The organism is Ruegeria sp. YTSA144 (assembly GCF_059610125.1).
This window is the reverse complement of the sequence record NZ_JBXWNA010000003.1, coordinates 1-54,046: the sequence shown is the minus strand read 5'-3', so window position 1 is coordinate 54,046 and position 54,046 is coordinate 1. Positions and strand designations below refer to the sequence as shown.

Genomic DNA, 54,046 nt, shown 5'->3' with positions numbered 1-54,046 from the left:
CCCATTATTCAGACGGCGCGGCAGCCGGGGCCGACCGTCCCGTTGGTGAACTGAGATAGTTGAAGAACTCGGAATCCGGGCTCAGGATCAATGAGCTATTGCCGCCCTGCAACGCTTTTTCATACGCGGTCAGCGAGCGATAGAACTCGAAGAACTCCGGGTCTGCACCGTAGGCTTCAGCAAAGATCGCGTTTCGTTCGGCGTCAGCTTCACCACGGATGATCTCGGCCTCGCGGCGCGCATCCGAAACCAACTCGACCACGGTACGATCAGCTTGCGCGCGTACACGCTGCGCAGCTTCGTTGCCGCGGGCGCGTTCGTCGGTCGCCTCACGTTCGCGTTCGGCCTTCATCCGGTCGAAGGTTGCCTCGAGGTTGGCTTGCGGCAAGTCGGTCGCTTTCAGGCGTACGTCGATCACGTTGACGCCCAGCGCACGTGCCTCGGCAATCGCGCTGTTGCGGATGCGCAGCATCAGCGCGGCACGGTCCGAACTGAGGATGTCTCGTGACGACACCGAACCCAGTACTTCGCGGGTTTCGGCGCGCAGGATACGATCCAGACGGTCTTCGGCGACCGGAATACCACCGACACCAACGGCCTGACGGAACTGGTTCAGGTCCGAAATCCGGTAACGTGCAAAAGCGTCCACCACGAGACGACGATCATCCAGAGGCGTAACCTCCAACGGTTGAACGTCGATGGACAGGATCCGGTCGTCATAGCGGACAACTTCTTGAATCAGCGGGATCTTGAACGCCAGACCCGGCTCTTCCTTGACCGCAACAACGCGGCCAAATTGCAGAACCAACGCGCGCTCACGTTCATCCACGATAAAGATCGAGGACAGAACACCAACAATCGCGATGAAAACGATCGGTAGAATAAAGGTCGTTTTACGCATCAGTTGCTCTCCTGTCCGGAATTGCGGCGCAGTTCGTTCAGCGGCAGGTAAGGTACAACGCCCTGCCCCGATCCGGTCGAGTTTTCGTCCAGAATGATCTTGTCGACGTCACCCAGAACCTGCTCCATCCGTTCCAGATACAGACGCTTGCGGGTCACCTCAGGCGCTTTGGAGTATTCTTCCAAAACCGCACTGAAACGGCTGGCTTCACCCATGGCGCTGTTGATCTGCTGTGCGCGGTAGGCTTCGGCTTCTTCCAGAACCTGGGCAGCTTCACCGCGCGCCTCAGCCAGAACCCGGTTGGCGTAGGCGTCGGCGACGTTTTGCAGCCGGTCACGCTCCTGCGCGGCGGCCTGAACGTCGCGGAAGGCGGCGATCACGTCCTGCGGCGGGTCGGCTTTGTCGAAGTTGACGCGAACAATGTTAATCCCCGAATCATAGCTGTCCATGGTCGCCTGAATCAGTTCCTGTAGACGATCCGCGATGATGCCACGATCCCTGTTCAGAATCGGTGCCAGCTCGCTCTGCGCGATAATCTCGCGCATCGCCGATTCCGACACGGCGCGGATGGTCTGGCGTGGATCACGCAGATTGAACAGGAACTTGGCCGGATCGCTGATGTTCCAGACGACCTGATAGTCGATATCGACCACGTTTTCGTCGCCGGTCAGCATGAGTCCATCGTCGCTGCCGCGGGCTCCGCCCATATCTTCGGTCTGTTCGCGGGTGACCGGAATCACCTCGGCAGTGACAAACGGCCATGGCGCAAAGTTCAGACCCGGATTGCCAACGGCCGAGAACTCACCCAGAAACAGCTCAACTGACTGTTCTTCCGGTTTTACTGTGTAAAAGCTGGCCAGCCCCCACAAAACGGCAGCCGCAACCAGGCCGATCGCAACAGTGCCTTTGGTAAAGGCCGGGCCTCCACCGCCCTGACCACCGCTGCCACCACGGCCACCGCCGCCGCGACCGCCCATCAGGACGCGCAGCTGCTCCTGGCCTTTTTTCATCAGCTCGTCGATTTCGGGAATCTGCGGGCCTTCGCCTTCGGGGGGCTTGCGCCCATCCCCGTTGTTACCCCGATTTCCTCCGCCTCCGGATGAGCCTCCGCCCCCCCAGGGGCCGCCGCTGTTGCCCGCCATATGTATCTTTTCCCTTGTATTGGACCGTGTGATCACGGGTTCCCTTGTAACGTGTGTGCGCGCGCTTGCAAATCAAGCGGTGCGTACAGGTTGCCGCATTGTCACCAGTTCTTCGGCCATCACCGGATGAACTGCAACCGTGCGGTCAAAATCTTCTTTCGTCGCGCCCATCTTTACGGCGATACCAGCCAGCTGGATCATCTCACCGGCCCCCGGGGCCACGATATGACACCCTAGAACCTTACGCGTGGCCTGAGAGACGATCAGTTTCATCAAAACCCGCTGCGTGCCACCGGCAAACGCCTTCTGCATCGGCTTGAACGACGTGGCATAGACCTCGATCGGTTCCTGGGCCGAGGCTTCTTCCTCGCTCAGGCCAACTGTACCGAATTCAGGTTGCGTGAAGATCGCGGTCGGGATCAGGTCGTGATCCACCGGTGTCGGGTTGCCTTTGAAAACGGTTTCCACAAAAGCCATACCCTCGCGGATGGCCACGGGCGTCAGGTTGACCCGGTCGGTCACATCGCCGATGGCATAGATCGACGGAACAGCGGTCTGGCTGTATTCATCCACGACGATCTCACCCTTGCGACCACGTTCGACGCCCAGATCTTCCAGCCCGAGATTGTTGGCATTCGGCGCGCGGCCCGTGGCGTACATGACCACGTCAAAACGATCCTCGGTGCCGTCGGTTGCCTTGACGCGGATCTGGTCGCCGTCTCTGGCCATTTCCAGAACATTGGTGCCCAGACGCACGTCGATGCCGTTCTGGCGCATCTCTTCGCAGATCAACCCACGCGCTTCTTCATCAAAGCCACGCAGGATCTGCGCACCGCGGTAGAATTGCGTGGTCTTGACGCCCAGACCGTTCATGATCCCGGCGAATTCGCTGGCGATATAGCCACCGCCGACGATCAGAATGCTCTTGGGCAACTTGTCCAGATGGAAAATCTCGTTCGACGTGATCGCAAGATCCGATCCCGGGAAATCCGGCACAACCGGGCGGCCGCCGGTGGCGATCAGGATGTGTTTGGCGGTTTTCCGGGTGCCATCGGTCAGTTCGACCGTGTGCGCATCCACCAGGCGCGCGCGTTGATCAAAGCTTTCGACACCGTTGTTTTTCAGGATGCTGCGATAAATTCCTTCCAGCCGGTCCAGTTCGGCAACCAGTTTGCCGTGAAACGTGTCCCAGTCAAACGCGCCGGGCTGAACGGCCCAACCATAGGCTTGTGCGTCTTCGACCATGCCCGAGTATTCGCTGGCAAAGACCATCAGTTTCTTTGGCACGCAGCCCCGGATCACACAGGTGCCGCCATATCGGTCTTCTTCAGCCAGCGCGACCTTTGCACCGGTTTCACCCGCCGCCACACGTGCCGCCCGGACCCCGCCCGAGCCTCCGCCGATGACGAAAAGATCATAGTCAAAGCTCATGCCGGGTTCCTTCGTTCAACTTGCAAAAATCCTCTGGATATCTGGGCGCGAAAACCGCGGTGCCAACCCCCGGGCGTGGAATTTTCGATCTTTTGCCGACGCTTGTCCGATTGGCTTGCATAAAACTCAGTCCGTTTGGTCGGAAAACAGGTTTTCCCGGGTTCCACTCAACAGTTGGTCCAGTTCAAGGGTGCCCGCGTTGATATCCCGCAGCTCGACCCGCCCGTCGCCATGGCCGATGACGACCTTGTCACAGATATCGATGAACAGGCCGTTTTCCACCACGCCGGGAACCTGATTGAGGATCAAGGCCATCTGACGGGGATTGCCGATGCGTTGCAGATGCAGGTCCAGAATGTGGTTGCCCTCATCAGTCACAAACGGGGCCGCGCCATTCATACGCAGCGCCGACGAGGTCCCAAGTACATCCATCGCGTCCAGCGCTTCTTCGATCAGTGTCCGCGTGGTTTGCCAGCCAAATGGAACAACCTCGACCGGCAAGGGGAAAGCACCCAGCGTTTCCACCTCTTTCCCGGCATCGGCGATGACGATCATCTGATCACTGGCCGTGGCAACGATCTTTTCCTGCAAATGCGCGCCGCCGCCGCCCTTGATCAGGTTCAGGTCAGCGTCGAATTCATCCGCGCCGTCGATGGTCATGTCCAGCCACCCGGCCTGATCCAGAGAAATGACTTCGATCCCGACTTCGCGTGCCAGCTGCGCGGTGCGGGTGGATGTGGGAACGCCCTTGATCCGCAGACCTTCGTCCTGCACCCGTTCGCCCAAACGACGAACCAGCCAGGCCGCGGTAGATCCCGTTCCAAGACCCACGCGCATGCCGTCCTCGACCATCTCGGCGGCACGGTATGCAGCCACGTATTTTGCGGTGTCGATGGGCGACAGTTCTCCGGTCATGGCAGCTTTCCCAGTTTGGCCTGCCCGAGTTATAGGGAATGCGCCGCGCGACTGCGACCACAATTTGAGGTTCAGCAAACGTAAAGATGCCTGAAGACTGCGCGTTTCCTATCGGAAACGTCGCAATCATGTCTTACGCCCTCATCTTTGTCATATAGATTGCCCGCATGTTGACCCGTTACCGCCTGCACTACGCCCCTGACAACGCCTCGCTGGTGATCCGGCTGGTGTTGGAAGAAATGGGTGCGCCCTATGAAACCGTGCTGGTCGATCGCCGTCGCAACGAACAGGACAGCGCGGTGTACAGGGCATTGAACCCCAACGGGCTGATCCCGGTGCTTGAAACTCCGCAAGGGCCGATCTTTGAAACGGCGGCAATCCTGCTGTGGCTGTCCGAGCGCCACGGGCAACTGGCCCCGGCGACAGAGGCCCCCGAACGCGCCGAGTTTTTGAAATGGCTGTTCTTTGCGTCCAACACGCTGCACGCCGATCTGCGCATTCTGTTCTATGCCGAGAAATACATCGCCCCGCCACAGGCCGATACCCTGCGTGCAGGCATCCGCCCCCGTTTGAAGCAACACCTGCAACTGCTGGACGCGCTGGCAAAACGCGCGCCAGCCTGGTTCCGCGCGGAATGCCCGTCGGTTCTGACCTATTACGTCGCATGCATGATGCGCTGGATGGCCTTGTACCCGGCCAAGGCAGATCGCAGTTGGTATCAACTGACTGACACCCCAGCCCTGCAAACCATCCTGGCACAGCTTGAGACACGCCCCGCCACCGTCGCAGCCATCGCGGCCGAGGGTCTGGGCCCCGCACCCTACACCTCTCCTATTTACGCCAACCCCTTAGAAGGCTCAGCTACCTGACATGTTCCTCTCTGTCTTCGATATGTTCAAAGTGGGCATCGGCCCGTCCTCCTCGCACACCATGGGCCCCATGGTGGCGGCGGCGCGCTTTCTGGATATGATGCGTGCTTCACCCTTTGAATTTACGGGTCTGAAGGGCTCGCTGCACGGCTCGCTCGCCTTTACCGGCGTCGGCCATGCGACTGACCGGGCGACCATTCTGGGTTTGGCCGGTTTTGTTCCGGACACCTACGACAACAACAAGGCCGAGACCGCATTGGCGGACATCGCCAAGACGCACACGGTTTCTCCCGACGGCCTGCCGACGCTTCAGTTCGATCCAAAAGCAGACCTGGTTTTCGACTATGACATCAACCTGCCGGGACACGCCAACGGGATGATCCTGATGGCCACGGACGCGCAGGGGGACGTGATCCTGCGCCAGGTGTTCTATTCCATTGGCGGTGGTTTTGTCCTGACCGAAGAAGAACTGGCCCAAGGCAAGGACACCAACGACGGGCCGCCCGTGCCCTTCCCGTTCCACACCGCGGCCGAGATGCTGGAGATGGCCAAATCCAGCGGCAAAACCATTGCTGAGATGAAGCGCGCCAATGAGATCGCGCGCGGCTGCGCCGACAGTTTCGCCAAGGGCTGCACCCGCCTGTGGGACGTCATGAATGCCTGTATCGAACGCGGTCTGACCACCGACGGCATTCTGCCCGGCGGGCTGAAAGTGCGACGCAGGGCAAAGGGTATCTATGACGCGCTGATGGCCGAACGCGGCATGAACCTGACCGCGCCGCACACGATCAACGACTGGATGAGCGTCTACGCCATGGCGGTCAACGAAGAAAACGCCGCCGGTGGACAAGTCGTCACGGCACCGACCAACGGGGCGGCGGGCGTTCTTCCCGCGGTACTGCGCTATTACCTGGACCACGTTCCCGGTGCTTCGGAGAGCCATATCGAAGACTTCCTTCTGACCGCGGCCGCGATTGGCGGGCTGGTCAAATACAATGCGTCCATCTCAGGGGCCGAAGCGGGGTGTCAGGCCGAGGTCGGCAGCGCATCAGCCATGGCCGCGGCGGGGCTCTGCGCCGTGATGGGCGGCACGCCCGAACAGGTTGAAAACGCCGCCGAGATCGCGTTGGAGCATCATCTGGGCATGACCTGCGATCCCGTCGCCGGGCTGGTTCAGGTGCCCTGCATCGAGCGTAACGGGCTGGGGGCCATCAAGGCTGTGTCCGCCGCGTCTTTGTCCCTTCGCGGGGATGGAGAGCATTTCGTGCCGCTGGATGCGGTGATCGAGACGATGCGTCAGACCGGCCATGACATGCACGAAAAATACAAGGAAACCTCGCTTGGTGGATTGGCCGTGAACGTGCCAAACTGCTGAGATCGCAACAAAGGGGGTCGATATGCGTGGACATTGCCTGTGCGGCAGCATCAAGTACGAGATTGACCCTCCTGCCCTGTCCTGTGTCACCTGTCATTGCGACAGTTGCCGACGCCAATGCGCCGCGCCGATGACAACCTATTTCGCGGTTCGTGACGGTCAGTGGCGCTGGATCGGGGAAGAGCCGAAACGCTTCAACTCTTCGCCCGGAGTCGAGCGCAGCTTTTGCCCTCATTGCGGCACACCAATCTCATTCCGGTCAGCCAAAATGTCGGATGTGCTGCATCTATACGTCGCCACTTTGGAGAGCCCCGAGGCAATGCAGCCCACATTGCACGTGTCTCATGAAGAAAGGCTGAGCTGGCTGCATCTGGATGACAACCTGCCCACCTGCACCGGGCCGGATTATACAAAGGTTCAACCCCTGCCCGACGCCTGACATTCGAGCTTTCCACTGCGCCGCGAAGCAGATAGCGTCGCGCGCATGACTCAGGATCGTCCCGTCTTCGGCATCTTTCTGATGCTCGGTTTTTGCGTGCTCGCGCCCTTGGGGGATGCGATGGCAAAGCTGTTGGGTGAGACGACCCCGTTAGGTCTGCTGGTTACTGTCCGCTTCGCGGTGCAAGCGTTGATACTCATTCCCCTTGTGGTGATGACGGGCCGGCCCTGGCGGATGCGCGGGCGGATTCTGCGCCTGACAGTCATCCGCACGCTGCTGCACATCATCGGCATAACTGCGATGTTCAGCGCGCTCCAGTTCCTGCCTTTGGCTGACGCCGTCGCCATTGCCTTTGTCATGCCGTTCATCATGTTGCTTCTGGGCAGATACGTTCTGGGCGAAGAGGTCGGCGCGCGGCGCCTCGTGGCCTGCATCGTCGGTTTCATCGGCACACTTCTGGTCATACAGCCCAGCTTTGCCGAGGTGGGCCTACCTGCCCTGCTGCCGTTGATCGTCGCCGTGGTCTTTGCGCTGTTCATGCTGGTCACGCGGCAGATTGCCAAGGAAACTGATCCGATTTCCTTGCAGGCTGTGTCTGGCGTCATGGCCACTGTGGGGCTGGTTCCTGTCCTTGTGATCGGAACATCGCTTGGTATCTGGAACCTGTCAGCCGCCTTGCCCGCCGCCGATTTGTATTGGCTGCTGATCGCGATAGGAGTTTTGGGAACTGTCGCGCATCTGCTGATGACATGGTCACTGCGCTATGCACCTTCGGCCACGCTGGCCCCGATGCAATATCTGGAAATCCCGGTGGCAACCCTGATTGGCTGGGCAATATTCAGCGACCTACCGGACGGGCTGGCGGCGGTTGGGATCATGATCACCGTCGCCGCCGGTTTGTACGTTATTCTTCGCGAACGGGCCACCGCTCGATCTGCCCCGACAGAAACACCTGCATAAGCGGATCGAGTGCGGCGCGGGGAACCATCACCAACAGGCCGGGCCCATCCATCTGCAATTCAACATCCGACAGCGCGCGATTGGAGGTTCCGACCTGCCCGTCCGGTTGCAACCGCAGGCCGTCGATGGGCCATTCCAGCCCGGTGCTGCGCCCCGTCACAGGGCGCATTGGAAACAGGGAAACCACATCTCCGGGCGCAACCGGCAGCCGGATTTGGCGAGGCGCGTGAAAAACCACCTCATGCGCGCCCAGCAGAATGCAGGCCTGTTCCTGACGTCTGACCAGCACGTTCAGAACGGCAAGCTGATGATCAAGCCGCCCGCCCAGAAAACCGGCCCCCAAAACCAGTGGAGCCTGCACATTGCGCAAGGTCTTGTCGAAATCGGTGCTGTCCTGCTCGCGAATGGCAAAAAGCCGTTCAGACGGGATTTTGGCTTTCGACGCGGTGTCCAGCGAATCGAAGTCCCCGATGACCGCGTCCGGAATCCGGCCTGATTCTGTCAGAACCGCCGCCCCACCATCCGCTGCAACGACTGAAGTGACGCGGTTCAGCACCAAATTCAGGTCCTCGAAACCAACATAACCCCCCCCAAACAACCCGATTGGATCAGCAGAGCGTACAATTGGTTCATTTTTCCTAAGATTGGCCATTTTTCCCGGATTTGGACACATTAAGACCACAAAATGATAGGTTCATGCATAAAGTTCAGAGCCTCCGTGTGCTCCCGATTCCGGGTAAGTGGGCTCTTGTAGTTTGTAAAGGACGTGCGTCTGATGGTACAGAATAACAAGGTATTGACCGTTTCATATGGAACCTTCTCCTGCACTTTGGAAGGATTCGACGATTCCTTTGAAACGATGAAAGCCATTGCCGAGTATTTCCGCGATCTCGCTGCGGATGATCGTTACTTCGGCTCGGAGCCTCCACAACCAGACGCCGAAATGCTGACCCGCATCGCACGCCGCGACGCATCGCAACGCGTCGAAGCCAGCCAAAACGAATCCGGGCTTTTGCTGCGTGCCGCTCCAAATACCGAAGCCCCGGCACCGGTCGGTTCTGACGCACCGGTCCGGCACGCGCCAGATGCAGATGCTATGACCACCCCGCCCCCCGAATATGCGCAACCAAGCCCGGTGCAGACCGCATTCACGGACGTGAAGGCCGTCGACGCCACCACATCTCCGCCGGCCGATAGCATTGCAGCAAAACTGCAACGCATCCGGGCCGTTGTTTCCCATTCGGACGTCCCCCCCACTGCCTATTCCGAAGACGAGGAATCTTCGCTGCTGGCCAACACCGCCCCCCCGGTGGACGCCGTGGCCGCCGCGTTCGAAGCAGGTGCTCTCAATGAAGAGGACTTCGCGGAACCCGCCCAGCCCGAGGCCGCAGAAATCGAGGACCTGCAAGCGCTTGACGCCGAAGACGTACAAGACGACGCGCCGGCAGCATCTGAAAACCAGGCCTTCGAAACCGCAGAGCCGATTATCGAGAACGATTCCGAACAGCAGGTGCAACTGACCCCCGACCACCTGCTGGATGAAGAAGTCGAGGTCGCAACGGACGACGCGCAGCTTCCTGCTGAGCCCCTGTTCTCGGATCTGGAAGAGGATACCGACGAGGAAATCGACGAAGAGGATGTTCCAAACATCCTCAACGTCGAAGACGTGGCGATCGAATCCGAAGATGAGCCAGGTGATGAGCCGCAAGACGATCAGGCGCAAGGAGTATTGACGGAAGAGGACGAAATTCAGCTGCTGTCCGAGATTTCCGAGATCGAAAAAGACATGGCAGGCCGTTCAAGCCAAAAACTGACGGATGACGCCGATCCTGATCAGGATATCTCGCGGCTGATGGCCAAAACCGGTGAACATATGGAGGACCCCTCCAGCAGCGACGCGCGAGAAACCTATTCGCACCTTCGCACCGCCGTTGCCGCGACCGAGGCCGACCGTGATGGCCAACCGGCCCCGGACACCTCGCCTGTCGATGAGTATCGCGTCGATCTGGCGTCAGCGGTCAGCCCGCGCCGCCCCGAGGTAAACGTGACCAGCATACGCCCGGAAGCAGACGCTCCGGCTCCGTTGAAGCTGGTTGCTGAGCAGCGCGTGGACGATCAAAGCGAATCCAATGGCCCCGTGATGCCGCGTCGCGTGACCACTCAGGTGGAAGAAGCCGGGTCGGAAGAAGGCGGTTTTGCGCAATTCGCACAAGATCAGGGTGCACAGTCGCTTCAGGACCTGCTTGAAGCCGCGGCGGCCTACCTGTCCTTCATCGAAGGGCAGCAGCAATTCTCGCGCCCGCAACTGATGAACAAGGTCCGTTCTTTGAAGCAGGATGAGTTCAATCGCGAAGAAAGCCTGCGTTCCTTCGGACAGCTGCTGCGCGATGGAAAGATCGAAAAAGCCGGTGGCGGCCGTTTTGCGGCCTCTGACCTGATCGGCTTCCGTCCTGATGATGAGCGTGCGGTAGGCTGACTAATCTCGCCAATTGACAAAAAAGGGCCGGGAAAACCCCGGCCCTTGTTTTTTGCCACTGGTTCAGAGACAACCGCCCGTTTGTTAAGCACGACTCGGCGTTGGCCATTGTACCGGGCCCGACCATCCCCCTTGGCCCGAGCATTGGCCCAACTCAGGATTGATCCGGGTCTTCCTTGCCAACACCGCGAAAAACGAATTTGAACGGCAGCGCCCAAAGAATGCCCAGAACGATATATACCAGAAGCTCCACCCATATCGGGGGGCGCTCCAGCCAGTTCAGAACCGTCACCACCGCCACAATGTAAAGTGGCAGGCCGATCACAAGTATAACCAACGACCACCGCCGGCGCGCCTTGTAGCTCAGACCTGTTTTCTGCTCTTTGTTCATCAATCTGCAAACGGGTCGGTCACCAGAATGGTGTCGTCCCGCTCCGGGCTGGTGGACAAAAGGGCCACAGGGCATTCGATCAGCTCTTCGACCCGGCGCACATACTTGATTGCGTTGGCAGGCAAATCGGCCCAGCTGCGCGCGCCTTCGGTGGATTCGCTCCAGCCCGGCATTTCTTCGTAGATCGGGGTGCAGCGCGCCTGCTGGTCAGCCGCTGTCGGAAGATAGTCCAAGCGTTCACCGTCCAGCTCATAGCCTGTGCAGATCTTCAGGGTTTCGAACCCGTCCAGAACGTCCAGTTTTGTCAACGAGATACCGTTCACGCCACTGGTCGCACAGGTCTGACGGACAAGGCACGCATCGAACCAGCCACAGCGGCGCTTGCGACCTGTTGTTGTTCCAAACTCATGTCCGCGTTCCCCAAGGCGTTGACCATCCGCATCCTCAAGTTCTGTCGGGAATGGGCCTTCGCCGACTCGGGTGGTGTAGGCTTTTACAATCCCCAGAACAAAGTCGATCGAGCCCGGTCCAATCCCCACACCTGTCGCAGCTTGTCCTGCGATCACGTTGGACGAGGTCACGAAGGGATAGGTGCCGAAATCAATGTCCAGCAGCGCGCCTTGCGCCCCTTCGAACAGGATGCGTTTTCCGGCTTTGCGCTTTTCGTTCAAAACTTTCCACACAGGCGCGGCAAACGGCAGAATCTCTTGCGCGATCTCTTTCAATTGGGCGATCAGCGCGTCGCGGTCGACCGGTTCGATCCCCAGACCTTTGCGCAGCGGGTCATGGTGCTGCAAAGCACGGTCCACCCGAGCCTCGAGCGTGGCCTCATCCGCCAGATCCGCGACGCGAACGGAACGACGCCCGACCTTGTCTTCATAGGCCGGTCCAATCCCACGACCAGTGGTGCCGATCTTGGTCCCCTTGCTGGCTGCCTGTTCGCGCGCACGATCCAACTCACCGTGGATCGGCAGGATCAACGGGGTGTTCTCGGCAATCATCAGCGTATCGGGGGTGATCTCTACACCCTGTGCCTGGATGGTCGCGATTTCCTTGACCAGATGCCATGGGTCCAACACCACGCCGTTGCCGATGACGCTCAGCTTACCGCCCCGCACGACACCGGACGGCAGAGCGTGCAGCTTGTAAACTTCGCCATCAATCACCAGCGTATGTCCGGCATTGTGCCCGCCCTGAAAACGCGCGATCACGTCCGCCCGCTCGCTGAGCCAGTCGACGATCTTGCCTTTTCCTTCGTCACCCCACTGGGCGCCGACAACAACCACGTTGGCCATATCCGGTCCTTTTGCGCTGAGTTATCAAACCCGGCTCATATAGCGGGGCGCAAACGGCAGGGAAACCGATATTTCGCCGCAGATGAAAATCGCGCGAACGCGCGATGCCTCCGGCGGGGATATTTATGGCCAGATGAAAAGCGGATCCCCTGCTTCATCTGGCTGAAAATATCCCGGGGGAGCCGCACGGAACGGGCGGCGGGGGCAGAGCCCCCTGCCCGACATCAACGCAGATGCACCGGTTGCCCATGAGGTGTCATCAGATAAGCCTCTTCCCAGGACTGATGTAGCCCTTTCACCTCCCGTGGCGGCGCGACGCCCTGCTCGGCCAGCAACCCCTCGAGCGTTTCCAGCCATGCCTGGAAATAGTCGTCGCCGCCATCCAGCTCTCGCGTGAGCCCGTGGCGCTTCAACGTGTCCGAGAATCGCGCCGCCCAATCGGACCAATCGAACCGTCCCGCCTCGTTCAGGGCAACGGTGACGGCAAAGACCTGAGCGTGCCAGGGTTCGGCAAACACCGGTTCTGGGGCTGAATGTTCGTTGCAGCCGCTCATGCCGGTTCCAGATAGCTTTGCCAGAGATCCAGTACCACTTCGTCATCCGGATGCTCCGGGCTGGTCCAAAGTTCCGAAGCGGGGAAGACCACCGCATAGATCGGTTCAGGCGCTTCGCCCAGCCCATGAGCATTGGAATCGGGCAGGACATGGGTTCCGTGCAGGCGCAGTATTCGCCCTTTTGCACCGGACGCATAATTCGGCAGGCGTGTGTGCCCGCCATCCATAATGCGATTTCCCGCTGGGCGGGTAGTGACCACCTGTTGACCGACAGAAAACTGCACCGACACGTTCGAAGGCCTGTCCGCTGGCCCACCTTTGGCCAGGGCAGCAGACACGGCCTCCGCCTTGAGCATCCGTTCTGCCAACGGATGCGGCCCATCCTCTTTCTCTTTGCCGCCGCGCAGGTCATCCAGGGAAAGAACGCCGCGTTCCACCAACAGGTCAGCCAGGCCCGAGATCCATTTCTCGTAGTAGGAAAACCGCGAATAGTCTTTTGGCGACAACCGTTCCCTTGCGTGGCGGGAAATGTCGATGTTCCACTGCCCCAGAAAACCGGAGGCAAGTGTCACCGCCAGCGCACGTGCGTGCCAGTCTTCGGCAAAAACCGGCGCATCCTCGGCCTCGGGGTTTATCGGACCATCTCCAAAGCGGCCGCCCATATCGTGAACGCGGGTCATGAAAGGGCCTTCGGCAGGCCCGTGCCGATCATGCTGTCACGTGTCACAAGTGCGGCAAGCGCCACCTCACTCATCCCATCGGTACCTTCGGGACGCATCGGCAGAACCAGATAGCGAACCTCGGCCGTCGAATCCCAGACCCTTACGGACGTTCGCTCGTCCAAGGTGACACCGAATTCGGCCAGTACTCTGCGGGGTTCACGCACCGCTCGGGCCCGGTAGGCATCAGACTTGTACCAGCCCGGCGGGATACCCAGCAACGGCCAAGGATAGCAGCTGCACAAGGTGCAGACGACCATGTTGTGCCGGGCCGGCGTGTTTTCGACGACAACCATGTGTTCGCCCTGGCGACCATAATAGCCGAGATCCGCGACCACCGGGGTGGCGTCTTTCAGCAGAGCGGCCTTGAAAGCTGGGTCGCTCCAGGCTTTTGCGACAACCTGCGCGCCGTTCTGCGGGCCAATTTTGTTCTGATAGGTGTCGATGATTTCGTCCAGAGCCGCCGGGTCGATCAGGCCCTTGCGGGTCAGAATCGTTTCCAGCGCTTTGACGCGCAGCGCGGGTTCGGGCGGCAAAAGGGCGTGCGGGTGGTCGTGGTCGTCATGTGGCATGGGCCGCAGCCTGCGTCACGCATCGGCGTTCTGTCCAGTCCCTTTGACGTGACATGACATATCACGTGCGGTGATGCGAACTCGTGACTTGCCCCCGCTGGCAAACTTGCATAAGTACCACGCGATACACGCCACGCTGTACAGGACCACCATGGAAAACGTCGTTCTCATCATCCACCTTCTTTTGGCTCTGGGCCTGATTGCCGTTGTTCTGATGCAACGGTCCGAAGGCGGTGGCCTTGGCATGGGCGGCGGCGGTGGTGCCATGACAGGCCGTGCAGCAGCGACCGCTTTGGGCAAACTGACCTGGATCCTCGCCGCTTGCTTCATCGTGACCTCGATCACGCTGACCATTCTGGCGGCGCAGAAGTCTTCGGGCAGTTCGGTGATCGACCGTTTGGGCGTCCCGGCTCCGGCTTCAAGCGAAGAAAACACTCCGGCAATTCCGTCGGCGGATGACCTTCTGCCGCCTGCACAGGGCGACAACGCGCCGCTGATCCCGCAGGCCGACTGACCTACAAAACCTAGAAACCTGGAAGAGGACTGCAACAGCATCTTGCGGTTCTCTTGCGCTTTTGGCGCGAATCCTTTATACGTGAAGTCCCGTGATGCAGCGGTTTTTCGAAACCGTCGGGCAGCTGATTTTGACGTCTCACGGGAGCAGCCGAAAAACTATGGCGCGTTTTATATTCATCACTGGTGGTGTGGTTTCGTCCTTGGGCAAAGGACTGGCTTCGGCGGCGTTGGGCGCCTTGTTGCAGGCCCGGGGATACTCGGTACGCCTGCGCAAGCTGGACCCCTATCTGAACGTCGATCCGGGCACGATGTCGCCGTTCGAACATGGTGAGGTTTTCGTCACCGATGACGGGGCGGAAACTGATCTGGACCTAGGCCACTATGAACGCTTCACCGGGGTGGCCGCACGCAAGACCGACTCGGTCAGCTCGGGGCGGATCTATTCCAACGTGCTCGAAAAGGAACGCCGCGGCGATTACCTGGGCAAGACCATTCAGGTGATCCCGCACGTCACCAACGAGATCAAGGATTTCATCGCCATTGGCGAGGATGAGGTTGATTTCATGCTGTGTGAGATCGGCGGCACCGTGGGCGATATCGAGGGCCTGCCGTTTTTCGAGGCGATCCGCCAGTTCAGCCAGGACAAGCCGCGCGGGCAGTGCATTTTCATGCACCTGACACTGTTGCCTTACATCAAGGCCTCGGGCGAACTGAAGACCAAACCGACTCAGCACTCGGTGAAAGAACTGCGCTCGATCGGTCTGGCACCCGATATTCTGGTCTGCCGCTCGGAAGGGCCGATCCCGACCAAGGAACGCGAAAAACTCGCCTTGTTCTGCAACGTGCGCCCCGACAGTGTGATCGCAGCGCAGGACCTGAGCACCATCTATGACGCGCCGCTGGCCTATCACCGCGAAGGTCTGGATCAGGCCGTTCTGGACGCGTTCCAGATCAGCCCTGCGCCCAAACCCGATCTGGCAAAATGGGAAGACGTCAGCGACCGCATCCACAACGCCGAGGGCGAAGTGAAAGTTGCCATCGTGGGCAAGTATACACAGCTTGAAGACGCCTATAAGTCGATTGCCGAGGCGCTGACCCATGGCGGCATGGCCAACCGGGTCAAGGTCAAGGTCGAATGGGTTGACGCCGAGGTGTTCGACAACGAAGACGTCGCACCGTACCTTGAAGGTTTCCACGCGATCCTCGTCCCCGGAGGCTTTGGCGAACGCGGGACCGAAGGCAAGATCAAAGCCGCGCAATATGCGCGCGAACACAAAGTCCCCTATCTGGGCATCTGCCTGGGTATGCAGATGGCCGTGATCGAGGCCGCCCGGAATGCGGCTGGCATCACCGAAGCAGGGTCCGAGGAATTCGACCACGAAGCCGGGAAAAAGCGTTTTGAGCCCGTCGTGTACCATCTGAAGGAATGGGTACAGGGCAACCACAAGGTCGAGCGCAAAGTCGGCGACGACAAGGGCGGCACCATGCGTCTGGGTGCCTACAACGCGGTGCTGGCAGAGGGATCGAAAGTCGCTGAGGTTTATGGCGGCACACAAATCGAAGAGCGCCACCGTCACCGTTATGAGGTGGACATCAAGTACCGTGAGCAGCTTGAAAAGGCGGGGCTCAACTTCTCGGGCATGTCGCCGGACGGTCGCTTGCCGGAGATCGTGGAATGGTCGGATCACCCATGGTTCATCGGCGTGCAGTACCATCCGGAACTGAAATCCAAACCGTTCGACCCGCATCCCCTCTTCCGCGATTTTGTCCGCGCTGCGAAAGACACCTCGCGCCTGGTCTGACCTAGGGCTGTGTCGGACTGTCACCCCGCGTTGTTTTGTGTGGGCTGATCTCTTAACTGTGGGTGTAAGCAGAACTTCTGCTTACACATGTTCGATGCCGTTCAGAGTTTCAGGAGATTTCCGATGAGCAACGCAACAACGATTACCAACCTTCAACAAGCGCTTCACATGGAGCTGACGGCGGCGCACCAGTATCAGCTGCATGCCCATGTGCTGGAGGACTGGGGGCTGGACATCCTTGCCGAAAAAATGCGCGCTGAAATGCAGGAAGAACTGGGCCACTCCGACGCGTTCATCGAGCGTATCCTGTTCCTTGGCGGCGTGCCCGAGCTTGCGTTTCAGAAAAGTCCGGCAGCCGCGGGGTCCCTGGAAGACATGTTTGCCGCGGATCTGAAGGATGAAACCGAGGCGGTCGACTTCTATACCAAGGCCGCGTTGCAGGCCGCCGAAGTCGGCGATGTCGGGTCAAGGACCCTGTTCGAACGCATCTTGCTGGAAGAAGAAGGCCACAAGGACTGGCTGGACACCCAATTGAACCTGTTGAAGCGTTTGGGTGAGGCCAACTTCAGCGCAAAATTCGTATCCGGCGCGGCAGAAGAAGCCTGAGGCACGCACCGCCGCCTGCCCATGCACCAGCATGGCTCGGACCATCTTGCCGTGGACCGGGTCATGCGGTTTCCGTCACTTCAATGTGACGCGACCGAGCAAAAAAACCTCTACTCGGTCTGCCCTCATGGGGTTAACTGTTGATCACACCACGACAGGAGAGCCCCGATGAGCGATCAAACCCAAAGCGCGAAGACCTTTATCAGCCTTCACAAAAAGGGCGACCCCGTCATTCTGTTCAACATCTGGGATGCCGGCAGTGCCGGCGCGGTGCGGGATGCAGGCGCGCAAGCCATTGCCACCGGCAGCGCACCTGTTGCCATGGCACAGGGTTTTGGCGACGGTCAGAACATCCCGCTAGAGGCCGCATTGGACAATGCGCGCCGCATCGTTGCAGCGGTTGATCTTCCGGTGACACTGGATTTCGAAGGGGCATATGCCGAAGATCCACAGGGCATTGCACAAAACGTCAAGCGTGCGCTGGGTTGCGGCGTGGTTGGTTTCAACTTCGAAGATCAGATCATCGGCGGCGACGGGCTGTACGATATAACGGTTCAGGCCAAACGCGTCGAAGCCATGCGCGGGGCCTGCGAAGACGCGGGCATACCTGCCTATGTCAACGCAAGAACCGACATTTTCCTGAAGGCCCCGGCGGAAACACATGATGAGGCGATGCTGAACGACGCCATTGCCCGTGCTTCGGCCTATGAGGCAGCGGGCGCCAGTGGTTTTTTTGCTCCGGGGCTGAAAGACGAGGCGATGATCGGCCATCTGTGCGAGCGTACGAACCTACCGGTCAACATCATCGCCCTGCCCGGCACCCCCGGCACACCGCGTCTGGCTGAACTGGGGGTTGCGCGCGTCAGCTATGGTCCGGTTCCTTATCGCCAGATGATCAAGTGGTTAACAGATCAGGCGCATGCCGCTATTCACTACCGCACCTGATCACCCTGAAGTTGTGGGATTGCAATTGCCGCCACTTCTCATCACCCTGCTTTTGAAACCGAACAGGAGGCAAGCCCGATGAAAGGCTATTGGGTTGCACATGTCGATGTGGACGACATGGACACATACAAGACCTACATTGCTGCAAATGCAGAACCCTTTGCAGCTTACGGTGCACGCTTTCTGGCGCGCGGTGGAGAACGCGAAGTGAAGGAAGGCGCAGCGCGCGCCCGGACCGTCGTGATCGAATTTCCCAGCTATGAGGATGCGCTTGCCTGTTACGAAAGCGAAGCATACCAGAAAGCCAAAGCACTGCGCGCCCCGGTCTCGATGGGCGATCTTGTGATCATTCAGGGCTATGACGTGTAGACTACGCTTGGCGCACCACAAAATATGGAATAACCTTTTGCCATGTTGAAAAAGTTCCTTCAGGCGCTCAGACCGCCTCAGCATGAACATCTTCCGGACCCGGATGCCGAACTTGCTCTGGGCGCGCTCATGGTGCGCGTGGCGCAGGCTGATCGGGACTACAAGCTGGAAGAGATCCGCCTGATCGACAAAATCCTCGCCCGTCTTTACCAGCATAACGCGATCGAAGCAGCCAAGGTGCGCGCCACTTGCGAAAAGCTTCACGCGGCCGCGCCGGATACCGATACCTTCGGCAAGCTGATCCGCGAGACCACGGATCTGAAGGAACGCCTGGCCGCACTGGATGCGCTGTGGGAAGTTGTCCTGGCGGATGGAAACACCGACGAAGGCGAGGTGAAAATCGTCGAGGAAGCCCGCGTTGCCATGGGGTTGAGCTTTAACGACAGCAAGGCCGCACGTGAACGCGTTCAAAGCCGCTTGGATGTGAGTTAGGCGCTCGCTATATCTAACGCATGTTCAGTGAGTTTCTTTCCAGGCTTACGCAGCCTCAGCCCGATCCTCTTGTCGACGATGACGCCCGCCTTGCCCTGACGGCCCTGTTGGTGCGACTGGCGCGGTCCGACAATGACTATTCCGATTCCGAAATGGCCCGTATCGACCGAATCTCGGCGCAACGCTATGGCCTGTCGCCGTTCGAAAGCGCCGCCCTGCGCACCCGCGCCGAAGATCTTGAGGCCGAGGCCCCGGACACCGTCCGCTTTACCCGAGCCATCAAAGAGGCGGTTGCTTATGAAGACCGCTTGGCGGTCGTTCAGGCGCTGTGGTCCGTGGCTTTGGCCGATGGGCACCGCACCAGCGAGGAAGATTCGCTGCTGCGCCTGGTGGTCAGTCTTCTGGGCGTAAGTGACGTGGATTCCGCTTTGGCACGGCAAAAGGCTGCAAAATCGTGATTGCCATGCTGGGCATGTATGACATGCCCTCCCTGCAAGCCGCCAATGATAGGTTCTGGGGATTGATTCGCGCCGAACTTGGATCAGGCCCCCAAACCCTTACCCGCGACAAAGATGTGTGGGAGGTCTGGCGAGCCCCGAACCTGGTTCTGGCACAAACCTGCGGCATGCCGTTTCGAACCCGATTGCACGGTGACGTGCAACTGGTTGGCACCCCGGACTATGGCCTGCCCGGATGTCCCCCCGGCTATTATTGCTCGGTCTTTGTGGCGCGGCATGACGACGACCGGGATCTGGCGGGGCTGAGCACAGGCGTGTTCGCGTATAATGAGGGCTTGTCCCAATCCGGCTGGGCAGCTCCGATCACACATATGGCCCAGGCAAACCTGCGCCCCGCCGGACTGTTGGAAACCGGCGGGCATGCGCTGTCCGCCCAAGCCGTAGCAGACGGCAAAGCCGACTTTGCCGCGCTGGACATACTGACATGGCTGATGCTGCAACAACACACCAATCTGGGGACCAAACTGCGCGAACTGGCAAGAACGACTCCGTCTCCGACCCTTCCCTACATCACGTCGATGGGTCGGAATCCGCAGGTCATTGCGGGCGCTGTACGGGCCGCGATTGACCAGCTTTGCGACGATGATCAACGATTGCTGCATATACGCGGGTTGATCGACATTCCCGCGGCGCACTACTTGGCTGTGCCCACTCCGCCTTCTCCCAAAGATGGCGGATCAGCGACTGCCCGATTTGTCGACTGATTCTGGCCAATTTGGGTGTTTCTCCGCTTGATTCTGTCATTTGCGCATTGCATTGACCTTTTTTTTCGGTCCTAGTACCGCACCAACACCACCAACCACTGGACTGCCCGTGACAGAAACTGCCCCCGTCATCGAAATCAAAGACCTTCACAAAAGCTTCGGAAATCTAGAGGTGTTGAAGGGGGTCGATATCACGGCACATCGCGGTGACGTGGTATCATTGATTGGGTCGTCCGGGTCCGGAAAGTCGACGCTTCTGCGGTGCTGCAACCTTTTGGAGGACAGCCAGCAGGGCGAAATCCTTTTCAAGGGTGAGCCTGTCAAATGGTCCGGGGAAAAGCACGGGCGCCGTCCTGCCGACCCCAAACAGGTCCTGCGCATACGCACCAACCTGTCGATGGTGTTTCAACAGTTCAATCTGTGGGCGCATATGACCATCCTGCAAAATGTGATGGAGGCCCCAGTGACCGTTCTGGGGCGCGACAGGGCCGAGGTGGAAGACAGCGCGCGCAAGTATCTGGACAAGGTTGGCATCGGCGACAAATGCGACGCTTATCCGGCGCAATTGTCCGGAGGACAACAACAGCGCGCCGCCATCGCCCGCGGCCTGTGCATGGAACCCGAAGCCCTGCTGTTCGATGAGCCCACTTCGGCACTGGATCCCGAGCTGGAACAGGAAGTGATCAAGGTGATCAAGGACCTGGCCGCCGAAGGGCGTACCATGATCATCGTGACGCATGACATGAAAATGGCCGCCGACATCTCAAGCCACGTGGTGTTCCTGCACCAGGGCCTGATCGAGGAAGAAGGCACGCCGGAAGATATCTTTACATCTCCTGAATCCGAACGGCTTCGGGGTTTTCTCTCCGCCACTCAGGCGGCTTAACTTCAAAAACAGAACCAAACTGGGGAGCAACCAATGAAAAATCTGATTCTGTCCACTGCCGCACTGGCGCTGACCGCCGGTATCGCCATGGCCGACACGGTCCGCATGGGGACCGAGGGCGCCTACCCTCCGTACAACTTCATCAATGATGCGGGCGAAATCGACGGCTTCGAGCGTGAAGTCGGCGACGAACTGTGCAAGCGCGCGAACCTGGAATGTGAATGGGTCAAGAACGACTGGGATTCGATCATTCCGAACCTGGTCTCGGGCAACTACGACACCATCATCGCAGGCATGTCGATCACTGACGAACGTGACGAAGTCATCGACTTCACACAGAACTACTTCCCGCCTGCGGCTTCGGCCTATGTCGGTGCGTCTGAGGATGTTGATGTCACCACCGGCGTCGTTGCCGCACAGACCGCCACCATTCAGGCAGGCCACGTAGCCGAGTCGGGCGCGACACTGGTCGAGTTTGCAACTCCGGAAGAAACCATCGCAGCCGTGCGCAACGGTGAAGCCGATGCCGTGTTTGCCGACAAGGACTTCCTGGTGCCGATCGTCGAAGAATCCGCCGGAGAACTGGTCTTCGTGGGTGATGACGTGCCGCTGGGCGGTGGCATCGGGCTGGGCATCCGTGAATCGGATGGCGAACTGCGCGGAAAGTTCGACGAGGCGATTACCTCGATGAAAGCGGACGGTTCGTTGAACGAACTGATCATCAAGTGGTTCGGCGAAGGCGTTCCGACCTACAACGCTGACGGTTCGGTCGTTACAAACTAATCCGTATCAAGCGGTTCGGCGCGTCCGTCGCGCCGAACCCTGCCCGGTTGAAATCCGGGTATGACGTTCGAAAGACGCTCCATGTTTTCCTATTGCGCTGACCCTGACACGCTCGGAACATTCCGCTGGTTCTCCTGCTACCTGACCAACGGCGTGCACTGGTCCTTCTACCTGTCCTTCCTCAAGGTGTTGGGATTGCTGGCGGTGACCGCGCCGGTTGCATTGGCGTTTGGCTTTATGGGCGCAATGGCCGCCCGATCACATTTCCCACCTCTGAGCTGGCTGGGTAAAGGATATATTGCCGTTGTGCGCGGTGTTCCGGACATCGCCTTCTTCCTGTTTTTCGTGATAGCCTTGGACCAGGCGTTCGAATGGACTCGGCATAAGATCCTGTGCCCTGAATGGACCGACCCGATCCGTCAGGGAAATGATTTTATCGTCTGTCAGGCGGCCAAGCTGCCATTGGGGACCGCACCGGAATGGATGCATGAAACCTACGGCTTTTTCCTGGCTGTTATTACTTTCTCAATCGTTTTCGGCGCGTTTGCCGCGAACGTACTGTTTGGTGGAATGCGCGCCGTGCCCCACGCGCAGCTTGAAACCGCCGAAGCATATGGCATGTCCCGTCGCCAGACCTTCTGGCGCATCCTTGTGCCGCAGATGTGGGTCTATGCCCTGCCTGGCTTGTCGAACCTTTGGATGGTTCTTATCAAGGCCACGCCGCTGCTGTTCCTGCTGGGTATCGAAGACATCGTCTATTGGGCCCGCGAACTTGGCGGCACCAAGACGTCCAAGTTTACCCAGTATCCGCATGGCGACTGGCGCATGTGGTACTTCCTGTTCCTGCTTGTCTTCTACCTCGGCATGACGCGCATGTCTGAACTTGGGCTGGAGAAGCTGATGCGGCGGCTGTCCCACGGGCAGGCCACATCAGGCGGCGAGCTTCTGCGCAAGGAGACCACGGCATGAGCTGCTTGCAAACCATTCAAGACTATGGCCTGCGGTCCCTGGGTATCGGCGAGCGTCTGCTGCCCAAAAGTGACTTCACCCTGTGCGAACAGTTCACACTGATCGGGTCGGGCATGATCTGGAATGTCTATTTCGGGATCATGGCTCTGGCGACCGGGTTCTTCCTGGCCACCGCCCTCGCAGTAGGTAAGGCATCCAGCAACAAATGGCTCCGCAAGCCTTCGGAATGGTTTATCTTCCTGTTCCGCGGCTCGCCCTTGTTTATCCAGTTTTTCTTCGCCTATTTCCTGTTCCTGTCGCTGAAGAAATCCAACCCGATGTTCGACGCCTTCACCTCGGCCTGGCTGGGGGCGCTGATCGTGTTGTTCCTCAACACCGCGGCCTATACGGGCGAGATTTTCTATGGCGCGCTAAGGTCCATTCCCAAGGGCGATATCGAAGCTGCGGATGCCTATGGCATGTCAGGCTGGGCCCGTTTTCGTCGGATCGTCTGGCCCACCATGTTGCGGCTTGCCTGGCCTGCCTACACAAACGAAGCAATCTTTCTCTTCCACGCAACAACGCTGGTCTTCTTTTCAGCCTTCCCGGCATGGCAGCAACGCGGAGACGCCCTGTATTACGCCAGTTACTTTGCGGACAAAACGTTCAACCCGTTCATCCCGTACCCGATACTGGCGTTCTATTTCATCCTGCTGACGCTGGTGATCGTCGGAGGCTTTGGCCTGATCAACAAACGCCTGAACCGGCACCTGCCAGTCGCAAAACGGGCCAAGATGCGGTTCAAACTGAACCTGGCGCGCTGAGTTTCGGCGCGCCAGCCACGTCTGGACACAAAACCAAATCAACGCCAATCACCGCGCGCCCGCGCGCTTTTCCGCACATTCAAAGGGGGGGGAAGTGGTACCGCCTCCCTGGCTTGAACAGGGGACCTCTGGATCCACAATCCAGCGCTCTAACCAACTGAGCTAAGGCGGCACTCGTGAGGGGCGATGTACCGAACACGCCCGCGGAATGCAAGAGGATTAAAGCCGAAATTTCCAGCTTTGTTCGACAAGATCGACACCGAAGGAATGCACCGCTTTGCTGTCCATCAGCTCCCAGCCAGACGCCTTGTACAGAGCGCATGCGGCGGTATGGCTTTCGTGCGTCCAAAGGACCATTTCCCGGTATCCTGCCTCGCGCGCGAAGGCAGTACATGCTTGCAGCAGGCGCTTTCCCAGCCCCAGCCCTCGTGCTTTCGGGACAAGCAGAAACAGCCGCAGCTTGGCGGTATTTCGATCAACAGAAACGCAAAAAATACTGCCCAGACGTTGCCCTTCCCGTTCCGCGATCCAGCCTCTTTCAAGCTCGGGGTCACTGCTGTCCATGAAATCATCAAGGATGCTGGCCACCAAGGGGGCAAAGCTGTCATCAAACCCTTCGTCGCGCGCATAAAGCAGACCGTGCTGCTCAACCAGCCACGCGGCGTCATCGGGGCGAAAGGATCTGAGAACGGCGTCTTCCATGTCTCATCTGACCGCAAAGGTGACTTGATTCTCAACCCCGTGCGCGCTAGCAGGAACGCTCAGTCTCGGAGGCACAGATGGGCATCAATACCGAACGCGACATTCAGGCAAACCTGCAAATCGGTCCGACCGATCAGGGTATGGTCCGCCTGTTCATCGAAGCTGACGGCATCGAAATACCGATGGATTTTGACCCGGAAGAAGCAGAAGAAATCGCCGACGAAATTCGCGCCGCGATACAAGCCGCCCTCGCCGTCAAAGGCTGACCTTACAGCCTGGGATCCCGAAGTGCCTGCAAGCGGCGCGCGGCATCCGTTGCAAATTTCTGGATCATCTTCTTGCGCCGCGCCGGTGCGATTTTGTCCTCGGGCGCCATGCGCACGATTTCCGCATCATAGGCATCGGCGATGATCAGGCCTGTTTCATCAGGCAACAGATCGGTCGGGAATTCTGTATCGACGGCCCAGAAGAATCGGTCACACCATTCCAAATAGCCCTGCCATTTCGAATCCGACTGATAATCGGCACGGCTGGATTTGCATTCAATCACCCACAACTCACCCTTTGGCCCCAGCCCCATGACATCTACGCGCAATCCGCGCGCAGGCACGAATTCCTCTACGGAAACAAAGCCATGCGCCGAAAGATGCCGCGCGACGCCACGTGCCAGTCTCTGTCCAGGTTGCAGATCCAAAGTCATAGCTGAAAATGTGAACAATTAGCGAACAAATGTAAAGTATCTTTGCACCTTGACACAGTACCTATTGGTATCGCATTAATGTGACACCAAAAGGTATTATTTCGGGGGTTGCTTATGGAGAACCAAACTCAAAACGCGTTTCGTGCGCTGGCCGATCCCACACGCCGGAACATCGTGCGACTGCTCTCGTCACAGGACATGACGATCGGGCAGTTGACGGACCGGTTCGACATGACCCGGGCTGCGGTCAAAAAGCACCTGACGGTTCTGTCCGACGGTGGATTGATCACAGTCGAAGCGCGCGGCCGGGAACGCATCAATCGACTTGAACCACAGGGTATGGCCCCAGTGCTCGATTGGCTCAGCTATTTTGACCAGTTCTGGGACGACCGCCTCAACTCTCTCAAGGAAGCCATTGAAAGGAAACAAAATGACTGATGCTGTATTGAAGAAATCGATTTTCCTCAGGGCGGAACCGGAAACCGTTTGGGCCTATCTGACGGAACCTGAGCATCTGGCGGAATGGTTCCACAAACCTGAAAGAACACTGGCAGAAGGTCAGAGGCTTGAGATGTTCGGCACAACAAGCGGCGACTTGTTGATCTGGGGAGAGGTCCGTGTCGCCCGCCCCCCGAAATACCTTGAACACACCTTTACCGTCAAACCGATGGGAGACGCTGTAAGCGTGGTCAAATGGACATTGGAGCCGGTCTTGGGCGGCACACGTCTTGAGCTTGTGCACGAAGGATTACCGCAAGGCGTCGCAGCGTTTGATCTGATCCTGGCCCTGGACAAAGGATGGGACGAACATTTCGGCAAGTTGCGTCTGGCATTGCACGAAACTGTTGTCGCCTGACCTCTTGCGCGAACCCGTCAGACACCCTACTTAAGCGCGTGGCGGGTTCTGCCCTTCTTGTGACAGGTAGCATTCTGGTGGCCTTAAGCAATTCCGAGGGGGCTGGCTCTGTTCAGGTCCTGGCCTGATTACCCGGCGCCCACCTGTACATACAGGTCCTCGGGAATCAAACCGCACGGTTGACTGGTGGTCCCGCCGCACTTTCCCTGAAATATCAGCGCCCTGCGTGGGCTTCCTGTTTCACGGCTGCCGGCTCGAAACTGTGTGCGACCGGTGTTCCCCGACGTGGCCCCTGCGGCTTTTCCGCCATGCTCATGATCTTGTACGCGAACTGAACGCCGGCAAAGACGATACCGTTCATGAACCAGATCATCACCAACGCGATCAGGCCGATTTCCGACCCGGTGATCAGGTGCCGAAGATTCGCGACATTCAGCGCCAAGAGCACCCCGACAAACACGGCCGAAATGACAAAACCCCAGGCGACTTGCGTGATATAAAGGCGGATCAGTTTGGGCATGGCGAACCTCCTTGCGCTTTGTTGACAATGCTAGCGCAAGTCTGGTTCAGGTAAACGTGTCAGAACGCCTCGGGCTGGGCCTCGCGCGCCATGTGATCCAGCACGGCATTGACGAATTTTGGTTCTTTACCCTCAGGGAAAAAGGCACGTGCCACATCGACAAACTCGGTGATCACCACCTTGGGCGGTGTGTCGCTTTGGGTCAGCTCCGCACCCGCCGCGCGGAACAGCGCGCGCAGGGTCGGGTCGATGCGCGCGATCGGCCATTTCGCCACCAGCGCGCGGTCGGTCATCTGGTCGATCGGCGCCTGATAGTTCACGGCGTCATCCACCAGCTTGCGGAACAGCGTGCTGTCGCCCTCAAGCATCTCGTCGCCCTCGTAGACCGCGCCGAACCGATGGTCCAGAAACTCGTTGACCACCTGCTCGGTCGTCTGGCCCGACTGCTCCATCTGGAACAGCGCCTGCACGGCATAAAGCCGCGCGGCGGATTTCATCAGGCGTTTCCTGTTTGCCGGTTTCGGCGTGTCTGTCTGGGTCATGCTGTCGTGGGTCCGTTGTTGTCGCCCGCCACCAGGATGGACTCGGACGGCGGCTTGAATCCGACGCCCTTTTTCGAAGCGCCCCACTTACGGCTGAGCGCGATCAGATGCAAGGCCGCAGCGGCCGCGCCGCCCCCTTTATTCATCTTTTCGGGATTGGCGCGGACTTCGGCCTGCTCGTCATTCTCGACCGTCAGGATGCCGTTGCCGATGCACAGCTCCTGTAGGCCCAGCAGTTGGATCGCGCGGCTGGAATCGTTGCAGACGGTCTCGTAATGCGTGGTCTCACCGCGAATGACGCAGCCCAGCGCGACATAGCCGTCAAAGTTGCACTGTCGGTCGGCCATGGCGATGGCTGTGGGAATTTCCAGCGCTCCGGGCACTTCGACCACTTCGCAGGTGCCGCCAGCCGCTTCGATCTCGGCCGTGGCACCCGCAATCAGGTTGTCGGCGATCGAGCGGTAGAACGGAGCCGCCACGATCAGCAGTTTCACCGGCTTGTCGAAGCTGGGTGTCGGCAGAATTCCGTGTTTGTCTTGTTCAGCCATGTTCAGTCTTCCTTCAGAATCGAGCGGGTACCGACGATGGACAGACCAAACGCGTCCAGCCCAAGATACACCGTTTCAGGAGAGTCGGTCAGAAGCACCAGTTCCTGAATCCCCATCTTGGACAGGATCTGCGCCCCCAGACCGGTTTGCTTGATGGTGCGCGGGCCTTCATCCTCGACCGCATACAACGAGTTGCGCGGCTGGCGGAACAGGCAGACCACTCCGCGGCCCTCTTCGGCGATCTTTTCCATCGCGCGCGGCAGCTCGCGCGATGATTTCGGGCCAAGCCCCAGGATATCCGGCGCTTCATGCAGGGCGTGCGTGCGAGTCAGAACGGGCTCGGGCGTGGTGATGTCGCCTTTGATCATGACAACATGTTCAATGCCGTGGGTCTGATCGGTGAAAATCCGCATTTCCCACTCACCGCCGTATTCCGAGGTGACTGTTTGACGAGAAGTCTCGACAACCAGATTGTCGTTGCGCGATCGGTAACTGATCAGATCGCTGATCGTGCCGATTTTCATGTCGTGCTTTTTGGCAAACTCGACCAGATCCGGCAGGCGCGCCATGGTTCCGTCTTCATTCATGATCTCGCAGATCACGCCTGACGGGTTCAGCCCGGCAAGGCGCGAGATATCCACGGCGGCCTCGGTATGGCCTGCGCGCACCAGCACCCCGCCCCGCTTTGCCCGCAACGGGAAGACATGGCCCGGGGTGGCGATATGCGCCATCGTATTCTGTTCATTTATTGCGGTCGCCACGGTCAGCGCCCGGTCGGCGGCTGAAATCCCGGTGCTGACACCTTCGCGCGCCTCAATCGAAACCGTAAAGGCCGTCTCGTGCCGGGACGAGTTGTTCACGGCCATCATCGGCAGCCCCAGCGCATCTATCCGTTCCGCCGTCATCGGCAAACAGATCAGACCGCGCCCGTGGGTGGCCATGAAGTTGATCGCCTCGGCATCCGCAAACTCGGCCGGGATCACCAGATCGCCTTCGTTTTCACGATCTTCGTGATCGACCAGAATGTACATCCGGCCTGCGCGCGCTTCTTCGATGATTTCTTCGATCGGGCTGATCGCGTCACGCAACTGGGCCTCGACCGGTCCGGGGGTTTCAAAGCTCATGGGGCAGCCTTTCACATGGCGGGTTTGCTCGGCGGAATAGACCACTGAGGGCGCAAAGACCAGTCCACAAACGGCGCAGGTGCTTTCCGACGCGACGTATCAGGACATCTCGGCCAGACGCGCGACGTACCGGGCCAGCGTATCGATCTCAAGATTGACGCGATCGCCCACACCGACATCGCCCCAGGTCGTGACTTCCTTGGTGTGAGGGATGAAATTGATGCCAAACTCGCAATCACTCACGTCATTCACCGTCAGCGATGTCCCGTTCAACGCAACCGACCCTTTGGGCGCTATGAAACGGGCCAGTTCCTTCGGTGCGCGCAAGGTGACACGTGTGCTGTCGCCTTCATCCTCGACCGCGACCACTTCGGCCACGCCATCCACATGACCCGAAACGATGTGACCGCCCAGTTCATCGCCGACTTTCAGCGCACGCTCCAGATTGACACGTTTGCCGACGGCCCATGTATCAAGGTTGGTCTTCGAAACCGTCTCGGCGCTGATCTGAACATCATACCAATCGTCGCCCAGCGCGATCACCGTCAGGCACACACCATCACTGGCGATCGAAGCACCGATATCGATACTGGCCGTGTCATAGGCCGTCCTGATCCGGGCGCGCAGATCCCCCTGCTGTTCCAGCTCGGTGACGGTGCCGATGTCGGTGACGATCCCTGTGAACATTCCGTTAACCCTCAGTTCCTAACCTGTGCCTGCTTTTCAAAGTCGAGGTAAGCCCAATGGGCCGCGCGGGCAAGCCCCGCCTTGCCGTACCAGGCCCAAACAGGCATAGTTTCCGCAACAAAAAACCAAAAGAGCAGTCCAGATGCCGCAAATGCCTTCAGGCTCAGATAAACGGGTCTTCCTGTTCCTTCAGGGACCTCACGGGCCGTTTTTTTCGTCACTCGGGCAGATGTTGCGCGCCACGGGGGCACAGGTCTGGCGGGTTGGTTTCAATGCGGGCGATCAGGCGTTCTGGTTCGACAAGGCAAGTTTCATCGCATTCCGGAACACGCCCGGCGATTGGCCCGAGACATTGAACAGATTGATTGCCGACAAGGGCGTCACGGATATCGTTCTTTATGGCGACACGAGACCGGTCCACGCCCGCGCAGTTGAGATTGCGAAGTCGCGTGGGCTGACAATTCACGTTTTCGAAGAAGGCTACCTGCGGCCCTGGTGGGTCACGTACGAGCGGGATGGATCAAACGGACACTCGCGCCTGATGTCATTGGATGTGGACCGGATGCGGCAGGCTCTGGCCCAGTCGGACAGCAAAGCGCCGCCGCCTCCGTCGCATTGGGGGGATATGCGGCAACACATCTTCTACGGTGCCCTCTATCATTGGTTCGTCATGTTCCTGAACAAGAGATACCGCAACTTCCGGCCTCATCGTGATCTGCCGGTTTCACAGGAATTCCGGTTGTATTTCAAACGTCTGATGCTGATGCCTTTTCATCGCCTGCAACGCAGCGTGGCCACGGCGCGCGTCAGATGGGGGGGCTTCCCGTATCACCTCGTGCTGCTGCAACTCGGGCATGACAGTTCGGTTCAGGCCCATTCCGAATTCGCCTGCATGTCCGATTTTCTGGAACTGGTCATCGCAGGATTCGCGCAAGGCGCACCGGCGCATCACAGGTTGGTCGTGAAAGAGCACCCTTTGGAAAACCACCGTGAACCATTGCACCTGCGCGCCATGGAGATTGCCAGGAAACACGGGGTGCAGACCCGTGTTCACTATGTCCCCGGCGGAAAACTGGCAGGTTTGCTGGATGAGGCAAATTCGGCCGTCACCGTGAATTCCACTGCGGGCCAGCAGGTCTTGTGGCGGGGTATTCCGCTGCGTATTTTCGGACGTTCGGTTTATGACAAGACCGACTTCGTATCACAGCAGTCGATCGCCGCTTTTTTTGCTGAACCAGACGCGCCGGATGTCGACGCCTATCGCTGTTACCGGCAATTCCTGCTGGAAACCAGCCAGGTGCCGGGCGGTTTTTATTCCCGGCGCGGCCGTCGGCAGTTGTTGCGCCGCGCCGTGGACATGATGCTCAGCAGCAGCGACCCTTATCAGGCCCTTCTGAACAAGAACGAGGCACCGACGCCACAGTTGAAAATCGTCGAGTAGTTCGGGCGCTCTGTGACTGGAAGTTGAGCTGTTTACCGGCTAATCTCGCCGCAACAACAAAAGACTGAGGATATCCGGCAGTGCAATTCTCTCCTAAGCGATGGATGCGGGGGGTTTCCCTTGTGGCCGCAATCGGCTTGATGGCGGCCTGCCAACTTCCGAAATCCGGGCCGAACAAGACCGAAATTCTGGCTGGTGCGGTCCAGAATGGCGGCAACGCGTTTGTCGTCGAAGTCGATGACCGCGTGACACGCCTTACATCCGCCGTGCCTCAGTTTGGCTTTTCTTCCTCGTTCAGCAGCGCCCAGGCCTTGACCGCCGACACTGTTCGCCCCGGCGACGTGCTGGGCCTGACCATATGGGAAAACGTGGACGACGGGTTGCTATCCGGCGAAACCGGTACGGCAACCGCCCTGGATGAAGTTCAGGTCGACAGCGATGGATTCATTTTCGTCCCCTACGCGGGTCGGATCCGGGCCGCGGGAAACACGCCGGAACAGCTTCGCGTTTTGATCACGAACAAGCTGCGGGAACAGACACCGGACCCACAGATCGAAGTGCGGCGTGTTGCGGGTGACGGTTCCACCGTCTCGCTTACGGGAACTGTCGCATCCCCCGGCATCTATCCGATCGAACGCCCAACCCGTTCCCTGCTTGGCATGCTGTCTCAGGCGGGTGGGGTTTCTGTAGCGTCAGATATCGCGTTGGTGACTCTGATCCGAGGGGATCAAAAGGGCACCGTCTGGTACGAAGACCTGTTCCGCAACCCGAAACTGGACGTCGCATTGCGTGGCGGAGACCGCATTTTGGTGGAAGAAGACAGCAGATCATACATCGCACTAGGTGCCACAGGCGGCCAATCGCGCGTCGCCTTTGAAAGCCAGGATCTGTCTGCGCTGGAAGCATTGGCTCAGGTCGGTGGTCTGCTGACGCTGTCCTCTGATCCAACCGGCATTTTCATTCTGCGAAAAGAGCGCCAGGACGTCGCCCGCAGCATCACGGGACGCGCCGACCTGAAGGGGGATCAACGCATGATCTACCTGCTGAATCTGACGGCTCCCAACGGTCTGTTCATCGCGCGTGATTTCGTGATCCGCGACGATGATACGATTTATGTGACCGAAGCACCCTATGCACAGTGGAGCAAATCGATCTCGCTGATCGCTGGTGGCCTGACCCCCATCGCAAACGTCGCCACGCTGACCGGCAACTGATGCATGGCACCCGATCCGGACAGCGCAGCCGGGGCCGAGCGCACCCGGCTGTTCGTCTACAACGGCGGGTTTCTGACGCAGAAACGCCTGAGACGGATTCTGACACTTGCCGGATATGACATTCGTCTGGGTCTTCCCAAGGATGGCGATTGCGTGGGCATATGGGGCAACAGCCCGACCGCGTATCGCGGCCTGCGCATCGCCGAAAAACACAATGCCCCGGTTCTGCGGGTCGAAGATGCCTTTCTCAGGTCTCTGCACCCGGGCCGTGCCGGTGAACCCCCGTTGGGCCTTTTGCTGGACCGTTCAGGCCCGCATTTCGATGCAGCAGAACCTTCCGACCTTGAGAAGCTGCTGAACACCGATCCCTTGGACGACACCGCGCTGCTGAACCGCGCGCGTGCCGCGATGGAGCGAGTCCGGGAACTGCACCTCAGCAAGTATTCCGCGTTTGACCCCGACCTTGTCGCACCCGACCCCGGTTATGTACTGGTCGTCGACCAGACGGTTGGCGATGCCGCCGTCACGGCAAGCGGTGCCAATCGTGCCCGTTTTCTTGAAATGCTTGTGGTCGCGCAGGAGGAAAACCCCGGCGCGCGCATTCTGATCAAGACACATCCAGAAACGATGGCGGGTCATCGTCAGGGGCATTTCACCGATCAGGACCTGTCAGACCGGGTCACGTGGTTTGACAAACCGATCAGCCCCTGGCCTCTGCTCGACGGCGCCGTTGCGGTCTATACCGTGTCGTCGCAACTGGGCTTTGAAGCAATCCTGGCCGGTCACAAGCCGCGCATTTTCGGTCAACCGTTCTATGCCGGTTGGAGCCTGACGCAGGATGAATTCCCGGTCCAACGCCGACAGCGCAACCTGACCCGCGCGCAACTGTTCGCGGCCGCGATGCTGCTTTACCCGACCTGGTACGACCCCTTTCGCGATCAGCTGTGCGAACTGGAAACGGTTCTGGACATTTTGGAGGCACAGACCCGCGCATGGCGTCAGGACAGGCACGGTTGGACTGCCGCAGGCATGCGTCTGTGGAAACGCAGGCACATGCAGCAGATTTTCGGGCGACATGGCAAGTTGCGCTTTACGTCCACACAGCCCGACACCTCGGATCGCCCCCATATGGTGTGGGCCAGTCAGGCGCGCGACGCCGAAGGGGCCGTTCGTGTGGAAGACGGCTTCTTGCGTTCACGCGGATTGGGCGCAGCACTTGTTCCGCCTCTATCCCTGGTAACCGACGAAATCGGCATCTACTACGACCCCACAAAACCCAGCCAGTTGGAAAACCTGATAGGCGAGCGTGCAACATTGCGCCCGGATCAGGAATTACGTGCCGAACGGCTTGTTGAAAGATTGCTGGCCGATGGTTTGAGCAAATACAACACGGGCCAATCCGCGCCGGTTCTGCCCCATGGGCACCGAATTCTGGTACCCGGACAGGTTGAAGATGACGCCTCGATCCTGCTGGGCACCAACACGGTGCGCAGTAATCTGGACCTGCTGCAAACGGCGCGCGAGGCCAACCCCGATGCAATCCTGATCTACAAACCGCACCCTGATGTCGAAGCCGGGTTGCGGGATGGCCAGATAGACGCAGAGTCACTTGCGGACCTTGTCGTGACCCGGACTGACCCCGCCTCGTTGCTGACGCAGGTGGACGAGGTGTGGACGATGACATCGCTGTTGGGGTTCGAGGCATTGTTGCGCGGGGTGAAGGTCACGACCCTGGGCGCGCCCTTCTATGCGGGATGGGGCCTGACCACCGATCTGGATACCGTCCCCGTCAGGCGAGGTGCGCGGCCGTCGCTGATGGGCCTGGTGCACGCCACCTTGATTGACTATCCACGCTATTTCGATCCGATCACCAGACAACCCTGCCCTGTCGAAGTGGCTGTTGAACGCTTGGCGCTGGGGTATTCGGCACCTTCCGGTCCGTTCAACCGGTTTCTGTCAAAGCTTCAGGGCGCGTTCGCGACGCACGCTCATCTTTGGCGTTGACGTTATTCCGACGCTCTGCGCCAACGGTGCAATACATCCCCGCCGACCGCCTGCGTTTCGATCAATTCGAACCTCGGTGCGACCTCCAGCGTTTCCAGACCAAGTGTCCCGACCGCGGCCAGTCCTTCGGCCCCGATGGTTAAACCGGCAGTGAACCCGACCAACTCGTCCACCAGATCTTCGGCCAGCAGCGAGGCCGCAAGCGCAGCTCCGCCTTCGCAGAAGACACTGGTCAAACCGGCCTGACCCAGTTGCTGAAGCAGATCCACTGCATCGATATGATGGTCTTTCAATGCACAGGGGATCAGCTTTGCCCCCAATCCCTCCCACGCCTGTGCACGCTCGGCATCCGGGTGATGCGCATGGCAGAGCCAGACAGGTATCCTTGAGGCCGTGCGCGCCAGCTGACCCATCAGGGATATGTCCATATGGCGGGACACCACGACGCGGACAGGCTGATGCTCAACGCCAAGATCCCGTACGGTCAGCGAGGGGTCGTCGGCGCGCGCCGTCCCTGCCCCGACCATCACCGCATCGTGACGTGCGCGCATGGCATGGACCACACGACGTGCCTGCGGTCCGGTGATCCATTGGCTGTGCCCTGTCGAGGTTGCGATGCGCCCGTCGAAACTGCTGGCCATCTTCAGCGTCACAAAAGGTCGGCCTTGTTCAGTCTTGAGGAAGAAGCCTTCCAGATCCCGTTCTGCCTGTTCCGCAAGAACGCCGGTTACGACTTCAATCCCGGCCTCGCGCAACATGGCAAAACCCTGCCCGGCCACGCGCGGATCGCTATCTTCCACAGCGGCTACAACGCGGGATACCCCTGCCGCAATCAAGGCCTGGGCACAGGGCGGCGTCTTGCCGTGATGGGCACAGGGTTCCAGCGTTACATAGGCGGTCGCACCACGTGCGCCCTGCCCGGCCTGAGCCAACGCTTCGGTCTCGGCATGAGGGCGGCCACCCGGTTGCGTCCAGCCCCGCCCAATGATCCGGTCATCACGAACAATGACACACCCCACGGCGGGGTTCGGCCAACACGTCCCCTGACCGCGCCGCCCCAAAGACAGGGCAAGCGCCATGAATCGCTTATCTGTTTCGTTCACTCGTCAGTCGAAGGCTGCGGCGGGCGCAGTTCGTGGACGAACTCCTCGAAATCATCGGCCGCCTGGAAATTCTTGTACACACTCGCAAAGCGAACATAGGCGACAGTGTCGATCCGCGCCAGAGCTTCCATAACGATCTCACCGATCTTGTTGGACGGGATATCCGTGTCGCCCATGCTTTCCAGACGGCGCACGATGCCCGAAATCATCTGATCGATCCGTTCGGGATCAACGGGGCGTTTCTGCATCGAGATACGGATCGAACGCTCCAGCTTGTCGCGATCGAAATCTTCGCGTTTACCATTGGTTTTTATGACAACCAGATCGCGCAGCTGCACACGTTCGTAGGTCGTGAACCGTCCGCCACAGGCCGGGCAGAACCGGCGTCGGCGGATAGCCACGTGGTCCTCTGCCGGGCGTGAATCTTTCACCTGAGTGTCGATATTTCCGCAAAACGGGCAGCGCATCCGCCGTCTCCTCGTCCCATGTTCGGCCTCTTTTTGTAAGCGCTGCGGCTTACTTATCCACAACTATAGGGCAGCCGCTAGGGTTTGGGTAGTCGGAAATTCAAACCGCTAAATAAAGGGTCAGGCCAGATGCGCTGCAACCTTCCTTTGATGCGGCACAGTGCGGTGTTCAAACAGGTAGATCCCTTGCCATGTTCCAAGCACAGGCCGACCCTGCGACACCGGAATCGTCAGCGAAACCGGCAAGAGCGCAGCCTTGATATGCGCGGGCATATCGTCCGGGCCTTCATAGGTGTGCCTCAGGTAGGACATGGCGGGGTTGTCTGACGGTGGAACCAGCCGCTCGAAAAACGCCTGAAGATCGGTTTGAACCTCGGGGTCCGCGTTTTCCTGGATCAGCAACGAGCAGGAAGTGTGGCGAACGAACAGAGTCAAAACCCCATCCGTCTCTAACCGTTCAAGCCATTGCAGCACATCAGACGTGAATTCGTACAGCCCCGGCCCTTGGGTGTGCAAAACGAATTCAGTCTGCATCGTGACTATCCTGCGCGTTTGTCAGTCATTGAAGAACGGTCGATAGTTACACCGTGCATTCGCACCTTGTACAGATTCACTGTTACCGGGCTGAAAACCGAACGAAACAAAGCTGCTTGGTTGCACATCAACGGACTGAGGCTGCTTAATCGAAAACTGAACTGCTGTTCTGCGCCCGGTGGTGACGCTGGGCCCGTATCCTCGCAACACATAAACCCGGTCCATCCAACCCAACCCCAAGGTCCGGCGCGCATAATCCGCGGCCGCGCACCAATAGCCTTCGACACGCTTGTCACCGCGCGGGATGACCTCGAAATCAGTGGCGTTGATGGGTTCTGTTCGAAATCCATTCGGCGCAGCATCTGCGGTCATGGGGATACTGAGGGTCAAGGCGGCCAGCGCGGCGAAGGTATATGACTGTTTCATGGTAATCTCTTCCCTGATTGCTTGGTCCAAAGGATGGTCTCCAGATAGGTTAGACGAACTTCACCGCGCGCACAGGGTGCCTCACGATCAATTCAGCCCGCCTGGTACATAGCGTGATCCGGCGTGAGCCACGCCTTGACAACGGATCAGCGGACGCAAGCCCGGCGTCGCAGAACAATGCGTCACTTATGGGAAAATGAGCGTGCCGGGGAGCCCTGAGCAGAGATTGGTGATTTCTCCGAGGCTCTGACCTCATCCCCATGAAGGTCCCGACCCGGCAACAAAGCTGATTTGGACAGCCGTGCGTTTTACTTCATGCGCGTTTCGGTCAAAACCTTTCGAGAACTTGCCAACACGTGATGCTCGCGTGCAAAATCCTTCTTGCCAAAAGCCAAAGTCAAAAAAGGAACTTCCGTGATAACCTGTTAATGCATTTGAGAACGTAAGGTGTTGTACCACGATGGACGTAGATATCGGCCGACTACATTTTTTGATCCAAGCATTGGATCGCCACGCCGAAAACAGTGAACTATCCCAACGGGTATTGAAGCAAGCCGGGCTGCGTCAGCAAGATACCGCGCCCCCTGCCGCAGTTTACAGCGCACATAAAGAGGCCCTGTTCATCCGGCACGCCTGTGACGCCGTTGGTGACATTACATTTGCGGCTCGCACAGGGCTCGAGGTCACGTCGGCTTCGACCGTGACGGGGTATATCAGTAAATACTCACGCGATTTGAGGCAGGTGATGGAAAACCTGTCACGCTTTCACGGCATCATCGATCCGGCCATCGGGCTCAGCTTACGTGTTGCCGGCAACTTCGCAGCCCTCGAGGCCGATTGGAAAGATGCCAGCTTTGCCCGCTATCATCGGCGCACGGAATTCCTGCTGTTTGCCGCGCTGGCCAGAATGAGGAACCTCACGCAGGTGAACGTGTACCCGATCGAGATGCGCTTTCAGCACAAAGTTGGAAACCACGTCAAAACCTACGAAAAGCTGGCGGGCTGCCCGGTGATTTTCGGAGCTGAAAAGATTGAAATCATTCTGCCGCTTTCTGCGCTGGAACTGAAGGTGCCGACCTATGATCCCAAGCTGCGGGAGCATTTGCTGGAATACGGTGAACGTCTGCTGGCCGAGAAAACACCAGCCAAGCACAAGACCCGCGCCCGCGTCGAAGGGCTGATCACCCGATCCCTGCCCGGCGCAATCCTGCAAGCCGAAGATGCGGCGGCTGATCTGGGGATGAGCCTCAGAACCTTCAGCCGACGTCTCAAGGATGAAGGCACAAGCTATCGCGATATTGTAGACGATCTAAGGTGTGATCTGGCCCAGACTTTCATCACAAATGGCATGACTCTGTCTGAAATCTCATATGCGCTGGGGTATGCCGATCAGGCGGCTTTTTCGACCGCCTTCAAACGGTGGACAGGTCAGCCGCCCAGCGCCTTCAAGACCCGGGTGGAACATCCCATTCGGACAGCTGGCCGGGGGTCATCAGCCTGAAAAGCCTCGCCCCGGCCTGTCCCATGAGTGGACAAGACCGATATAGAAAGGCACACCGCCCCGGCCTTGTGCATTCGCGCCAACGTGATGCGAGAACCAGCCAATGTGAACGAAAAAAGGCGCCTCTGACGGGGCGCCTTCGTTCTTATTGAACTTTGTTCTTATTGATCCAGGAAAGACCGGAGTTTTCGTGAACGGCTGGGATGCTTCAGCTTCCGCAGCGCCTTGGCCTCGATCTGACGGATCCGTTCGCGGGTCACGCTGAACTGCTGGCCGACTTCTTCCAGAGTATGGTCGGTGTTCATGCCGATGCCGAAGCGCATCCGCAGAACCCGTTCTTCGCGCGGGGTGAGCGAGGCCAGAACCCGTGTGGTGGTTTCCTTGAGGTTTTCCTGAATGGCGCTGTCCAGCGGCAGCACGGCATTCTTGTCCTCGATGAAATCGCCCAGCTGGCTGTCTTCCTCGTCGCCGATCGGCGTCTCCAGAGAAATCGGCTCTTTGGCGATCTTCATCACCTTGCGCACCTTCTCGAGCGGCATCTGCAACTTCTCGGCCAGCTCTTCCGGCGTCGGCTCGCGGCCGATTTCATGCAGCATCTGACGGCCCGTGCGCACCAGCTTGTTGATCGTTTCGATCATGTGAACCGGAATACGGATCGTGCGGGCCTGATCCGCGATCGAGCGGGTGATCGCCTGGCGGATCCACCAGGTCGCATAGGTCGAGAACTTGTAGCCGCGACGGTATTCGAACTTGTCCACCGCCTTCATAAGGCCGATGTTGCCTTCCTGAATAAGATCAAGGAATTGCAGGCCGCGGTTCGTGTATTTTTTGGCGATCGAAATCACCAGACGCAGGTTCGCTTCGACCATTTCCTTCTTGGCCTGCCGCGCCTCTTTCTCGCCTTTCTGAACCTGCTGCACGATGCGGCGGAATTCCGAGATATCCAGACCGACATACTGGCCGACCTGAGCCATATCGTTGCGCAGTTCTTCGACCTTCGCGGTCGAGCGTTCGATGAACATCTGCCAACCACGGCCCGGCTTTTCGGCCATCTCGGCCAGCCAGTTCGGATCCAGTTCACGGCCCCGGTAAGCTTCGATGAACTCGCGGCGGTTGATACGTGCCTGATCGGCCAGCTTGACCATCGCGCTGTCCAGAGACATGACACGGCGGTTGATGCCGTAAAGCTGGTCGATCAGCGCCTCGATCCGGTTGTTGTGCAGGTGAAGACCATTCACCAGCTCGACGATCTCGGCCCGCAACTTCTGATAAGTAGCCTCGTCTTTTTCGCTGAAAGTGCCGTCTTCGTTCAGCGTGGCCGAAATCCGGCTGTCCTGCATTTCTGACAGCATCGAAAAGTCGGTCGAGATACGTTCCAACGTGGTCAGGACCTGATCCTTCAGCGCCGCTTCCATCGCGGCCAGCGACATGTTGGCTTGGTCGTCGTCATCGTCATCGTCGTCGTTGTTCAGCGGGTTGCCATCCGCATCCAGCTCGGGGCCGGTATCCTTGGCTGGCTTGTTCGCCTGCACCGCCGTCGTATCAACGACCGGCTCATCAACGTCGCCGTCTTCGTCCAACTGGTTGCCGAACGTGGTTTCCAGATCAATGACATCCCGCAAAAGAATGTCTTCGGACAGCAATTCGTCATGCCAGATGGTGATCGCCTGGAAGGTCAGCGGGCTTTCGCACAGGCCCGCAATCATCGTGTTGCGACCGGCTTCGATCCGCTTGGCGATTGCGATCTCACCCTCTCGGCTCAGCAGTTCGACCGAACCCATCTCACGCAGATACATGCGCACGGGATCGTCGGTGCGATCCAGCTTTTCAGTACCGGAACCGGCCAGTGCCACCTCACGGTTGCTTTCCGCGGCAACCAGTTCGGTCGAGCCCTTGTTCTCTTCTTCTTCGGCCTCTTCATCTTCGATGATGTTGATGCCCATCTCGGACAGCATCGACATTACGTCTTCGATCTGTTCCGAACTGACCTGATCAGGCGGCAACACCTGATTGAGCTGGTCGTAGGTGATGTAACCTTTCTCGCGAGCTTCGGCGATCATCTTCTTGACGTTCGCCTGGCTCATGTCCAGCGAGATTTCCTGTTCCTGCTCGTCGGATTTGCGGTCTTCGTTCGTATCCTTGGCGGCCATTCAATGCTCCTGCAGGGATGGGTGATTCGTCTCAGCCGAATCATTAGCGCGTATAAGTGATTCGGCCACCCGTTTACCCGTTTTTCTTTTCCAGTGCCTTACGAAAACACCACTTATCGGCGTTTCCGCTCGAATTTGATGCCAGACATGATCGCCGCAAACGCGTCTTTCTCGTCACGATTGATTCGCGCCCCATTGTCAGCAATGTCGAAAACGGCCCTATCCTCGTTCTGGCTTCGACTCGCGCGGTTGCGCTCTTCGGCGGCTTGCGCCAGCCGGTATGTCAGCGCCTCATCGGGCAGATCGGACAGTTCCTCTGCCGCTTCGGCAATCTCGGCATCCAACCCCCGGAGCGCTTTGATCTTTGCGAGTTCCTCGGCCAGTGTCATCTCGGCCTTTTCAACGTCGCCTGGCTTGGACACACAGGGGATGACTGCCACATGGCGAAGGGTCAGCAGGTTTTCAAGGGCGTCCGGCCCCATTGATGCGATAATGTGGTCTTTCAGGTTGTCCGGATCATCGATCGCGTGACGCAGCACAGCATCGCGCAATGCCGCATAGTCAGGATTGTGACATTCCATTTCTTCCAACTGTTGCTCAAATTGGACAACAACCTTGGGATTCAGAATTGAGATCGCCAGAATAGCGGCTTCACGCAGCTGGATATCCGCGTTTTCCGATGAGGCCAGAAACGAACTGCGCGCGCCCGGCGTCGCGGTCTGCGGCGGCTGCCATTTTCCCCGCGGTTGCCACCGACGGTTTTGTGGTTGTCGTTGTGGGCGAAACAGTTGCCAGCGCAGATCTTTGATTTCCTGACCGTAATGCTGGCGGATCGAGGGATCCCGGATCAGCTTGATCTTGTCCCACAGCGCCTTGTCCAATGCTGCCTTGCGTTCCGGGCTGTCGAATACCTTTCCTTCGGTCTCGCGCTGCCACAGCAGTTTGACCATCGGCACGGCCCCTTCCAGAACGGCCCTCACGGCCCCTGCCCCTTCGGCGCGCAACAGATCGTCCGGGTCCTTGCCTTCGGGCATCAAGGCAAACCGCAGGGATTTTCCGGCCTCCAGCAGCGGCAGTGCCAGATCAACCGCCCGCATGGCCGCCCGCAGACCCGCGGCATCCCCGTCCAGCGCTATGATCGGTTCATCCGCGATCCGCCAGAGCAGTTGCAACTGATGTTCCGTAATGGCCGTTCCCAAAGGCGCAACCGACGCGCCAAACCCCGCCTCGGCCAGCGCGATCACGTCCATATACCCTTCGGCCACGATCAGCGGCTGCCCCTTGCCCGCCGCCTGCCGCGCAGGACCTTGATTGTAAAGGCTGCGCCCCTTGTCGAACAACTCGGTCTCGGGCGAGTTCAGGTATTTCGCGTTGTCATTCGGGTCCATCGCGCGGCCACCGAACGCAATGCAGCGCCCACGCGGATCACGGATCGGGTACATGATCCGATTGCGGAAAGTGTCATAGGGTTTTTTGCCTTTGTTTGAAGGCTTGGCCAGCCCGGCGCCAAGGATCAGCTCCTCTTGGATGCTCTTGCCGCGCAGGTGATCCCAAAGCGCCTGCCAACCGTCAGGAGCAAACCCGATCTCCCACCGATCCAGCGCGCTTTGATCCAAACCCCGGCGCGACAGGTAATCCCGTGCCTCTGCGCCCGCCGCTGTTTTGAGCTGCAAGCGGAAAAACTGCACCGCCTGTTCCATCACATCGGCAAGCTGACTGCGGCGATCCTGCTTTTCCTGCGCTTTCGGATCGCGCGCAGGCATCGGCATGCCAGCCTCGCGGGCGAGGATTTCCACCGCTTCGATGAACGAAACATTCTCAGTCTCTTTCACGAAGCTGATCGCGTCGCCCTTGGCGTGACAGCCGAAGCAGTAATAAAACCCCTTCTGATCATCGACATGGAATGAGGCCGTCTTTTCGTGATGAAACGGGCAAGGCGCCCACATGTCACCCTTGCCTTGATTGGATTTGCGCTGATCCCACATCACCTTGCGCCCGACGACCTGAGACAGGCTCAGGCGGGTGCGCAGTTCATCCAGAAATCCGGGGGGCAGTGACATGGATCAAACCTGACAGAAACAGGAACGCGCGCCAAGGGTATGACGCGCGTTTGTCCACAGGGAAATGATGGTGCTGTGGATTATTGCTGCAAACACAGCTCAAGCCAAGCGGCGCCCAGATCCTTTTTGCGCACATCGCGCATCTTTTGTTCATAAACCCACGGCGTGATCAGCGGAATCGCGGCATTGTAGTTCTCGGGCCATGTCGGGCCACTATCCGCCACGGCTTGCGCCACATCGCGTTCCTTCACACGGTCCAGCCGCGCCTTTTGGATCGCTGCCACCACATCCGCCTGATACTTGCAGCTTTGTTCCTTAGTTTCCTGAGCGGCCAAAGGGGTGGCCAGCAGAGCCGCGACAATGGCTATACGCAACATGGAGGTCTCCGGGATTCGTTTCTCTGAGTGTCTATTATTCGTCAAACTAACGGGCCGCCATCGACATTCAAGCCGCAGCGCGCAGCGGCGGGGCGAAATGATCACCCCGCCCGCCTGATTCAGAGGCCCTTGGCGCGATAGCTTTTGGCCACGCGGTCGATCGCCACGATATAGGCCGCAGTACGCAGGTCTTCGACATCGTCGCGGCTGTGCCACACTTCACGCATCGACTGGTAGGCAATACGCATCGTGTCGTCGAGGCCCGAGCGCACCAGTTCAAGCTCATCAGCACCCTTGAGGTATTTGGCCTTGAAGTCCGGCGACATCGACCACGCGTCACCCAGGTAACGGTCCAGCCGCTCCAGCTCGCTGACGATCAGTTCATGCCGCGCTTCTTCCTGCCGACGCTGCATCCGGCCGAAACGAATGTGGCTGAGATTCTTGACCCATTCGAAATAAGACACCGTCACACCGCCTGCGTTGGCATACATATCCGGGATGATGATGGTGCCTTTCTTGCGAAGAACCTCATCCGCGCCAGCGGTGACCGGGCCATTCGCGGCCTCGATGATCAAAGGGGCCTTGATCCGTTCCGCATTGGACAGATTGATGACACCCTCCAGGGCAGCCGGGATCAGGATGTCACACTCGGCCTCCAGAACACTTGCGCCTTCCGCTGAATGAGTCGCGTCCGGATAATCCTTGACGCCGCCATGCTTGACGATCCACTGGCGGACGGCTTCGACGTCGATACCATTCGGGTTATAGAGCGCACCGTCCCATTCGATGATACCCACAATGCTTGAACCGTCTTCCTCGCTCAGAAACTTCGCAGCGTGATAGCCCACGTTGCCGAGCCCCTGCACCACGACGCGCTTCCCATCCAGCTTGCCCGACAGGCCAGCCTTCTGGACGTCTTCAGGGTGACGGAAAAACTCGCGCAGAGCGTATTGGATTCCGCGTCCGGTCGCCTCGACCCGCCCGGCAATGCCACCTGCGTTCAATGGCTTACCGGTCACACAGGCACGCGCATTGATGTCGGTGGTGTTCATCCGCGCGTATTGGTCGGCCATCCAGGCCATCTCGCGCTCGCCCGTGCCCATGTCGGGTGCCGGAACGTTTTGCGACGGGTTGATCAGATCCCGCTTGGCAAGCTCATAGGCAAAGCGTCGCGTGATCTGTTCCAGTTCGTGTTCTTCGTATTTCCGCGGATCGATGCAAAGCCCGCCTTTCGATCCGCCGAACGGTGTTTCGACAAGAGCACACTTGTACGTCATCAGCGCAGCCAGCGCTTCGACCTCATCCTGGTTCACCGCAGTAGCATAGCGAATGCCGCCTTTGACAGGCTCCATATGTTCGGAATGGACGGACCTGTACCCGGTGAAGGTATGGATCTCGCCGCGCAGGCGTACACCGAACCGAACGGTGTAGGTCGCGTTGCAAACCCGGATCTTCTGCTCCAGCCCCGGCGGCAGTTCCATCAGGGCGGCCGCCCTGTTGAACATCAGGTCAACACTCTCGCGAAAGCTTGGTTCTTGGATGCCGGTCATAAAATCCTCCGTACCGCTGGATGACGAAACGTCACGACGTTTTGTCGCACCACTCAAGTCTGGCTGCAATCAAACAATGCACTTTTTTTCATCACCTTCTTAACAGAGACTTGAGCTTCTGATGGTGAGTCGCCCAATCCGGTCAATCGCTTAACGGATTGTCTTCATTTCATCGACAGACCATGGGAAAATGTGAAAATTATACCCCCTGAGCGCCCAAAAAGGCCAAAACCAAGCCTTTTTCGCCCAATTCACGCCACGTTTGAAAACTAAATTTAACCGGAAATTCCTTTCTTTGACGCACGACTTGTATGTGCGAGGCGGAGTCATCAAATGATAGTTTTCTCGCTTCAGAACGACGGCTCGAAGCCGAAACACAAGATTTCCCGGTTGCGGCTGTTTTCCCGAGAAGAAGACGGCACTTTTACGATATTCACCCTGCTCATTTTGATCCTGATGCTGGCCATCACCGGAATGGCGATGGATCTGATGACGTACGAGCGCGACCGGGCCAGCCTGCAATCCACGCTGGACCGCGCGGTGCTTGCTGCCGCGGATCTTGACCAGAAACTGCCGCCCAAGGACGTTGTCGACGCCTATATGGAAAAGGCCGGGTTGGGCCATCTTGAGAAAACCGTGACCGTCACCGAAGGGTTTGGCTCGAGAAAAGTGGCCGCGACCGCCAATGCCGTTGTTCCGACGCGTTTCATGAGGTTCGGAAAAGTTACCGAACTGAATATGAAAGCGGCAAGCACCGCCATAGAATCCATCGGGTCCGTCGAAATATCGTTGGTTCTGGACATGTCCGGGTCCATGTCACGGTCTTCGGCGACCGCCGGAAAATCGAAGATCGATGTGTTGAAGACTGCGGCGAAAGGTTTTGTCACGAAAATGCTTGAGGAATCGGGCGAAACAAAGATTTCGATGTCAATCGTTCCCTATGCCACGCAGGTCAATGCCGGGCAGGATATCCTGGGCAAATTCACCAACGTGACCTCAGAGCACAACTATTCCCATTGCGTGAACTTTTCTTCGGGGCAATTTGGGTCTGCAACCCTTGATCCCACTACCTTTTATCAGCGCACCGGACATTTCGATCCATGGCGTTACACGCGAGCAACTGTAAACGGCCGGACGACTGATGGCGAACCTCCTGCCTACCTTGTTTGCCCCGTTCGCACAGGCAGTGAGATTACAGCCGTCACCGACAACGTCCAATATCTGCACAATCGTATCGATGCCCTGACCGCAAGCGGCAACACATCCATTGATGTTGGCATGAAATGGGGCGTCGGCATGCTGGATCCTTCATTCAAGCCCGTGATCAACACCCTGGCCACCGAAAACAAGGTGCCTGCCAAATTTGCCAATCGCCCGGAATCTTACGACTCGGACGTGCTTAAGGTCGTGATCGTAATGACTGACGGGCAAAACACCTCGCAGTACATGTTGGACCCGTCGGTTCGCAGCGGACAGACTGACGTCTGGTTCAATCCAGAATTTGAACGCGCGGATGGCAGTAAAGGTGAGTACAGTATTCGCTACTACCATGACCCGCAGGGGAACAATCCGGACCGGTGGGTTTGGATGCAACACACCGAAGAAAACGGCAACTACGTTACCGCAGAACATCCTTTCGGCAATCCACCGAATGAAAATCCGACAAATGAAGAAGTTGGAACTGCCACCCGTCTTTCGTATCCAGAACTGTTCAATCGGGCTTCGCTGTGGTGGAACGCCAAGAACAACTTCTACTGGCAAAGCAACCACGAGAACAACTGGTACTACAGCCTAAGGAAGTCAGTGGGATCGTCCACAAAGAACGCGCGCACGGCCAGTATCTGTGGCGCCGCCAAAGACAAGGGTGTCATCATCTATGGCATCGCTTTCGAGGCCCCCACCAGCGGCTTGAACACCATCAAGTCCTGCGCAAGCTCGGACAGCCATGTACACAATGTAGCTGGATTGGATCTGGACAAGGCGTTTACAGCGATTGCTTCGTCCATCCGCAAATTGAGGCTGACGCAATGATCCGCAAGTCACTGTCAAAACTCCGTACTTTCAAGCGATCCGAGTCCGGGAACGCGACGATCGAATTTGTCATGATCATTCCGTTTTTCCTGGCATTCATTGGTATCGGTGGAGAGATGTCACTGATCACCACCAAGCACGCCGCGCTGGAACGTGGTGTTGACCTGGTCGTTCGGGATATCCGTCTTGGCACAGGCACCAACTGGAGCCACGATGTAATCAAGGACCGGATTTGCGACATTTCCGGTATCAAGAATTGTAAAACCAACCTGCGGCTGCAAATGCTCCGCCAGAACGCATTCAATGGCATCGTGCTTTCGGACGAAATACCCTGCACCGACAGTTCCGAAGACCCCAAACCAGTGCTCGACTTCAAAAGCGGGGCCTCGAACGAGTTGATGATTTTGCGTGCCTGCCTGCGTATCGATCCGGTTCTGGAAAGCTCGATCATCGCAAACACGGTTGTCGACGAAAGCGGCCACTATGCAGTGACCGCAACGACCGCATTCGTGCAGGAGCCACGGTAAAGCTATGTCTGTATTCAGAAACGTGAAAAACCGCATCAAGGCCTTCAAGCAGGACGAAAGTGGCATTCTGACCGTCGAGGCCATCATGATCTTCCCGCTGTTGCTGTGGACGATTACGTTTACGTTCACCGCATTCGAGGGGTTTCGTCAAAGCGCGTCAAACCTGAAGGCCGCCTATACGGTCAGCGATCTGATCTCACGTGAATCGGCCGCTGTGACGGATGTCTACATCGACTCACTTCACGAGCTCATGGGCGAAATGATCAACAACCGGTCTGAAGTGCGCATGCGTGTCTCGCTGATCCGGTTTGACGTGACTGACGACCGCCATTACGTGGATTGGTCGACCGTGCGCGGCTATGACACGGAATGGAACGACAACAACATCCAGGAAATCGCAAACCGCCTGCCGCCAATGCCGGATCAGGACACGGTCATTCTGGTGGAAACGTCCAACGAGTATATTCCCCAGTTCAAACCCGGTTGGGATCTGGCGACCGGCATTAACTTTCAGAACTTCATCTTCACCCGTCCCCGCTTTTCCACCAAGGTCGCCTGCAACCTAGTGCGCCCTCCGGTCGTCTGCGTGGATAATGGCGCTTAGAACCTCTGACATGAACTTGGCCTCGGCGGCAGACGTCATGCCGCCCACGCCGACCCGGTGACCGATCCGCCACCACAACCCGGGCGCCCATTGTTTCGTATCTTTGTGCTTGGTACGAACCAGAAAGCCGTTTGAAGGCTTGAATGCAAACGCACCGCGATCCACCGATTCAATATCGTCCACTTTTGCGATCACCTGGCCTGACCCGGTACGCAATTCCGACTGAGTCAGCTCAATATGGTCCTGGGTCGCCTGCCAAACGCGATAGGCCAGCCAAAGCGACGCGCCACCAACGGCAAACAGAAAAACCTGCCACACCGGTTCTGGCGGCGATGCCAAAGCAACATATGTAACCAGCGCACCAACCGTCGACAGCATCCCTACTCCGGTCCACCGTCTGGGGGATGACGCCTGAATCGTTGCCAGCACTTCGTCCTGCATGGATGTCTCCTGTCCGTTCAGCTTCGGCTTAGCGATTTTCCGGGGGAAACAACAGGGGCTTGGTTGTGCCGCAAATTTGCACAGCCCCGGTTAGTTCACGCAAATTGACCGCATTCACGCAGAGGTTACATGCTGATCAAACGAACCGGAGGCCAACATGTCCCTTAGACCCACACTGGAAACACGCAGGGCAACCCCGACGATGGAAGGGGCTGGCGTGAAACTTCACCGCGCGTTCGGGTTTCAGGACCCGTCCGAACTTGATCCTTTCCTGCTGTTCGACGACTTCAGAAACGAACGCCCGCAGGACTATCAGGCCGGTTTTCCCTGGCATCCGCATCGCGGGATCGAGACGATCACCTATGTTCTGGCCGGATCGGTCGAGCATTCGGATTCGCTGGGCAACACCGGCACTCTGGGCGCCGGTGACGTGCAATGGATGACAGCGGGGTCCGGCATTCTGCATCAGGAGATGCCGCAGGGAAACTCCTCGGGGCAGATGCACGGATTTCAGCTTTGGGGCAACCTGCCCTCGGATCAGAAGATGACTGCCCCGCGCTATCAGGATGTTCAAAGCAAGGACATCCCCGAGGTCACTGATGACGACGGCACCACCGTTCGGGTGATTGTCGGAGAGTTCTGGGGCAAAACCGGCCCCGTGGACGGCATTGCGGCAGACCCGCAGTATCTGGACATCTCGGTCCCCGCAGGTGTGAAAAAGACGTTCCGCATCGACACTTACCGCCGAGCCTTCGCCTATGTCTTTCAAGGTCAGGCCGCCTTTGCAGATGCATCACGCCCGTCCGGTGTGCTGCTGGAGAAAGAGGTCGCCGGGCAAGAGGTGAACATCCGGGATATGTCGGGTGACCGCACGCTTGTCCGTTTCGGAACGGGGGACGAAATCACCGTTCAGGCTGGCCCCGAAGGCGTGCGGTTTCTGCTGATCTCGGGGGCTCCGATCAATGAACCCGTCGCATGGCACGGGCCCATTGTGATGAACACGCGGGCCGAACTTGAACAAGCCTTTCGGGACCTGCGCAACGGGACCTTCATTCGCCCTGCGCACTGACACTGTGACGGTCTGGCCGTTTCAGGCCGTCACCGCCTTATGCACCATGTTCCAATAAATCTGTTCGACCTCGTCCAGTGACAGCCGCCCTCCGGACCTGTACCAGGTCATCACACCGTTCAACATGGCAATCACCGCCAGCGTGGCGATCTTGGTGTCCGGTATCGCAAACTGACCAGCCTGCTGGCCAGAGTGAAGGATGTCTTCCAGCGCGTTTTCGTACTGACGCCGAAGATCTTCGATTTCGGCGAAGTTTTCGGGTGAGAGGTTGCGCAGCTCCATATAGGCGATGAACACCTCGTCAGGGCGTTGCAGGTGGAAACGAATGTGAAAACCGACAAATCGGCGCAACGCTTGCTGGCAGTCATCGCAGCGCTCCAGCGCGTTGAGCGCTGAAAGCAGATCCTGCATATGTTCCCGCATCAACCGGTACAGCAAACTCTGCTTGTCCGGCGTGTAATTGTACAAAGCCCCTGCCTGAACGCCGACCTCTTTCGCGATCTGCCGCATCGAAACCGCCGCATAGCCGTGGCGGGCAAACAGGTTCAGGGCCGCCTTTCGGATGCGCGGACCTGTGATATCAGAGTGGGAGCCTTGAGTACGTGCCATGCGCCCACAGTATCTGAACAAACGTTCATATAGAACCCCGCTTGATCGACGCCGGCAAAAGGTGCATCACGAAAGGACCAACGAAACCGAAAAGCGTGCCACATGAAACTGTTGCCTGTTCTGCCTATTATTCTTGTGTTTGCCGGGTGTTCAGACTTTCCCGAACTTGAAGGCAGCGAACCGGCCTCGGTCAAATCGGCCCCCTACCCGCGTCTTGTTCCGGTGCAGGAAACGTTGGGGCCTTCGATTGATCCCGTCAGCCAGGCCGCAGAGGTGGAAGAAGACCTGACGCAGCGCAGCGAGGCGCTGGCGAAAAAGGCCCAGGCGCTGCAAAACGCGCAAACCAACTAAAGCGCGGCATTTCACGCCTACAATCCCCCGGTGACGGATTGCACCCTTGGCCTGAACCCGATAAGGCAGCGCTGATCGGGCGGGCGTCCGAAATCAGACAAGTTTCGAGCGGAAAGGAACCCACGAAATGACACAGGCACTGCGGCTGGGAATTGCGGGCTTGGGAACTGTCGGCGTGGGTGTCGTCAAGATTGTCCGCCGCCATGCAGATTTGCTGAAGGCGCGCACGGGCCGGTCGATTGAAATCGTGGCCGTATCTGCGCGGGACCCAAACAAGGACCGTGGCGTGAACCTGTCGGATTATGCGTGGGAAACCGACCCGGTTGCGCTGGCAAAACGCGACGATATCGATGTCTATGTCGAACTGATGGGCGGAGAAAACGGCCCTGCCAAAGCCTCGGTCGAAGCCGCGCTGGCCAGCGGCAAAGACGTCGTGACTGCCAACAAGGCATTGCTGGCCATTCACGGGCAGGAATTGGCCGAACAGGCCGAAGCCGCAGGTCGCGTCATCCGGTTTGAGGCCGCGGTCGCGGGCGGTATCCCCGTAATCAAATCCCTGACCGAAGGACTGGCCGGAAACGAGATCACGCGCGTGATGGGCGTGATGAACGGCACCTGCAACTACATTCTGACCCGGATGCAATCGCAGCGTCAGGGCTACAACGCTCTGTTCGACGAATGCGCCGAACTTGGGTATCTTGAGGCCGACCCCAATCTGGATGTCGGTGGCATCGACGCCGCGCACAAACTGGCTTTGCTGGCCTCGATCGCTTTTGGCACCAAGCCCAATTTCGACGGGATTGAGATCGAAGGCATTCAGCAAATCAGCCTCGACGATATCGACCAGGCCGAGGATATGGGCTTTCGCATCAAGCTGCTGGGCGTGGCACAGCGCACCGCGCGCGGGCTTGAGCAACGCATGCAGCCTTGCCTTGTGCCCAGCGACTCGCCGCTGGGTCAATTGGAAGGCGGCACCAACATGGTGGTGATCGAAGGCGACGCGGTGGAACAAGTTGTTCTGCGCGGCCCCGGCGCAGGCGAGGGCCCGACCGCCAGCGCCGTGATGGGCGACGTCTGCGATCTGGCACGCGGGCTGCAAATCCCGACCTTTGGCCGACCGGCCAAAACGCTTGAGGCTGCGGCCCCCGCCGTCACGGGCCTGCCTGCGCCTTATTATCTGCGGCTGGGCCTGTTGGACAAACCGGGCGCCCTGGCCAAGGTTGCAGCCATTCTGGGCGATGCGGGTGTTTCCATAGACAGGATGCGCCAGTATGCCCATGCCGAAAGCACGGCGCCTGTGTTGATCGTTACCCACAAAACCACCCGCGCCGCGCTGGACGTTGCGCTGGACGGTTTCCGGGAAACGGATGTGGTCGCCGGTGCCCCCGTCGCATTGCGGATTGAAGAGGTTTGAACTTGCGGCCTGCATGAAACGCAAGCTATGCCCATAGAAACGGCTTAAATGACCAGAGGATACTGAACAATGAGTGCTGCCAAAACCGATTTCAACGACCGCCTGCTGTCTCTGGGGCTGGCAAGGGTGGCGGAACAGGCTGCGCTGGCCTCGGCTTTTCTGGTTGGGCGAGGTGACGAGAAAGCCGCCGACCAGGCCGCCGTGAATGCAATGCGCGAACAGCTGAACCTGCTGGACATTGCTGGCGTCGTGGTGATCGGTGAAGGAGAACGCGACGAAGCTCCGATGCTTTATATCGGCGAAGAAGTCGGCACCGGAAACGGCCCCGGCGTGGACATCGCGCTGGACCCGCTGGAAGGCACAACGCTGACCGCAAAGGATATGCCCAACGCGCTGACCGTGATTGCCATGGGCCCGCGCGGCTCAATGCTGCATGCGCCCGACGTCTACATGGACAAGCTTGCCGTTGGTCCGGGCCTGCCCGAGGGCGTCGTCAGTCTGGACATGTCTCCACGCGAACGGGTGGAAGCCTTGGCAAAGGCCAAGAACTGCAAGCCTGCGGACATCACCGTCTGCATTCTGGAACGCCCGCGCCATGAAGCCATGATTGCCGAAGTGCGCGAAACCGGAGCATCGATCCGCCTGATCACCGATGGTGATGTGGCTGGCGTCATGCATTGCGCGGAAAGCGAAGTGACCGGTATCGATATGTATATGGGCCAGGGTGGCGCCCCCGAGGGGGTGTTGGCTGCTGCTGCGCTGAAATGCATGGGCGGACAGATCTTTGGTCGTCTGTTGTTCCGCAACGATGACGAACGAGGCCGTGCCGCCAAGGCAGGCATCACCGATCTGGACCGGGTCTATTCGCGGGACGAGATGGTGACTGCGGATGTGATCTTTGCCGCAACGGGTGTGACCGGCGGTTCTCTGTTGCCGCGCATCAAGCGCGAGCCGGGTTGGGTGGAAACCACGACGCTGCTGATGCGTTCAAAGACCGGGTCCGTACGCCGCATGTCGTATCGCACCCCCACGTGGCCGCATGATAACGCCTAACGGCTTGCGCCGTTGCCTCCGGCGGGAGTATTTGGGAAAAGATGAAGAGGCCGGGTCCGAAAGGATCCGGCCTTGGTTCATAAGGGGCAGGCAATGGGTTTTCTTGGCGTAGAACAATCACTGACCGGGCGGCGCTGGGTTGGCCCGGAAGCCGAGTTGGAACGGGCTGCCGAGATGATGACTCAACAGACCGACCTGCCGCGTGCGGTATGTCAGGTTCTGGCCCGTCGTGGCGTGCCGGTCATGGAGGCGCGCGGCTTTCTGGACCCCAAGCTCAAAGAGCTGCTGCCCGATCCTCGAGACATGAAAGACATGGAAGTCGCGGCCGCACGCTTCCTGGACGCCGTACGCCGTCGCGAGAAGATCGCGGTGTTCGCGGATTACGATGTTGACGGCGGCAGTTCTGCCGCGCTGCTGTTGGTCTGGCTTCGGCAGATGGGCTTGCAGGCGACGCTTTATGTGCCGGATCGGATTGATGAGGGGTATGGTCCGAATGTTCCGGCAATGCGGGAACTGGCAACCAGCCACGACCTGATCATTTGCGTCGATTGCGGTACGCTCAGCCATGAACCGATTGCCGCAGCCACGGGGGCGGACGTGATTGTTCTGGATCACCACCTCGGCGGCGAAACCCTGCCGGACTGCGTTGCCGTCGTGAATCCCAACCGGCAGGATGAAAGCGGCGATCTGGGCTATTTCTGCGCGGCGGGCGTCGTGTTTCTGATGCTGGTCGAAGCTGGGCGCCAATTGCGCGCGGCAGGCGCAAAGGGGCCCGACCTGATATCGATGCTGGACCTGGTGGCCCTGGCAACCGTGGCTGACGTTGCACCTTTGATCGGCGCCAATCGCGCCCTGGTTCGACAAGGCCTGAAAGTGATGGCGCAAAGGCAACGCCCCGGACTTGTCGCATTGTCCGATGTCTCGCGCATGGATACGGCGCCCAACAGCTATCACCTGGGTTTTCTGCTTGGCCCCCGCGTGAATGCAGGTGGTCGCATCGGGCAGGCCGATCTGGGTGCCCGCCTGCTGAGCACGGATTCCCTGCACGAGGCACAGGCCCTGTCCGAACGTCTGGACGCGCTGAACACAGAACGTCGGGATATCGAAAACGCCGTGCGCGCCGCCGCGATGGAGCAGGCCGAGGGTCGCGGACTCGACGCGCCACTGGTCTGGGCCGCCGGTGAGGGCTGGCATCCGGGGGTGGTGGGCATCGTGGCGTCTCGATTGAAAGAAACCGCCAACCGTCCGGCCATCGTGATCGGTTTTGACGGTGATGAGGGCAAAGGCTCGGGGCGTTCGGTCTCGGGCGTGGATCTGGGGGCGTCGATCCAGCGGCTCGCGGCCGAAGGGTTGCTGGTCAAGGGCGGTGGTCACAAGATGGCTGCTGGACTTACCGTCATGCGCGACAAACTGGAACCTGCAATGGAACGTCTCAGTGAACTGCTGGCAAAACAAGGCGCAGGTCAGGGCGGCCCGGCGGATTTGAAGCTGGACGGTGCCCTTATGCCCGGTGCCGCAACAGTGGAGTTGGTCGAACAGATCGAACAGGCCGGACCGTTCGGCGCCGGAGCCCCTGCCCCGCGATACGCGATTCCGGATCTACAGGTGCGTTTTGCCAAACGTGTGGGGGAAACGCACCTGAAGCTGTCATTGTCCGATGGCATGGGCGGTGGGCTGGATGCGATTGCCTTTGGTGCCTTTGACGGTCCGATGGGCGAGAAACTGTCAAATCATGGTGGCGCACGCTTTCATCTTGCAGGCCGGCTTGAGGTGAACACCTGGGGTGGACGGCAATCCGTGCAGCTCAGGCTCGAGGACGCGGCAGAGGCAAATTGACATCTCGCTCTGACCGCGCAAAAAACTTTCAAGTCCCTGCGTTTTTCGGCTTGCGGGGGTCACGGTGAAACCGTAAAAGGCCCCCCACAAGCCAGCGTGGCCCGTTCGTCTATCGGTTAGGACGCCAGGTTTTCAACCTGGAAAGAGGGGTTCGATTCCCCTACGGGCTACCA

Annotated in this window: 60 protein-coding genes and 2 tRNA genes (1 of these 62 cut by a window edge); 33 read left to right on the top strand and 29 right to left on the bottom strand. The window is 58.9% G+C overall.

Annotated elements, in window-relative coordinates:
• The 5 genes from AC2FF8_RS09105 to rpiA all read right to left on the bottom strand — a co-directional run.
• Positions 1 to 5, bottom strand: partial view of a DUF2065 domain-containing protein gene (locus AC2FF8_RS09105; protein ID WP_480684618.1) — the 5' portion only. Its footprint begins 190 nt before the window's first position; only the first 5 of its 195 coding nucleotides appear in the window; it begins with the start codon at positions 3 to 5; its stop codon lies beyond the left edge, outside the window.
• On the bottom strand, positions 5 to 901 hold the full coding sequence (hflC, locus tag AC2FF8_RS09100; protein ID WP_170346574.1) for a protease modulator HflC: 897 nt from the start codon (positions 899 to 901) through the stop codon (positions 5 to 7). Before hflC ends, AC2FF8_RS09105 begins: the two co-directional genes overlap by 1 nt.
• Complete coding sequence (hflK, locus tag AC2FF8_RS09095) at positions 901 to 2,043, bottom strand: FtsH protease activity modulator HflK (protein ID WP_257600463.1); 1,143 nt, start codon at positions 2,041 to 2,043, stop codon at positions 901 to 903. Before hflK ends, hflC begins: the two co-directional genes overlap by 1 nt.
• A gap of 72 nt (positions 2,044 to 2,115) precedes the next feature.
• Entirely contained in the window at positions 2,116 to 3,474 is a 1,359-nt protein-coding gene (gene gor / locus AC2FF8_RS09090) for a glutathione-disulfide reductase (protein ID WP_496879501.1), read from the bottom strand.
• A 126-nt stretch (positions 3,475 to 3,600) separates the two neighbouring features.
• Entirely contained in the window at positions 3,601 to 4,389 is a 789-nt protein-coding gene (rpiA, locus tag AC2FF8_RS09085; protein WP_496879500.1) for a ribose-5-phosphate isomerase RpiA, read from the bottom strand.
• A gap of 167 nt (positions 4,390 to 4,556) precedes the next feature.
• Here rpiA and AC2FF8_RS09080 point away from each other — a divergent pair, with 167 nt between their 5' ends.
• The 4 genes from AC2FF8_RS09080 to AC2FF8_RS09065 are packed head-to-tail and all read left to right on the top strand — an operon-like array spanning position 4,557 to position 8,032.
• Positions 4,557 to 5,258 carry a glutathione S-transferase family protein gene (locus tag AC2FF8_RS09080; RefSeq protein WP_496879499.1) on the top strand — a complete coding sequence of 234 codons (702 nt, stop codon included), beginning with the start codon at positions 4,557 to 4,559 and terminating at the stop codon, positions 5,256 to 5,258.
• Position 5,259: 1 nt separating this feature from the next.
• Positions 5,260 to 6,633 (top strand): L-serine ammonia-lyase, encoded by a 1,374-nt coding sequence (locus AC2FF8_RS09075; RefSeq protein ID WP_496879498.1) that lies wholly within the window; start codon positions 5,260 to 5,262, stop codon positions 6,631 to 6,633.
• A gap of 22 nt (positions 6,634 to 6,655) precedes the next feature.
• Positions 6,656 to 7,072 carry a GFA family protein gene (locus tag AC2FF8_RS09070; protein ID WP_171328837.1) on the top strand — a complete coding sequence of 139 codons (417 nt, stop codon included), beginning with the start codon at positions 6,656 to 6,658 and terminating at the stop codon, positions 7,070 to 7,072.
• 45 nt (positions 7,073 to 7,117) lie between these two features.
• Entirely contained in the window at positions 7,118 to 8,032 is a 915-nt protein-coding gene (locus AC2FF8_RS09065; RefSeq protein WP_257600458.1) for a DMT family transporter, read from the top strand.
• Here the strand turns inward: AC2FF8_RS09065 and AC2FF8_RS09060 are convergent.
• On the bottom strand, positions 7,977 to 8,588 hold the full coding sequence (locus tag AC2FF8_RS09060) for a thiamine diphosphokinase (protein WP_496879497.1): 612 nt from the start codon (positions 8,586 to 8,588) through the stop codon (positions 7,977 to 7,979). The two genes, AC2FF8_RS09065 and AC2FF8_RS09060, sit on opposite strands and share 56 nt — an antisense overlap.
• Before the next feature lie 219 nt (positions 8,589 to 8,807).
• Here AC2FF8_RS09060 and AC2FF8_RS09055 point away from each other — a divergent pair, with 219 nt between their 5' ends.
• On the top strand, positions 8,808 to 10,508 hold the full coding sequence (locus AC2FF8_RS09055) for a hypothetical protein (RefSeq protein WP_496879496.1): 1,701 nt from the start codon (positions 8,808 to 8,810) through the stop codon (positions 10,506 to 10,508).
• A gap of 154 nt (positions 10,509 to 10,662) precedes the next feature.
• Here AC2FF8_RS09055 and AC2FF8_RS09050 read toward each other — a convergent pair whose 3' ends face one another.
• The 5 genes from AC2FF8_RS09050 to nthA all read right to left on the bottom strand — a co-directional run bounded on the left by AC2FF8_RS09050 (position 10,663) and on the right by nthA (position 14,039).
• Positions 10,663 to 10,899, bottom strand: a complete 237-nt coding sequence (locus tag AC2FF8_RS09050) for a DUF2842 domain-containing protein (RefSeq protein ID WP_171228487.1) — start codon at positions 10,897 to 10,899, stop codon at positions 10,663 to 10,665.
• Complete coding sequence (locus AC2FF8_RS09045) at positions 10,899 to 12,194, bottom strand: adenylosuccinate synthase (protein WP_257600455.1); 1,296 nt, start codon at positions 12,192 to 12,194, stop codon at positions 10,899 to 10,901. The genes AC2FF8_RS09050 and AC2FF8_RS09045 overlap by 1 nt, the downstream gene beginning before the upstream one ends.
• Positions 12,195 to 12,418: 224 nt before the next feature.
• Positions 12,419 to 12,748 (bottom strand): nitrile hydratase accessory protein, encoded by a 330-nt coding sequence (locus tag AC2FF8_RS09040; protein ID WP_496879495.1) that lies wholly within the window; start codon positions 12,746 to 12,748, stop codon positions 12,419 to 12,421.
• Positions 12,745 to 13,428: a nitrile hydratase subunit beta gene (nthB, locus tag AC2FF8_RS09035; protein WP_496879494.1), complete on the bottom strand. Its 684-nt coding sequence runs from the start codon at positions 13,426 to 13,428 to the stop codon at positions 12,745 to 12,747. The genes AC2FF8_RS09040 and nthB overlap by 4 nt, the downstream gene beginning before the upstream one ends.
• On the bottom strand, positions 13,425 to 14,039 hold the full coding sequence (nthA, locus tag AC2FF8_RS09030; protein ID WP_496879493.1) for a nitrile hydratase subunit alpha: 615 nt from the start codon (positions 14,037 to 14,039) through the stop codon (positions 13,425 to 13,427). Before nthA ends, nthB begins: the two co-directional genes overlap by 4 nt.
• A 151-nt stretch (positions 14,040 to 14,190) precedes the next feature.
• Here nthA and secG point away from each other — a divergent pair, with 151 nt between their 5' ends.
• From secG to AC2FF8_RS08970, 12 genes are all read left to right on the top strand, one after another.
• Entirely contained in the window at positions 14,191 to 14,553 is a 363-nt protein-coding gene (gene secG / locus AC2FF8_RS09025; protein WP_170346559.1) for a preprotein translocase subunit SecG, read from the top strand.
• A gap of 160 nt (positions 14,554 to 14,713) precedes the next feature.
• Positions 14,714 to 16,357: a CTP synthase gene (pyrG, locus tag AC2FF8_RS09020; protein WP_170346558.1), complete on the top strand. Its 1,644-nt coding sequence runs from the start codon at positions 14,714 to 14,716 to the stop codon at positions 16,355 to 16,357.
• Between the two features lie 123 nt (positions 16,358 to 16,480).
• Positions 16,481 to 16,963 (top strand): bacterioferritin, encoded by a 483-nt coding sequence (locus AC2FF8_RS09015; RefSeq protein ID WP_170346557.1) that lies wholly within the window; start codon positions 16,481 to 16,483, stop codon positions 16,961 to 16,963.
• Between the two features lie 168 nt (positions 16,964 to 17,131).
• A complete protein-coding gene (locus AC2FF8_RS09010) occupies positions 17,132 to 17,908 on the top strand; it encodes an isocitrate lyase/PEP mutase family protein (RefSeq protein ID WP_496879492.1) in 777 nt (258 codons plus the stop codon).
• A gap of 78 nt (positions 17,909 to 17,986) precedes the next feature.
• Entirely contained in the window at positions 17,987 to 18,277 is a 291-nt protein-coding gene (locus AC2FF8_RS09005) for a DUF1330 domain-containing protein (RefSeq protein WP_496879491.1), read from the top strand.
• A gap of 42 nt (positions 18,278 to 18,319) precedes the next feature.
• Complete coding sequence (locus tag AC2FF8_RS09000; protein WP_152457570.1) at positions 18,320 to 18,769, top strand: tellurite resistance TerB family protein; 450 nt, start codon at positions 18,320 to 18,322, stop codon at positions 18,767 to 18,769.
• Positions 18,770 to 18,789: 20 nt separating this feature from the next.
• Positions 18,790 to 19,227 (top strand): tellurite resistance TerB family protein, encoded by a 438-nt coding sequence (locus AC2FF8_RS08995; protein ID WP_170346554.1) that lies wholly within the window; start codon positions 18,790 to 18,792, stop codon positions 19,225 to 19,227.
• On the top strand, positions 19,224 to 19,991 hold the full coding sequence (locus tag AC2FF8_RS08990; protein ID WP_496879490.1) for a phosphate/phosphite/phosphonate ABC transporter substrate-binding protein: 768 nt from the start codon (positions 19,224 to 19,226) through the stop codon (positions 19,989 to 19,991). Before AC2FF8_RS08995 ends, AC2FF8_RS08990 begins: the two co-directional genes overlap by 4 nt.
• A 109-nt stretch (positions 19,992 to 20,100) precedes the next feature.
• The gene (locus tag AC2FF8_RS08985; RefSeq protein ID WP_170346552.1) at positions 20,101 to 20,877 is read left to right on the top strand and encodes an ABC transporter ATP-binding protein; all 777 of its coding nucleotides are present in this window, start codon (positions 20,101 to 20,103) and stop codon (positions 20,875 to 20,877) included.
• Positions 20,878 to 20,910: 33 nt separating this feature from the next.
• Positions 20,911 to 21,660 carry a transporter substrate-binding domain-containing protein gene (locus AC2FF8_RS08980; RefSeq protein ID WP_152457566.1) on the top strand — a complete coding sequence of 250 codons (750 nt, stop codon included), beginning with the start codon at positions 20,911 to 20,913 and terminating at the stop codon, positions 21,658 to 21,660.
• Positions 21,661 to 21,741: 81 nt separating this feature from the next.
• Positions 21,742 to 22,629 (top strand): ABC transporter permease, encoded by an 888-nt coding sequence (locus AC2FF8_RS08975; protein ID WP_257600833.1) that lies wholly within the window; start codon positions 21,742 to 21,744, stop codon positions 22,627 to 22,629.
• Entirely contained in the window at positions 22,626 to 23,432 is an 807-nt protein-coding gene (locus tag AC2FF8_RS08970) for an ABC transporter permease (protein ID WP_170346551.1), read from the top strand. The genes AC2FF8_RS08975 and AC2FF8_RS08970 overlap by 4 nt, the downstream gene beginning before the upstream one ends.
• Before the next feature lie 95 nt (positions 23,433 to 23,527).
• Here the strand turns inward: AC2FF8_RS08970 and AC2FF8_RS08965 are convergent.
• Both AC2FF8_RS08965 and AC2FF8_RS08960 read right to left on the bottom strand, forming a co-directional pair.
• Positions 23,528 to 23,604: transfer RNA gene (locus AC2FF8_RS08965), tRNA-His, on the bottom strand.
• A 47-nt stretch (positions 23,605 to 23,651) separates the two neighbouring features.
• Positions 23,652 to 24,134, bottom strand: coding sequence for a GNAT family N-acetyltransferase (locus AC2FF8_RS08960; protein WP_170346550.1), 483 nt, complete (start codon positions 24,132 to 24,134; stop codon positions 23,652 to 23,654).
• A 77-nt stretch (positions 24,135 to 24,211) separates the two neighbouring features.
• Here AC2FF8_RS08960 and AC2FF8_RS08955 point away from each other — a divergent pair, with 77 nt between their 5' ends.
• Positions 24,212 to 24,400 carry a DUF6324 family protein gene (locus AC2FF8_RS08955; RefSeq protein WP_117869403.1) on the top strand — a complete coding sequence of 63 codons (189 nt, stop codon included), beginning with the start codon at positions 24,212 to 24,214 and terminating at the stop codon, positions 24,398 to 24,400.
• Between the two features lie 2 nt (positions 24,401 to 24,402).
• Here the strand turns inward: AC2FF8_RS08955 and AC2FF8_RS08950 are convergent, their stop codons facing one another.
• The gene (locus AC2FF8_RS08950; protein ID WP_496879489.1) at positions 24,403 to 24,834 is read right to left on the bottom strand and encodes an MmcB family DNA repair protein; all 432 of its coding nucleotides are present in this window, start codon (positions 24,832 to 24,834) and stop codon (positions 24,403 to 24,405) included.
• A 114-nt stretch (positions 24,835 to 24,948) separates the two neighbouring features.
• Here AC2FF8_RS08950 and AC2FF8_RS08945 point away from each other — a divergent pair, with 114 nt between their 5' ends.
• A complete protein-coding gene (locus tag AC2FF8_RS08945; protein ID WP_170346548.1) occupies positions 24,949 to 25,272 on the top strand; it encodes an ArsR/SmtB family transcription factor in 324 nt (107 codons plus the stop codon).
• Positions 25,265 to 25,690, top strand: a complete 426-nt coding sequence (locus AC2FF8_RS08940) for an SRPBCC family protein (RefSeq protein ID WP_496879488.1) — start codon at positions 25,265 to 25,267, stop codon at positions 25,688 to 25,690. The genes AC2FF8_RS08945 and AC2FF8_RS08940 overlap by 8 nt, the downstream gene beginning before the upstream one ends.
• 214 nt (positions 25,691 to 25,904) lie before the next feature.
• Here the strand turns inward: AC2FF8_RS08940 and AC2FF8_RS08935 are convergent, their stop codons facing one another.
• The 5 genes from AC2FF8_RS08935 to AC2FF8_RS08915 form a co-directional block, all read right to left on the bottom strand.
• Positions 25,905 to 26,210, bottom strand: a complete 306-nt coding sequence (locus AC2FF8_RS08935; RefSeq protein WP_170346546.1) for a hypothetical protein — start codon at positions 26,208 to 26,210, stop codon at positions 25,905 to 25,907.
• Positions 26,211 to 26,269: 59 nt separating this feature from the next.
• Positions 26,270 to 26,752 (bottom strand): transcription antitermination factor NusB, encoded by a 483-nt coding sequence (gene nusB, locus AC2FF8_RS08930; RefSeq protein WP_496879487.1) that lies wholly within the window; start codon positions 26,750 to 26,752, stop codon positions 26,270 to 26,272.
• Positions 26,749 to 27,300: a 6,7-dimethyl-8-ribityllumazine synthase gene (locus AC2FF8_RS08925; RefSeq protein ID WP_496879486.1), complete on the bottom strand. Its 552-nt coding sequence runs from the start codon at positions 27,298 to 27,300 to the stop codon at positions 26,749 to 26,751. The genes nusB and AC2FF8_RS08925 overlap by 4 nt, the downstream gene beginning before the upstream one ends.
• A 2-nt stretch (positions 27,301 to 27,302) precedes the next feature.
• Positions 27,303 to 28,424 (bottom strand): 3,4-dihydroxy-2-butanone-4-phosphate synthase, encoded by a 1,122-nt coding sequence (ribB, locus tag AC2FF8_RS08920; RefSeq protein ID WP_496879485.1) that lies wholly within the window; start codon positions 28,422 to 28,424, stop codon positions 27,303 to 27,305.
• 99 nt (positions 28,425 to 28,523) lie between these two features.
• On the bottom strand, positions 28,524 to 29,111 hold the full coding sequence (locus tag AC2FF8_RS08915) for a riboflavin synthase (RefSeq protein ID WP_170346542.1): 588 nt from the start codon (positions 29,109 to 29,111) through the stop codon (positions 28,524 to 28,526).
• Between the two features lie 142 nt (positions 29,112 to 29,253).
• Between AC2FF8_RS08915 and AC2FF8_RS08910 the strand changes: the two genes are divergently transcribed.
• From AC2FF8_RS08910 to AC2FF8_RS08900, 3 genes are all read left to right on the top strand, one after another.
• Positions 29,254 to 30,552, top strand: a complete 1,299-nt coding sequence (locus tag AC2FF8_RS08910) for a capsule polysaccharide biogenesis protein (RefSeq protein ID WP_496879484.1) — start codon at positions 29,254 to 29,256, stop codon at positions 30,550 to 30,552.
• Between the two features lie 80 nt (positions 30,553 to 30,632).
• Entirely contained in the window at positions 30,633 to 31,766 is a 1,134-nt protein-coding gene (locus AC2FF8_RS08905) for a polysaccharide biosynthesis/export family protein (RefSeq protein WP_496879483.1), read from the top strand.
• A gap of 3 nt (positions 31,767 to 31,769) precedes the next feature.
• A complete protein-coding gene (locus AC2FF8_RS08900; protein ID WP_496879482.1) occupies positions 31,770 to 33,770 on the top strand; it encodes a capsule polysaccharide biogenesis protein in 2,001 nt (666 codons plus the stop codon).
• Positions 33,771 to 33,772: 2 nt separating this feature from the next.
• On the opposite strand, the gene ribD is transcribed toward AC2FF8_RS08900, so the two are convergent.
• From ribD to AC2FF8_RS08880, 4 genes are all read right to left on the bottom strand, one after another.
• Positions 33,773 to 34,873 (bottom strand): bifunctional diaminohydroxyphosphoribosylaminopyrimidine deaminase/5-amino-6-(5-phosphoribosylamino)uracil reductase RibD, encoded by a 1,101-nt coding sequence (gene ribD, locus AC2FF8_RS08895; protein ID WP_425078009.1) that lies wholly within the window; start codon positions 34,871 to 34,873, stop codon positions 33,773 to 33,775.
• A complete protein-coding gene (gene nrdR / locus AC2FF8_RS08890) occupies positions 34,870 to 35,340 on the bottom strand; it encodes a transcriptional regulator NrdR (protein ID WP_117869416.1) in 471 nt (156 codons plus the stop codon). The genes ribD and nrdR overlap by 4 nt, the downstream gene beginning before the upstream one ends.
• 120 nt (positions 35,341 to 35,460) lie before the next feature.
• The gene (locus AC2FF8_RS08885; protein ID WP_496879481.1) at positions 35,461 to 35,874 is read right to left on the bottom strand and encodes a secondary thiamine-phosphate synthase enzyme YjbQ; all 414 of its coding nucleotides are present in this window, start codon (positions 35,872 to 35,874) and stop codon (positions 35,461 to 35,463) included.
• Between the two features lie 21 nt (positions 35,875 to 35,895).
• Positions 35,896 to 36,300, bottom strand: coding sequence for a hypothetical protein (locus AC2FF8_RS08880; RefSeq protein ID WP_170346536.1), 405 nt, complete (start codon positions 36,298 to 36,300; stop codon positions 35,896 to 35,898).
• Between the two features lie 460 nt (positions 36,301 to 36,760).
• On the opposite strand from AC2FF8_RS08880, the gene AC2FF8_RS08875 reads away from it, so the two are divergent.
• Complete coding sequence (locus AC2FF8_RS08875) at positions 36,761 to 37,801, top strand: helix-turn-helix domain-containing protein (protein WP_496879480.1); 1,041 nt, start codon at positions 36,761 to 36,763, stop codon at positions 37,799 to 37,801.
• Positions 37,802 to 37,962: 161 nt separating this feature from the next.
• Here AC2FF8_RS08875 and rpoD read toward each other — a convergent pair whose 3' ends face one another.
• The 4 genes from rpoD to AC2FF8_RS08855 all read right to left on the bottom strand — a co-directional run bounded on the left by rpoD (position 37,963) and on the right by AC2FF8_RS08855 (position 43,938).
• Entirely contained in the window at positions 37,963 to 39,951 is a 1,989-nt protein-coding gene (gene rpoD, locus AC2FF8_RS08870) for an RNA polymerase sigma factor RpoD (protein ID WP_170346534.1), read from the bottom strand.
• A gap of 113 nt (positions 39,952 to 40,064) precedes the next feature.
• Positions 40,065 to 42,011, bottom strand: a complete 1,947-nt coding sequence (gene dnaG / locus AC2FF8_RS08865) for a DNA primase (RefSeq protein WP_496879479.1) — start codon at positions 42,009 to 42,011, stop codon at positions 40,065 to 40,067.
• 80 nt (positions 42,012 to 42,091) lie between these two features.
• Entirely contained in the window at positions 42,092 to 42,388 is a 297-nt protein-coding gene (locus AC2FF8_RS08860; RefSeq protein WP_152457544.1) for a hypothetical protein, read from the bottom strand.
• 119 nt (positions 42,389 to 42,507) lie between these two features.
• Entirely contained in the window at positions 42,508 to 43,938 is a 1,431-nt protein-coding gene (locus tag AC2FF8_RS08855; RefSeq protein WP_496879478.1) for a Glu/Leu/Phe/Val family dehydrogenase, read from the bottom strand.
• Between the two features lie 333 nt (positions 43,939 to 44,271).
• Here AC2FF8_RS08855 and AC2FF8_RS08850 point away from each other — a divergent pair, with 333 nt between their 5' ends.
• From AC2FF8_RS08850 to AC2FF8_RS08840, 3 genes are read left to right on the top strand one after another with little or no spacing between them, the layout of a single operon-like run.
• Complete coding sequence (locus AC2FF8_RS08850) at positions 44,272 to 45,969, top strand: pilus assembly protein TadG-related protein (protein WP_425078005.1); 1,698 nt, start codon at positions 44,272 to 44,274, stop codon at positions 45,967 to 45,969.
• On the top strand, positions 45,966 to 46,496 hold the full coding sequence (locus tag AC2FF8_RS08845; protein ID WP_170346530.1) for a TadE/TadG family type IV pilus assembly protein: 531 nt from the start codon (positions 45,966 to 45,968) through the stop codon (positions 46,494 to 46,496). Before AC2FF8_RS08850 ends, AC2FF8_RS08845 begins: the two co-directional genes overlap by 4 nt.
• Before the next feature lie 4 nt (positions 46,497 to 46,500).
• Positions 46,501 to 47,100 carry a TadE/TadG family type IV pilus assembly protein gene (locus tag AC2FF8_RS08840; protein WP_170346529.1) on the top strand — a complete coding sequence of 200 codons (600 nt, stop codon included), beginning with the start codon at positions 46,501 to 46,503 and terminating at the stop codon, positions 47,098 to 47,100.
• Here the strand turns inward: AC2FF8_RS08840 and AC2FF8_RS08835 are convergent.
• Positions 47,059 to 47,541 (bottom strand): hypothetical protein, encoded by a 483-nt coding sequence (locus AC2FF8_RS08835; protein WP_257600428.1) that lies wholly within the window; start codon positions 47,539 to 47,541, stop codon positions 47,059 to 47,061. The genes AC2FF8_RS08840 and AC2FF8_RS08835 overlap by 42 nt on opposite strands.
• A gap of 157 nt (positions 47,542 to 47,698) precedes the next feature.
• Between AC2FF8_RS08835 and AC2FF8_RS08830 the strand changes: the two genes are divergently transcribed.
• Entirely contained in the window at positions 47,699 to 48,610 is a 912-nt protein-coding gene (locus tag AC2FF8_RS08830) for a pirin family protein (RefSeq protein WP_170346527.1), read from the top strand.
• A gap of 21 nt (positions 48,611 to 48,631) precedes the next feature.
• On the opposite strand, the gene AC2FF8_RS08825 is transcribed toward AC2FF8_RS08830, so the two are convergent.
• Entirely contained in the window at positions 48,632 to 49,219 is a 588-nt protein-coding gene (locus AC2FF8_RS08825) for a TetR/AcrR family transcriptional regulator (RefSeq protein WP_152457537.1), read from the bottom strand.
• A gap of 102 nt (positions 49,220 to 49,321) precedes the next feature.
• Between AC2FF8_RS08825 and AC2FF8_RS08820 the strand changes: the two genes are divergently transcribed.
• The 5 genes from AC2FF8_RS08820 to AC2FF8_RS08800 all read left to right on the top strand — a co-directional run bounded on the left by AC2FF8_RS08820 (position 49,322) and on the right by AC2FF8_RS08800 (position 54,046).
• Positions 49,322 to 49,570, top strand: coding sequence for a hypothetical protein (locus tag AC2FF8_RS08820; RefSeq protein ID WP_170346526.1), 249 nt, complete (start codon positions 49,322 to 49,324; stop codon positions 49,568 to 49,570).
• Positions 49,571 to 49,697: 127 nt separating this feature from the next.
• Positions 49,698 to 50,984 (top strand): homoserine dehydrogenase, encoded by a 1,287-nt coding sequence (locus AC2FF8_RS08815; RefSeq protein WP_170346525.1) that lies wholly within the window; start codon positions 49,698 to 49,700, stop codon positions 50,982 to 50,984.
• A 69-nt stretch (positions 50,985 to 51,053) separates the two neighbouring features.
• A complete protein-coding gene (glpX, locus tag AC2FF8_RS08810) occupies positions 51,054 to 52,037 on the top strand; it encodes a class II fructose-bisphosphatase (protein ID WP_257600425.1) in 984 nt (327 codons plus the stop codon).
• A gap of 93 nt (positions 52,038 to 52,130) precedes the next feature.
• Positions 52,131 to 53,873, top strand: coding sequence for a single-stranded-DNA-specific exonuclease RecJ (gene recJ, locus AC2FF8_RS08805; protein WP_496879477.1), 1,743 nt, complete (start codon positions 52,131 to 52,133; stop codon positions 53,871 to 53,873).
• Positions 53,874 to 53,971: 98 nt separating this feature from the next.
• A tRNA-Glu gene (locus AC2FF8_RS08800) sits at positions 53,972 to 54,046 on the top strand.

Bases quoted from the DNA above. Each gene is read 5' to 3' on its own strand.
- rpoD (WP_170346534.1), bottom strand. From the start codon at position 39,951: ATGGCCGCCAAGGATACGAACGAAGACCGCAAATCCGACGAGCAGGAA.
- AC2FF8_RS09075 (WP_496879498.1), top strand. From the start codon at position 5,260: ATGTTCCTCTCTGTCTTCGATATGTTCAAAGTGGGCATCGGCCCGTCC.
- AC2FF8_RS08855 (WP_496879478.1), bottom strand. From the start codon at position 43,938: ATGACCGGCATCCAAGAACCAAGCTTTCGCGAGAGTGTTGACCTGATG.
- AC2FF8_RS09070 (WP_171328837.1), top strand. From the start codon at position 6,656: ATGCGTGGACATTGCCTGTGCGGCAGCATCAAGTACGAGATTGACCCT.
- AC2FF8_RS08970 (WP_170346551.1), top strand. From the start codon at position 22,626: ATGAGCTGCTTGCAAACCATTCAAGACTATGGCCTGCGGTCCCTGGGT.
- nthA (WP_496879493.1), bottom strand. From the start codon at position 14,039: ATGCCACATGACGACCACGACCACCCGCACGCCCTTTTGCCGCCCGAA.
- AC2FF8_RS08995 (WP_170346554.1), top strand. From the start codon at position 18,790: ATGTTCAGTGAGTTTCTTTCCAGGCTTACGCAGCCTCAGCCCGATCCT.
- AC2FF8_RS08835 (WP_257600428.1), bottom strand. From the start codon at position 47,541: ATGCAGGACGAAGTGCTGGCAACGATTCAGGCGTCATCCCCCAGACGG.
- AC2FF8_RS09000 (WP_152457570.1), top strand. From the start codon at position 18,320: ATGTTGAAAAAGTTCCTTCAGGCGCTCAGACCGCCTCAGCATGAACAT.
- AC2FF8_RS08980 (WP_152457566.1), top strand. From the start codon at position 20,911: ATGAAAAATCTGATTCTGTCCACTGCCGCACTGGCGCTGACCGCCGGT.
- AC2FF8_RS09010 (WP_496879492.1), top strand. From the start codon at position 17,132: ATGAGCGATCAAACCCAAAGCGCGAAGACCTTTATCAGCCTTCACAAA.
- AC2FF8_RS08830 (WP_170346527.1), top strand. From the start codon at position 47,699: ATGTCCCTTAGACCCACACTGGAAACACGCAGGGCAACCCCGACGATG.
- AC2FF8_RS08925 (WP_496879486.1), bottom strand. From the start codon at position 27,300: ATGGCTGAACAAGACAAACACGGAATTCTGCCGACACCCAGCTTCGAC.
- AC2FF8_RS08910 (WP_496879484.1), top strand. From the start codon at position 29,254: ATGCCGCAAATGCCTTCAGGCTCAGATAAACGGGTCTTCCTGTTCCTT.
- AC2FF8_RS08955 (WP_117869403.1), top strand. From the start codon at position 24,212: ATGGGCATCAATACCGAACGCGACATTCAGGCAAACCTGCAAATCGGT.
- AC2FF8_RS09055 (WP_496879496.1), top strand. From the start codon at position 8,808: ATGGTACAGAATAACAAGGTATTGACCGTTTCATATGGAACCTTCTCC.
- AC2FF8_RS08825 (WP_152457537.1), bottom strand. From the start codon at position 49,219: ATGGCACGTACTCAAGGCTCCCACTCTGATATCACAGGTCCGCGCATC.
- AC2FF8_RS09015 (WP_170346557.1), top strand. From the start codon at position 16,481: ATGAGCAACGCAACAACGATTACCAACCTTCAACAAGCGCTTCACATG.
- gor (WP_496879501.1), bottom strand. From the start codon at position 3,474: ATGAGCTTTGACTATGATCTTTTCGTCATCGGCGGAGGCTCGGGCGGG.
- dnaG (WP_496879479.1), bottom strand. From the start codon at position 42,011: ATGTCACTGCCCCCCGGATTTCTGGATGAACTGCGCACCCGCCTGAGC.
- AC2FF8_RS09005 (WP_496879491.1), top strand. From the start codon at position 17,987: ATGAAAGGCTATTGGGTTGCACATGTCGATGTGGACGACATGGACACA.
- AC2FF8_RS08940 (WP_496879488.1), top strand. From the start codon at position 25,265: ATGACTGATGCTGTATTGAAGAAATCGATTTTCCTCAGGGCGGAACCG.
- AC2FF8_RS08975 (WP_257600833.1), top strand. From the start codon at position 21,742: ATGTTTTCCTATTGCGCTGACCCTGACACGCTCGGAACATTCCGCTGG.
- AC2FF8_RS09040 (WP_496879495.1), bottom strand. From the start codon at position 12,748: ATGAGCGGCTGCAACGAACATTCAGCCCCAGAACCGGTGTTTGCCGAA.
- AC2FF8_RS08875 (WP_496879480.1), top strand. From the start codon at position 36,761: ATGGACGTAGATATCGGCCGACTACATTTTTTGATCCAAGCATTGGAT.
- AC2FF8_RS08820 (WP_170346526.1), top strand. From the start codon at position 49,322: ATGAAACTGTTGCCTGTTCTGCCTATTATTCTTGTGTTTGCCGGGTGT.
- AC2FF8_RS08880 (WP_170346536.1), bottom strand. From the start codon at position 36,300: ATGAAACAGTCATATACCTTCGCCGCGCTGGCCGCCTTGACCCTCAGT.
- nrdR (WP_117869416.1), bottom strand. From the start codon at position 35,340: ATGCGCTGCCCGTTTTGCGGAAATATCGACACTCAGGTGAAAGATTCA.
- AC2FF8_RS08900 (WP_496879482.1), top strand. From the start codon at position 31,770: ATGGCACCCGATCCGGACAGCGCAGCCGGGGCCGAGCGCACCCGGCTG.
- AC2FF8_RS09045 (WP_257600455.1), bottom strand. From the start codon at position 12,194: ATGGCCAACGTGGTTGTTGTCGGCGCCCAGTGGGGTGACGAAGGAAAA.
- nthB (WP_496879494.1), bottom strand. From the start codon at position 13,428: ATGACCCGCGTTCACGATATGGGCGGCCGCTTTGGAGATGGTCCGATA.
- AC2FF8_RS08850 (WP_425078005.1), top strand. From the start codon at position 44,272: ATGATAGTTTTCTCGCTTCAGAACGACGGCTCGAAGCCGAAACACAAG.
- rpiA (WP_496879500.1), bottom strand. From the start codon at position 4,389: ATGACCGGAGAACTGTCGCCCATCGACACCGCAAAATACGTGGCTGCA.
- pyrG (WP_170346558.1), top strand. From the start codon at position 14,714: ATGGCGCGTTTTATATTCATCACTGGTGGTGTGGTTTCGTCCTTGGGC.
- AC2FF8_RS08840 (WP_170346529.1), top strand. From the start codon at position 46,501: ATGTCTGTATTCAGAAACGTGAAAAACCGCATCAAGGCCTTCAAGCAG.
- AC2FF8_RS09050 (WP_171228487.1), bottom strand. From the start codon at position 10,899: ATGAACAAAGAGCAGAAAACAGGTCTGAGCTACAAGGCGCGCCGGCGG.
- AC2FF8_RS08860 (WP_152457544.1), bottom strand. From the start codon at position 42,388: ATGTTGCGTATAGCCATTGTCGCGGCTCTGCTGGCCACCCCTTTGGCC.
- hflK (WP_257600463.1), bottom strand. From the start codon at position 2,043: ATGGCGGGCAACAGCGGCGGCCCCTGGGGGGGCGGAGGCTCATCCGGA.
- nusB (WP_496879487.1), bottom strand. From the start codon at position 26,752: ATGACCCAGACAGACACGCCGAAACCGGCAAACAGGAAACGCCTGATG.
- secG (WP_170346559.1), top strand. From the start codon at position 14,191: ATGGAAAACGTCGTTCTCATCATCCACCTTCTTTTGGCTCTGGGCCTG.
- AC2FF8_RS09065 (WP_257600458.1), top strand. From the start codon at position 7,118: ATGACTCAGGATCGTCCCGTCTTCGGCATCTTTCTGATGCTCGGTTTT.
- AC2FF8_RS08950 (WP_496879489.1), bottom strand. From the start codon at position 24,834: ATGACTTTGGATCTGCAACCTGGACAGAGACTGGCACGTGGCGTCGCG.
- ribB (WP_496879485.1), bottom strand. From the start codon at position 28,424: ATGAGCTTTGAAACCCCCGGACCGGTCGAGGCCCAGTTGCGTGACGCG.
- AC2FF8_RS08945 (WP_170346548.1), top strand. From the start codon at position 24,949: ATGGAGAACCAAACTCAAAACGCGTTTCGTGCGCTGGCCGATCCCACA.
- AC2FF8_RS08960 (WP_170346550.1), bottom strand. From the start codon at position 24,134: ATGGAAGACGCCGTTCTCAGATCCTTTCGCCCCGATGACGCCGCGTGG.
- AC2FF8_RS08915 (WP_170346542.1), bottom strand. From the start codon at position 29,111: ATGTTCACAGGGATCGTCACCGACATCGGCACCGTCACCGAGCTGGAA.
- AC2FF8_RS09080 (WP_496879499.1), top strand. From the start codon at position 4,557: ATGTTGACCCGTTACCGCCTGCACTACGCCCCTGACAACGCCTCGCTG.
- glpX (WP_257600425.1), top strand. From the start codon at position 51,054: ATGAGTGCTGCCAAAACCGATTTCAACGACCGCCTGCTGTCTCTGGGG.
- AC2FF8_RS08845 (WP_170346530.1), top strand. From the start codon at position 45,966: ATGATCCGCAAGTCACTGTCAAAACTCCGTACTTTCAAGCGATCCGAG.
- AC2FF8_RS08815 (WP_170346525.1), top strand. From the start codon at position 49,698: ATGACACAGGCACTGCGGCTGGGAATTGCGGGCTTGGGAACTGTCGGC.
- recJ (WP_496879477.1), top strand. From the start codon at position 52,131: ATGGGTTTTCTTGGCGTAGAACAATCACTGACCGGGCGGCGCTGGGTT.
- hflC (WP_170346574.1), bottom strand. From the start codon at position 901: ATGCGTAAAACGACCTTTATTCTACCGATCGTTTTCATCGCGATTGTT.
- AC2FF8_RS08885 (WP_496879481.1), bottom strand. From the start codon at position 35,874: ATGCAGACTGAATTCGTTTTGCACACCCAAGGGCCGGGGCTGTACGAA.
- AC2FF8_RS08935 (WP_170346546.1), bottom strand. From the start codon at position 26,210: ATGCCCAAACTGATCCGCCTTTATATCACGCAAGTCGCCTGGGGTTTT.